The organism is Microbacterium sp. W1-4-2 (genome assembly GCF_058349885.2).
This window is the reverse complement of record NZ_JBYRJC020000001.1, coordinates 4,678-58,688: the sequence shown is the minus strand read 5'-3', so window position 1 is coordinate 58,688 and position 54,011 is coordinate 4,678. Positions and strand designations below refer to the sequence as shown.

Genomic DNA, 54,011 nt, shown 5'->3' with positions numbered 1-54,011 from the left:
GATGCGCGAAATGGGAAAGCGCCCGGCCGAGGGCCGCGGCGAGATCGAGACGGTTGTCTCGATCTTCCGCTACTACGCCGACAACGCCGAGCGCCTGCTCGCTGACCAGGAGCTCGAGATCGTCGGCGGCAGCGCCACGATCCGCCGCCGCCCGCTCGGCGTGATCCTCGGGATCATGCCATGGAACTACCCTTACTACCAGGTCGCCCGGTTCGTTGCGCCCAACCTCGTGCTCGGTAACACGATGGTGCTGAAGCACGCGTCGAACTGCCCCGAGACGGCGTTGGCGATCGTCGACGTCCTCGCCGAGGCCGGCGCGCCCGACGGCGTCTACCGGAACGTGTTCGCCTCTTCCGCGCAGGTCGAGCGGATCATCGCGCACCCCGCCGTGCAGGGCGTCTCGCTCACCGGCAGCGAACGCGCCGGACGCGCCGTCGCGGAAGCGGCCGGTCGTCACCTGAAGAAGGTCGTGCTCGAGCTCGGCGGGTCGGACCCGGTGATCGTGCTCGACGCGGACGACGTCGCGGCCACCGCGCACGCGATCGTCGACTCGCGGCTGAGCAACGGCGGGCAGGCGTGCAACGCACCCAAGCGCGTGATCGTGCTGGACGAGCTGTACGACGAGATGGTGGATGCCGTGACCCGCCGCACCCGCGAGTATGTGCCCGGCGACCCCGCCGACGCGGCTACTACGCTCGCGCCGCTGTCGTCGCGCGCCGCCGCCGAGGAGGTCGCCGCGCAGGTCGCTCAGGCGGTTGCCGACGGTGCAACGCTGCACACTGGGGGCGAGCTGCTCGACGCGCGCAGCGGCCTGATGAGACCAGCCGTGCTCACCGATGTGCGACCGGGCACTGCCGCTTACCGCGACGAGATCTTCGGCCCCGTTGTCGTGCTCTATCGCGCGGCCGACGTCACCGAGGCGGTCACCCTCGCCAACGACACCGACTTCGGCCTCGGCTCGAGCGTCTTCAGCTCCGACCCCGCCCGCGCCCGCGAGGTCGGAGCGCAGATCGACGCGGGAATGGTCTACGTGAACCAGGCCGGCGGCTCGCAGGCCGACCTGCCGTTCGGCGGCATCAAGCGCTCCGGGATCGGCCGCGAGCTGGGGCCGCTGGGCATCGACGAATTCGCGAACAAGATGACCATCCGGCACTGAGCCGCGCGGCTGCCGACGGTCCGAACGGCCGCACCGGCGGCATCCACCCGCAGGACGCCGTCCCGTCCTGCCGCTTCACCCCCGCGAAGCAGCAGCACGGGACGGCGTTCGCATCCCCGCCCGCCGGCAAATCGCCGGCCCAGAATGCCGCATCCACCGCGATGAAGCGGCACAACCAGACAGACGACGCAATCGCGCTTCGCCCGCCAGCGAGTGCCGGCCCCACGAGCACTTCCTCCACAGCCGGAGGGCCTGGAGACTACTCGGCGATGCGGCGAGCGCGGGTCTGCTCGGCGCGGGCGGCGAGCAGGTCGTCGGCGGGGTAGCCGACCTCGGCGAGGGTCAGCCCGCGCGCGGCGAGGACTTTGAACGCGCTCGTGCGGGCACCGGCGTCGCGCAGGGTCGCGGCATCCCGAACCGTCAGACGACCCTCGCCCGCCGCGACGCACGCGCCGACCAGCGCCCGCACCATCGAGTGGCAGAACGCGTCGGCGCGCACGTTCGCGACGAGGATGCCGTCGTCGGCGCGATGCCAGTCGAACTCGAGCAGCGTGCGGATCGTGGTGGCCTCTTCGCGGGGCTTGCAGTAGGCGGCGAAGTCATGCAGTCCGATCAGCGAGCGGGCTGCGGCATCCATCGTCTCGACGTCGAGGCGCGCGCGCACCGTGGTCGTGCGCGCACGCTCGAGCGGATCGTAGCCGCTGACCTCGTCGGCGACGCGGTACTCGTAGCGGCGCCACGTCGCCGAGAACCGCGCATCGAACCCGTCGGGCGCGACGCTCGTGCGGTGCACGGTCGCGTCGGGGTACGCACCGAGCACGCCGCGCACGCGATATGCGAGCCGGTCGACGGGGTCGGATGCCGCATCCCGCCGCGTGCGAGTGAACAGGCGTTCGCGCTGCTCGTCGTCCAGGTCCAGGTGCGCGACCTGCCCGCTGGCGTGGACCCCGGCATCCGTACGCCCGGCGACCACGAGCCGCGGGTCGCCGCCGACGATCCGGGCGAGCGCCTCCTCGAGCGTGCCCTGCACGGTGCGCAGGCCGGGCTGGCGCGCCCACCCGCGGAAATGGGTGCCGTCGTAGGCGATGTCGAGCCGGATCCGCACGCCGTTCAGCCTATCGGCGCGGCCGGGTGCGACGACGTGTGCGCAAGTCTCGGCTCAAACGACGCTCGCGACGGCGACCACGCCCGTGCCCGACAGCTCGACCGAGTCCGCGGCATCCACACCGACGCCGCCGCCCACGAGCACCGCGTCGCCGAACCCGAGCGTCTCTCCCGCCCAGCTGACGCCTCCGGCCAGGGCGATCACGGCGACCAGGCCGGGGGCATCCACGACGGCGCTGCCCTCGACGCGCAAGGCGGACAGCAGCGGCCGGCCGGCCCCGCGACGGACCATGAGGTTCAGATCGAAGCCCGCCTCGACGACGTCGACGCTCGAAGCGTCGGCCTCGCCGGCGAAGCCGACGGCGTCGTACTGGGCGAGGTCGTGCAGCGAGCCGTCGATGCGCAGCGTCAGGCCCGCCGGGGAGAGGGGCATCAGCATCCTGTCGATGCCGGGCAGGTGCGAGAACGGCCCGCTCTCGCTCACCGTCGCGATGCTCAATCGCAGCTCGGGGTCGCCGTCTGCGGGCGTACGCCACAGCACGACGGTCGAGCCCAGGCCGTTCGCCCAGGTGGTGGCCGGCTGCTGACCGAATCGGATCAGCGGGGTTTCGGTGGTGTCCACGTCGGTCGTCCTCTCTCGCGACGCCGGCGCGGCGTGCTTTTCGACCTTACGTCCGCCGGGCGTCGCATGCGACACGATCTCAGTCGCCCCTCGTAGAATCGACTCGACGGTCGCGCGTGTCTGGGTCACGGCGAACGTCTTCCGCCATGACCAAGCCTGCCACCGCCCTGCCCGCGCGCCCGGAATCGCCCGCGCCCGCGTCCCCCACCTCCGGGCCCGCCCCCGCGCTCGCGCGCGCCCGCTTCGCCGGGCTCGACGGCCTGCGCGCGATCGCCGTGGTGCTCGTGGTCGTCTATCACCTCTTCCCGGGCTGGATCCTGCGGTCCGGGTTCGTCGGCGTCGACGTGTTCTTCGTGATCAGCGGGTTCCTCATCACGTCGCTGCTGCTGCGCGAGCGCGAGGCGACCGGCACGATCCATCTGCTGGACTTCTGGCGCCGCCGCGCGCGACGGCTGCTGCCGGCGCTCGCCCTGCTCGTGACCGTCACGGCGACCTGGGCGTGGATGATCGGCGGCGACGTGCTCGTGCGTCTGGGCTGGCAGGTGCTGGGCGCGGCGACCTTCAGCTACAACTGGGTGTCGGTGGCCGCGGGTGGCGACTACTTCTCTGCCGACACACCGGAGCTGTTGCGCAACCTCTGGTCGCTCGCGGTCGAGGAGCAGTTCTACGCGCTGTGGCCGCTGCTGCTTCTGGTGCTTCTGTTCGTGCCGACCCGGTGGGCGCGGGCGACGCTGGCCCTGGGCGCGGCCGCGGCCTCGGCCTGGTGGATGAGCACTCTCGTCGGCGCCGGGCTGACCCGGGCGTACTTCGGCACCGACTCGCACGCATTCGGGCTGCTGCTGGGCGTCGCGCTCGCGTTCGTGCTGCAACGACTCGTGACGACGGATGCCGGGTGGCTGCGGCATCCTCGCACCCGCCACATCGGCGGCGTCATCGGCCTCGCCGCGATCGCCGGCCTGGTCATCGTCGCGGCCCTGCCCGAGCGGGCGGATGCCTCGACCTTTCCCGGCACGCTCGCGCCGGCCGTCGCACTCACCGGCGTCGTGATCGCCGTCGCCGTCGCACCGGGATCGTGGATCGGCGCCGCCCTCGACACGCCCCTGCTGCGCTGGATCGGCGACCGGTCGTACGGCATCTATCTGTGGCACTGGCCGCTGTTCGTGCTCGTGGTCGCGATGGCCGGCGGGAGTGCCGCCTCGACCGCGCTGCCGGGGTGGATCGGTCCGGTCGTGATCGCGCTGACCCTGGCGGCGGCCGCCCTGTCGTTCCGGTTCGTGGAGCAGCCCGTGCGCCGGCGCGGGTTCGGCGCGACGGTCGTGGAGCTCGGGCGACGCCTGGTCGGTGCGCCCGCGATGCGTCTGCGGGCCGTGGGCGTCGTCGTTCTTGTCGCCGTGGTCGTCTCCGGCACGACCGCCGCGATCGCCATGGCCCCCGAGTCGTCTTCGGGGCAGGACGCCGTGCGCGCCGGGCAGCAGGCACTCGCGAACGAGACCCCGGCGCCGCGCCCGCCGCTGCTGGCCGACGGCGGCGCCTCGGCGTCCGGCGCGGACGCCACGGTGACCCCGACCGCGATCGACGGGCAGCAGATCGACGCGATCGGCGACTCGGTCATGCTCGCCTCGGCGCCCGCGCTGATGCAGCGCTACCCCGGCATCCGGATCGACGCGAAGGTCTCGCGATCGATGTATGCCGCTCCGGGAATCATCCGCTCGCTGGCCGATCGCGGCGAGCTGCGCCGGTATGTCGTGCTCGGGCTCGGCACGAACGGGGCCGTCGACGACAGCTCGCTCGACGCGGTGCTCGACGAGCTCGGCCCGCACCGGCGGCTCGTGCTGGTCACCGCCTCGGCGCCGCGCGAGTGGATCCCGGGGGTCAACCGCGACCTGCGCGCGTACGCATCGACGCATCCGGATGTGGCGATCGCCGACTGGGACGGCGCCATCCGCCCGCACCGCGACCTGCTGGCCGGCGACGAGATCCACCCGGGCGAGGCCGGCGGCAGGATCTATGCGCGGACGCTCGCTGACGCGATCACGGCCGCGCAGCTGCGCCAGGCGCACCAGCGCGAGCTGATGATCCTGCGCGTCACCCAGCTCACCGCCTCCGCCGCCGCCTGACGCCTCGCCCCCTCACACGCCTCACCCCCTCACGCCTTACCCCCCCCTCACGCCTCACCCCCCTCACGCCTTACCCCCCTCACCCCTTACCCCCTCACGCCTCACCCCCTCACGCCTCACCAATCCATAGGGATTGGGCGAGTCAATACCCTATGGGGCATGGATTCGCCCAATCCCTATGGATTCGGATGAATGACGGCGGGGGTGGGATGTCGGGGCCGCAGACGACGAGACCCGCGAGCCGTGCGGCTCGCGGGTCTCGACTCGGGTAGAACGAGGGCCTTACTCGGCCTTCTCCTCGGCGGCGTCCTCAGCGGGAGCGTCGGCCGCGGCATCCTCGACCGGAACCTCGGCAGCCTCAGCGGCGGGAGCCTCCTCGACCGGAGCCTCGGGGGCCTCCTCGGCCGGGGCCTCGGGGGCCTCCTCGGCCGGGGCCTCCTCGGCCGGCTTCTCAGCCTTCTTCGTCGACGACTTCTTCACCGGCGACGACTTCTTCGCGACGGGCTCGAGCACGAGCTCGATCACGGCCATCGGCGCGTTGTCGCCCTTGCGGTTGCCGACCTTGGTGATGCGGGTGTAGCCGCCGTCACGGTCGGCCACCAGCGGCGCGATCTCGGTGAACAGGACGTGCACGACGTCCTTGTCGCCGATGACCGACAGCACCCGGCGACGGGCGTGCAGGTCGCCGCGCTTGGCGAACGTGATCAGCCGCTCGGCGAGCGGACGCAGGCGCTTGGCCTTCGTCTCGGTCGTCTTGATCGACTTGTGCGTGAACAGCGCAGCGGCCAGGTTCGCAAGCAGCAGACGCTCGTGGGCGGGGCCGCCTCCGAGGCGGGGTCCCTTTGTGGGCTTAGGCATTCTCAGTTACTCCAGTGTGAAAAAGAAGATCAGGCGTTGTCTGCCGAGTCGTCGTCGTAGCCGCCGTAGAAGTGCGCGCCGTCGAAGCCGGGCACGGAGTCCTTCAGCGACAGGCCGAGCGAGACGAGCTTGTCGCGCACCTCGTCGACCGACTTCTGACCGAAGTTGCGGATGTTCATCAGCTGCGTCTCGGACAGGGCGACCAGCTCCGAGACGGTGTTGATGCCCTCGCGCTTCAGGCAGTTGTACGAACGCACCGACAGGTCGAGGTCCTCGATGGGCATCGACAGCTCGGTGGACGCGACGGTCTCGACCGGGGCGGCCCCGATCTCGATGCCCTCGGCGTCGACGTTCAACTCGCGGGCCAGACCGAACAGCTCGGTCAGCGTGCGGCCGGCCGAGGCGACGGCGTCGCGCGGCGAGATCGCCGCCTTGGTCTCGACATCCAGCACCAGCTTGTCGAAGTCGGTGCGCTCACCGGCACGCGTCGCATCGACGCGGTAGCTGACCTTGAGCACCGGCGAGTAGATCGAGTCGACCGGGATCTGGCCGGCCTCGGCGTACTCGTTGCGGTTCTGGGTGGCCGACACATAGCCGCGGCCGCGCTCGATCGTGAGCTCGAGCTCGAAGCGCGCGGTGTCGTTCAGCGTCGCGATGACCAGGTCGGGGTTGTGCACCTCGACACCGGCCGGGGCCGAGATGTCGGCGGCGGTGACCTCGCCGGCGCCGGTCTTGCGCAGGTAGGCGGTGATGGGCTCGTCGCGCTCGCTGGAAACGACCAGCTGCTTGATGTTGAGGATGATCTCGGTGACATCCTCCTTCACACCGGGGATGGTGCTGAACTCGTGGAGGACCCCGTCGATGCGGATGCTGGTGACCGCGGCGCCCGGGATGGACGACAGGAGGCTGCGACGCAGCGCGTTGCCGATCGTGTAGCCGAAGCCGGGCTCCAGCGGCTCGATGACGAAGCGGCTGCGGAACTCTCCGAGCTTCTCCTCGGTCAGGGTGGGACGCTGTGCAATGAGCACTATGTGTTCCTTTCGTGCGACGTGCCCGCTATATGACACGTGCAGTGGGTAGGTATTGAGTTTTCTCCGAGGGATGCCTCGACCCGAGGCATCCGGAAAGCACGGGGAATGCCGGATGCCTCATCTCGAGGCATCCGGCATCGCGTTCTCAGACCCGGCGGCGCTTGGGCGGGCGGCAACCGTTGTGCGCCTGCGGCGTGACGTCCTGGATCGAGCCCACCTCGAGGCCGGCGGCCTGCAGCGAGCGGATCGCGGTCTCGCGGCCCGAGCCCGGACCCTTGACGAAGACGTCGACCTTCTTGACGCCGTGGTCGGCGGCCTGGCGGGCGGCCGACTCGGCGGCCATGCCGGCCGCGTACGGGGTCGACTTGCGCGAGCCCTTGAAGCCCACGCCGCCCGACGACGCCCAGCTGATGACGGCGCCCGACGGGTCGGTGATCGAGACGATCGTGTTGTTGAACGTCGACTTGATGTGGGCCTGGCCCAGCGCGATGTTCTTCTTCTCCTTGCGGCGCGGCTTGCGCGCAGCGGACTTGGCCTGTGCCATGGGGGTGTTCTCCTAAACCTTTGCCCGGGCGCCTATCAGCGCGCCTTCTTCTTGCCGGCGACGGTGCGCTTCGGGCCCTTGCGGGTGCGCGCGTTCGTCTTGGTGCGCTGGCCGCGCACGGGCAGGCCGCGGCGGTGGCGCAGGCCCTCGTACGAGCCGATCTCGACCTTGCGGCGGATGTCGGCGGCGACCTCGCGGCGAAGGTCACCCTCCACCTTGTAGGTGCCCTCGATGTGGTCGCGGAGCGCGACGAGCTGGTCGTCGGTCAGGTCCTTGACGCGGATGTTCTCGTCGATCTCGGTCGCCTTGAGGATCTCGTTCGAGCGAGTGCGGCCGATGCCGTAGATGTAGGTCAGGGCGATCACCACGCGCTTATCGCGCGGGATGTCGACGCCGGCAAGACGTGCCATGCGGCTTCTCCTAGGAGTTTGTGGAGGTGTGGAGCAGGATCGGTGCCCGGGCCTCCGCCCCGGGGTGTCCCCCCTCGTGGGGTTCTGATCCTGCCTGTTTCGTTGAGCGAGCGAAGCGAGACGAAACGTCACGCGGTGCCCGATCGGTATTGAGTTGTCGTGCTGTCAGGTTTCGACTCGGGCCTTCGGCCCTCGCTCAACCTTGATATGAGCCGCGGCAACGCCGCTTCGCGGCATTGCCCCGGCTCATATCAACCCTGGCGCTGCTTGTGGCGCGGGTTCGACTTGCAGATGACCATCACGCGGCCGTGGCGGCGGATCACCTTGCAGTGATCGCAGATGGGCTTGACGGAGGGCTGAACCTTCATGATGCTTCCTGTTCGCTGTCTTCGCCGGGCGGGCACGACGGTGCCCGGGGCGTTACTTCTCGACCGGTCTAGCGGTAGCGGTAGACGATGCGGCCGCGGGTCAGGTCGTAGGGGCTGAGCTCCACGACCACGCGGTCCTCGGGGATGATGCGGATGTAGTTCTGCCGCATCTTGCCCGAGATGGTCGCGAGCACCTTGTGTCCGTTGGTCAGCTCAACGCGGAACATCGCGTTGGGCAGCGCCTCTGACACCGTGCCCTCGATCTCGATGACACCGTCTTTTTTGGCCATAGCCTCGCTATCGATTCTGCGGACCGGTCGGTCTGCGGTGGGTGGATGGATGGTGCCGGGCTCCGCTGGAGGACTCCGCAAAGAGACACGCCGAAACAGGCGCAAGGCACCAAAGAACTAGTGTACGTCACCCCGGCACGCCCGGCAACCTGGCCGGCGGCTTCCCCTCCCTTGCACTCTTTGCCACTGCTGATTCTCAGTCGTCCGGCTGCTCCAACACCGCCTTACTCGCGAATCCATAGGTAGTGGGCGACTCCATGCCCCATGGGGTATTGACTCGCCGAGTCCATAGGGACTGACGCGAACCCCTCCACTGGCTTGGGGGGCGGGGGGCACTTCTGCCGAGGTCGCGGCATCTGCATCCAGAGTCGAGGCATGGCGCCGTCCGACGCGGACTACTGCCGCCGCGGCACGATGCCGAAATGCGCGAGGCGGGCGCCGAGGTTGTCGGCGGTGCCGACGTGCTCCGTGCCCCAGCGGCCCATGGGGCTTTGAGTAGTGCCGCGGATCCAGTCTTCGCGCGCCTTCTCCGCATCGAATACCTGCCGCGCGGTTGCTCCTTTGGTGAGCGCCAGCTCGTGGTACTTGGTCTTGCCGTCCATCTCACCCCAGGCCAAGGCATCCACGAACCAGAAGTCGACGTAGAAGTCCCGCCCGTGCGGGCCCGGGACCGCGACCTGCAACTCGGGCGGCTGAAACCCGAGACGTTCGATCTGAATGCGGCTCACACTCTCGCCGGGCAGCTGGGCCCGTCCATCGGCGAACTCGATGACCCACATGGCCTGCCGCGTGCCACGGGCACCGCGCGCGTCGAGGATCCGACGCATCATCCGCTCTTTCCACGCGGCCGCGGCCTCGATGTCGTAGACACGCTCGTGAGATGACCAGGCGATACTGCGGAGGGCGGCGTCTGCAACAGCGACCGCGGCCTCGAGCGGCACCGATCGGATCAGATCGAACACCGTGCGCTCGAGCGAGGTACAGGGGATGCCGTGGACCAGCGTGAAATCGTCGTCGGGCAGTTGAATGCGGTGGCGGGCGACATTGCCCGCCGTCGCCGACGAGCCGTCGGTGTGGGCACCTGCGACGTGGACCTTCGTGAGAGCGATCCGCCAGAGCGGAAGACCGTGAAGGACCCCGGCGGAGGTGAGGAAGAATCCGCTGCCGTTCAGCGTGAGCCGATCCGAGGCGGCGATGACCTGCATGAGGTGACGTTCCTCGGGATATGCAGCCTGCCAATGATCTTCGAGGACGAACCATCCCACGTGGATGCGTCGCAGCCGCTTCTGCGCGACGTCGCGGCGGAGCCGCTCGACATCGTTCCCGGTGCGCACGAGTTCATCGCGGGAGAGGAGTTTCGTCTTGGTCTCGGTGAAGCCCATGCCCGACTCTTGCATCCGCGCAGGTCGCGGCATCCTGCCTCTCGACAGAATGTGGATGAATCGGCCGAATCCACCTGCACGCACCATCTGGGGAGGAGACGGCGAACCCCTCGCCGATCGCACAACACCGGCGATTGTGCGCGGCCCGCGCGAGACTGCCCATCCAGCCGCCTCAATCCATAGGGATTGGGCGAATCAACACCCTCTGGGGTATGGACTCACCCATTCCCTATGGATTCGGCGCCGCACGGGGCCTATGGATTCGGTGCCGCACGGGACCTATGGATTCGGCGCCGCACGGGCCGGCGGTCGTCACTTGAGGTTCGGCGTGATGTCCTTCTGGGGATCGAACGTCACCTGGATGGCCTTGCCGTTCACCACGACCGTCGGGGTGCCCGTGGCACCGCTGGGCAGGCCCTTGCTCTGCGCGTACTTCTGATACGCGTTCGAGGTGATCGCCTTCTCGAGATCGCCGGTCACGTTGACACCGGCACTCTTGGCGATCTGGACGATCTGCTCGTCGGTCAGGCCCGCCGAACCCTCTTGCGGCTGGCTGGCGTACAGCGCCTGCATGAACGCGTAGGCGTTGTCGGGGTCGGCGGCGGCGACCGCGTAGAAGGCGCCGGCCGCGCGGCTGGAGTAGCCCTTGGGCGTCGTGCCGTCGTCGAGGATCGTCACGGGGTGCACGTTGAGCGTGACCTTGCCCTCGTCGACGAGCTGCTTGATCGTCGGGCCCTCGGTCTGCTCGAACTGGTGGCAGTAGGGGCACAGGAAGTCGATGTACGTGTCGATGGTGTTCGCGCCGTCGCCGAAGCTCACCGCCCCCGCGGAGGTGGTGATGATCTTGCCCTTGGGCTCAGCACCCGGGGCCGATGCGGCGTTGTTGATCGCGATCACGATGCCGGTCACCACGACCAGCACCACGACAGCCGCCACGCTGACCCAGATGGCGAACCAGTTCGTCTTCCGCACAGCGGTAGCCATTCGTTTCCTCGTTCTTCTCGAGAGTCCTACGGGATCGGAGCCGGGACGACGCCGAACGACGCGAGTCCTGCAGCTCCCCCGTCGGGTGCGGTGAGCACCCAGATGCCGTCATCATGCACGGCAACGCTATGTTCCCAATGTGAGCCTGCTGAGCCGTCGACGGTCGAGACGGTCCAGCCGTCGTCGCCCACGTACGTCGCGTCGCTGCCGATGACGACCATCGGCTCGATCGCGACGGCCAGGCCCGGGCGCACCTCGGGTCCGGGATCCGACACCCGGTAGTTGAACACCGCGGGCGACTCGTGCATCTTGCGCCCGATGCCGTGCCCGACATAGTCGCGCAGAATGCCGTAGTCATGGCCGGATGCCTCGACATGGCCCTGCACGGCGGCGCCGACCTCGGCGAGGTGGGTGGCCGAGGCGAGAGCGGCGATCCCCGCCCACAGCGACCCCTCGGTGACGCGCGAGAGCTCCTGGCGCTCCGCGACGACCTCGGGGCGGGCGGGATCGGGCACGACGACCGTGATCGCCGAGTCGCCGTTCCAGCCGCGGTACTCCGCGCCGGCATCCACCGACACGATGTCGCCCGGCTCGAGCACACGGCCCCCCGGGATGCCGTGCACGACCTCGTCGTTGACCGAGACGCACACGGTGTGCCGGTAGCCGCGCACCATCTGGAAGTTCGAGAGCGCACCCCGCGACTTCACGACCGCGGAGGCCGCGGCATCCAGCTGCAGCGTCGTGGTGCCGGCCACGATCAGCGGGCGCACGGCGTCGAGCATCGACGCGGTGATGCGACCGGGCTCGACCATCCCGCGCAGCTGCGCAGGGGTCTTGTAGATGCCGCGGCGAAGACCCACGGTCAGACGGCTGCCGCGCGGGTGATGCCGCGGGCAGCCAGTGCTGCCGTGATGCGCGCGGTGATCTCGTCGAGGCTGCCCACGCCGTCGATCTGGTCGACGATGCCGCGCCGGCGGTAGACGTCGAGGATCGGCGCGGTCTCGCTCTCGTAGATCGACAGCCGCTTGGCGATCGCCTCGTCGGTGTCGTCGGTGCGGCCCTGCTCGGTCGCGCGCAGCGCCAGACGGGTCATCGACTCTTCACGCGGCACGCTCAGCTCGATGACGGCGTCCAGGCCGGCGCCGTCCAGGAACGCGTCCAGGTCGTGCACCTGCTGCAGGTTGCGCGGGTAGCCGTCGAGCAGAAAGCCGTTCGCCGCATCGTCCTGCGACAGCCGGTCGCGCACGATCTGGCCGGTCAGCTCGTCCGAGACGAGGTTGCCGGCCGCGGTGATCGCCTTCACCTGCTCGCCCAGGGGCGTGCCGGCCTTGATGTTGGCGCGGAACACGTCTCCGGTCGAGACGGCGGGGATGCCGAGGGCCTCGGCGATGCGGGCGCCCTGGGTGCCCTTGCCCGAGCCCTGGGGGCCGATGATCACCAGTCGTGCGGTCGAGGTCATCGCAGGAGCCCTTCGTAGTGGCGCTGCTGGAGCTGCGCGTCGATCTGCTTCACCGTCTCGAGGCCGACGCCGACCATGATGATGATCGAGGCGCCGCCGAACGGGAAGTTCTGGTTCGCCGACACCGTCGACAGCGCGACCAGCGGGATCAGAGCGACCAGGCCCAGATACAGCGCGCCGACGGTCGTGATGCGGCTGATGACGTAGTCGAGGTACTCGGCCGTGGGACGGCCCGCGCGGATGCCCGGGATGAACCCGCCGTACTTCTTCATGTTGTCGGCGATCTCGACGGGGTTGAACGTGATCGCGACGTAGAAGAACGTGAACCCGACGGTGAGCACGAAGTACAGCAGCCAGTACAGCGGGTGGTCGCCCTTGACCAGATAGTTGTTGATCCACACCACCCAGCCGGCCGGCGACTGGCCGGCGGCGGGCTGGTTGAACTGCGCGATCAGCGCGGGGATGTACAGCAGCGACGACGCGAAGATCACGGGGATCACGTTCGCCATGTTCATCTTGATCGGGATGTACGTGCTCGTGCCGCCGTACGTGCGCCGCCCGACGATGCGTTTGGCGTACTGCACGGGGATGCGCCGCACGGACTGCTCGACGAACACGATCAGGGTGATGATCACGATCCCGACGAGGATCACGAGGAAGAAGGTGTCCCAGCCGCGGGCCTGCTTGATGGTCCACATGGCCGAGGGGAAGGTCGCGATGATCGACGTGAAGATCAGGATCGACATGCCGTTGCCGACGCCCTTCTCGGTCATCAGCTCGGCCATCCACATGATGAGGCCCGTGCCGGCGGTCAGTGCCAGCACCATCAGGGTCTGGGCCCACCAGGCGTCGTTGGTCAGCACCTGCTGACAGGCCTGCACCGACGAGCCGAACAGCTGGCCGCTGCTGGCCACCGTGACCAGCGTGGTCGACTGCAGCAGCGCGAGCGCGATCGTCAGGTAGCGGGTGTACTGCGTGAGCTTCGCCTGCCCGGACTGCCCCTCCTGGTACAGCGTCTCGAAGTGCGGGATCACCACGCGCAGCAGCTGGACGATGATCGCCGCGGTGATGTACGGCATGACGCCGAGCGCGAAGATCGACAGCTGCAGCAGCGCGCCGCCCGAGAACAGGTTGACCATCGACAGCAAGCCCTCGGTGCCGCCACCGGAACGCAGGCACTCCTGGACCTTGGGGAAGCTGACGAACGGCGTGGGGATGTGCGCCCCGAGCCGGTACAGCACGATGATCGCCAGGCTGAAGCCGATCTTCCGTCTCAGGTCGGGCGTACGGAAGACTCGCTGGATGGCGCTGAACAAAGGGGTTCCTCCAGGAAGTGGGATGCCGGCGCACGCGCGGTGCGCACAGACAACCAGGTTAGCCCAGCCGCCACAGAGCGGCGCACGCGATTCGCGCGGACGCCGTCTCGGGGGCCGGATGCGAAACGGGGCCGGAGGATCCTCCGGCCCCGTTTCGCTGGGGGTTACTCCGCGGCGGCGGCCACGGTGCCACCGGCGGCGACGATCTTCTGCTCTGCCGAGCCCGAGATCTTGTCGACCGACACGTTGAGCTTCACCGCGATGTCGCCGGTGCCGAGCACCTTGACCTTCTCGTTCTTGCGAACGGCACCCTTGGCGACCAGGTCGCTGACGGTGACGTCGCCACCGGCCGGGTACAGCTCCGCGAGCTTGTCCAGGTTGACCACCTGGTACTCGACGCGGAACGGGTTCTTGAAGCCGCGCAGCTTCGGCGCACGCATGTGCAGCGGAAGCTGACCGCCCTGGAAGCCGGGGCGCACCTGGTAGCGGGCCTTCGTGCCCTTGGTGCCGCGACCGGCGGTCTTGCCCTTCGAGCCCTCACCGCGGCCGACCCGGGTCTTGGCGGTGTTGGCGCCGGGGACCGGACGCAGGTGGTGGACCTTGAGGACGCCGGGACGCGAGTCCACGACATCCTTCTTCGCCGGCGTCTTCTTGGCGGGCGCCTTCTCTGCCTTCTCGGCCTTGGCGGCAGCCGGCTTCGCGGCGGCCTTGGTGGCCGTGGCCTTCTTGGCGGGAGCCTTCTTCTCCGCCTCGACGGCCTCGTTCTTCTCGGCCTTCTCAGCCATTAGTCGATCTCCTCAACCTTCACGAGGTGGGCGACGGTCTTGACGTAGCCGCGCGTCTGCGCGTCGTCGGGACGGACGACCGTGTCGCCGATCCGCTTCAGACCGAGGCTGCGCAGCGTGTCGCGCTGGTTCTGCTTCTCGCTCACCTTGGACTTGACCTGCGTGACCTTCAGACGGGCAGCCATCAGGCACCTACCTTCTGCTCGCGCGCGGCGGCGGCATCCGCAGCCTCGGCGCGGATGAGACGGGCCGGGGCGACCTGGTCGAAGTCCAGGCCACGACGGGCGGCGACGGCGCGGGGCTCCTCGAGGCTCTTGAGCGCCTCGACGGTCGCGTGCACGATGTTGATCGTGTTCGACGAGCCGAGCGACTTCGAGAGGACGTCGTGGATGCCGGCGCACTCGAGCACCGCACGCACCGGACCACCGGCGATGACACCGGTACCGGCGGCGGCGGGGCGCAGCAGCACCACACCGGCGGCGGCCTCACCCTGCACGGGGTGCGGGATCGTCTTGTTCACGCGCGGGACGCGGAAGAAGTTGCGCTTGGCCTCTTCGACGCCCTTCGAGATCGCCAGCGGCACCTCGCGGGCCTTGCCGTAGCCGACGCCCACCACGCCGTTGCCGTCGCCGACGACAACCAGAGCGGTGAAGCTGAACCGGCGGCCGCCCTTGACGACCTTCGAGACGCGGTTGATCGTCACGACGCGCTCGAGGAACTGGTTGTCCCCACGGTCGCGCGAGTTGCGGTCGCGGCCGCCGCGGTCGCGCGAGTTGCGGTCGCGCCCGCCGCGGCGGGGCTCGCGCTCGTTCGTCGCCTCGGCGGTGGCCTCGGCCGCCTGCTCCGGCGCTGCCTGGTCGGCGGTCACTTCGGTCTCCACACTCTTGTTCTGCACTGCGTCACTCACAGGTTCAGGCCTCCTTCGCGGGCGCCCTCGGCGATCGCCGCGACACGGCCGGCGTAGCGGTTGCCGCCACGGTCGAACACGACCTCGGCGACACCGGCGGTCTTCGCGCGCTCGGCGACCAGCTCGCCGACCTTGCGGGCCTTGGCGGTCTTGTCACCGTCGAACGTGCGCAGATCGGCTTCGAGGGTCGAGGCGCTGGCCACGGTGTGGCCCTTGCTGTCGTCGACGACCTGCACGAAGACGTGGCGGGCCGAACGGGTGACGACCAGGCGCGGGCGCTCGGTGGTGCCCACGACCTTCTTGCGAAGGCGGGCGTGACGACGCGCGCGGGCGTCGGACTTCGACTTCACAGCCATGCTTACTTACCAGCCTTTCCGGCCTTGCGCCGAACGACCTCGCCGGCGTAGCGCACGCCCTTGCCCTTGTACGGCTCGGGCTTGCGGATCTTGCGGATGTTCGCGGCCGCCTCGCCGACGGCCTGCTTGTCGATGCCGGTCACGGTGACCTTGTTGTTGCCCTCGACCGTGAACGTGATGCCCGCGGGCGGGTCGACCAGAACCGGGTGCGAGAAGCCGAGCGCGAACTCGATCGCGCTGCCCTTCTGCTGCACGCGGTAACCGGTGCCGACGACCTCGAGGCCCTTGGAGTAGCCCTCGGTCACACCGATGATGTTGTTGTTGATGAGGGTGCGGGTCAGGCCGTGCAGCGAGCGCGACTCGCGCTCGTCGTCGGGGCGCGAGACCAGGACCTGGCCCTCCTCGACCTTGACCTCGATGGGGCGCGCCACGGTGAGGCTCAGCTCACCCTTGGGGCCCTTGACCTGCACCGCCTGGCCGGCGACCTCGACGGTCACTCCGGCCGGGATGTCGATGGGAAGACGTCCGATACGCGACATCGTCGATCACCACACGTAGGCGAGAACTTCCCCGCCCACGCCCTTCTGCTCGGCCTGGCGGTCCGTGAGGAGGCCAGAGGAGGTGGACAGGATGGCAACGCCCAGGCCACCGAGGACCGTGGGCAGCTCGGTCGAGCGTGCGTACACGCGCAGACCGGGCTTCGAGACGCGCTTGATGCCGGCGATCGACCGCTCGCGGTTCGGGCCGTACTTCAGCGTGAGGGTCAGCGTCTGACCGACGCGTGCGTCGGCGACGGCCCAATCGGCGATGTAGCCCTCCTGCTTGAGGATCTCGGCGATGTTCGTCTTCAGCTTCGAGCTCGGCAGGGCCACGGAGTCGTGGTGCGCCGAGTTCGCGTTGCGCAGACGGGTCAGCATGTCTGCGACCGGGTCTGTCATTGTCATGGGTTGTTTCCTTTGTTCATAAGGTTTCGGACGCCGGTACACCCGCGGCCGACCTTCTATGACTGCCTCTGTCGAGGCATCCCGCCCGATCCACAGGGATTCGGCGACTCCATGCCCGAGGGCATGCGGATTCGCCGAGTCCCCATGGATTCGCGTCCGGGTGGACGAAGGCGGAAGTATTCAGTTTAGAGGATGCCTCGGCTCACGCCTGGGCGTTGTCCGTGCGGAACGGGAAGCCCAGGTGACGCAGCAGCGCCCGGCCCTCGGCATCCGTCGTCGCACTGGTCACGACGGTGATGTCGAAACCGCGGACCCGGTCGATGCGGTCCTGGTCGATCTCGTGGAAGACCGACTGCTCCTGCAGACCGAAGGTGTAGTTGCCGTGACCGTCGAACTGGTCGGCGGACAGGCCGCGGAAGTCGCGGATGCGGGGCAGCGCGAGGCTGACCAGACGGTCCAGGAACTCCCAGGCGCGGTCGCCCCGGAGCGTCACGTGCGCACCGATCGGCTGGCCCTCGCGCAGCTTGAACTGCGCGATGGACTTGCGGGCCTTGGTCACGATCGGCTTCTGGCCGGTGATCTTGGTGAGGTCGTCGACCGCGCCATCGATCACCTTGCTGTCGCGAGCCGCCTCGCCGACACCGGTGTTCACCACGACCTTGACCAGGCCGGGGATCTGCATGACGTTCTTGTAGCCGAACTCGTCCTGCAGCTTCTGCTGGATCTCAGCCCGGTACTTCTGCTTCAGGCGCGGCTGGATCTTGCCAGCCGGCGCGGCAGTGGTGCTGCTCATCAGAGGTCCTTACCGCTCTTCTTCGCGAAGCGTACGCGAACCGTGCGCTTCGTGCCGTCCTTGATCTTCTCCTCGACCCGGTGGCCGACACGGGTCGGCTTCTTGGTCGAGGGGTCGACGACGGCGACGTTGGAGATGTGGATCGGGGCTTCCATCGTCTCGATGCCGCCCGTCTTGGTACCGCGCTGGGTCTGGCCGACGCGGGTGTGCTTCGTGACGAAGTTCACGCCCTCGACGATCACGCGGTCCTGCTCGGCGAGGACCGCGAGGACCTTGCCCTGCTTGCCGCGGTCGGTGCCGGCGAGGACCTGAACCAGGTCGTCCTTCTTGATGTTCGCCATGATCAGATGACCTCCGGGGCCAGCGAGACGATCTTCATGAACTTCTTGTCACGAAGCTCACGGCCAACCGGCCCGAAGATGCGGGTGCCGCGGGGCTCCCCGTCGTTCTTCAGGATCACGGCGGCGTTCTCGTCGAACTTGATGTACGAGCCGTCGGCACGACGGGTCTGCTTGACGGTGCGCACGACCACGGCCTTGACGACATCGCCCTTCTTGACGTTTCCGCCGGGGATGGCATCCTTCACCGTGGCGACGATGACATCGCCCAGGCCCGCGTAGCGGCGGTTGGAGCCGCCGAGCACCCGGATGGTGAGCAGCTCCTTGGCGCCGGTGTTGTCGGCGACCTTGAGTCGGGATTCGTTCTGAATCATTTACTTGGCCTTCTCGAGAATCTCGACCAGACGCCAGCGCTTCGTGGCGCTCAGCGGCCGGGTCTCGTGGATGAGGACGAGGTCGCCGATGCCGGCGGTGTTGTCCTCGTCGTGCGCCTTGACCTTCTCGGTGCGGCGGATGACCTTGCCGTAGAGGGGGTGCTTCACGCGGTCCTCGACCTCGACGACGATCGTCTTGTCCATCTTGTCGCTGACGACGTAGCCGCGGCGGGCCTTGCGGTAACCGCGGGCGCCCGCCTCGCGGACGTCGTGCTCAGCGTGCTCGTGACCGGTCTGGGCGACCTCGGCCTCGGCCTTCTTCGCGGTGGCCATCACTCAGCCTCTTCCTTCACTTCGGCGGTCTCGGCGGTGTCCGCCTTCTTCGCCTTGCTCTTCTTGGGCTTGGCCGTGTCGGCCGGCGCGGGCGTGGCACGGATGCCCAGCTCGCGCTCGCGGATCACCGTGTACAGCCGCGCGATGTCGCGCTTGACGGCGCGGATACGGCCGTGGCTCTCCAGCTGACCCGTAGCGGACTGGAAGCGCAGGTTGAACAGCTCTTCCTTGGCCTTGCGCAGCTCCTCGACGAGGCGCTGGTCTTCGAACGTGTCGAGCTCGCTCGTGGCGAGCTCCTTGGTGCCGATCGCCATTACGCGTCGCCCTCCTCGCGCTTGATGATGCGTGCCTTCAGGGGCAGCTTGTGGATGGCACGGGTCAGCGCCTCACGAGCGAGTTCCTCGTTGACGCCCGCGACCTCGAACAGGACGCGGCCCGGCTTGACGTTCGCGACCCACCACTCGGGCGAGCCCTTGCCGGAGCCCATGCGGGTCTCGGCCGGCTTCTTGGTCAGCGGACGGTCGGGGTAGATGTTGATCCACACCTTGCCACCGCGCTTGATGTGACGGGTCATCGCGATACGAGCGGACTCGATCTGACGGTTGGTCACGTAGGCGGGGGTGAGGGCCTGGATGCCGAACTCGCCGAAGGAGACCTTCGTGCCGCCGGTGGCCTGGCCGCTGCGGCCCGGGTGGTGCTGCTTGCGGTACTTGACCTTGCGGGGGATAAGCATTATGCCGATGCTCCTTCTGCGACGGGCGCCTCGTTACGCGGGGCACGACGCGGACGGTCACCGCGAGAAGGCTTCTGGTTCGCCTGCTCGCGTGCGAGCTCCTTGTTGGTGAGGTCGCCCTTGTAGATCCAGACCTTCACGCCGATGCGGCCGAAGGTGGTGCGCGCCTCGTAGAAGCCGTAGTCGATGTTCGCGCGCAGCGTGTGCAGGGGCACACGACCCTCGCGGTAGAACTCCGACCGGCTCATCTCGGCGCCGCCGAGGCGGCCCGACACCTGGATCCGGACGCCCTTGGCGCCGGCGCGCTGCGCGCCCTGCAGGCCCTTGCGCATCGCGCGGCGGAAGGCCACGCGAGCGCTGAGCTGCTCGGCGATGCCCTGCGCGACCAGCTGAGCGTCGGCCTCGGGGTTCTTCACCTCGAGGATGTTCAGCTGGATCTGCTTGCCGGTGAGCTTCTCGAGCTCGCCGCGGATGCGCTCGGCCTCCGCGCCGCGACGGCCGATGACGATGCCCGGACGCGCGGTGTGGATGTCGACGCGGACGCGGTCACGCGTGCGCTCGATCTCGATGTTGCTGACGCCCGCGCGATCGAGCTGCTTCTGCAGCAGCTGGCGGATCTTGATGTCCTCGGCAAGGTAGTCGGCGTAGCGCTGACCCGGCTTCGTCGAGTCCGAGAACCACCGCGACACGTGGTCGGTGGTGATGCCGAGGCGGAAGCCGTACGGGTTGACCTTCTGTCCCATTACTTGCTCGCCTTCTTCGTTGCTGCGCCGGCCTCGGCGACCTCGGGGGTCGCAAGCACGACGGTGATGTGGCTGGTGCGCTTCTTGATCTGGAACGCGCGGCCCTGCGCACGAGGCTGGAAGCGCTTGAGCGTCGTCCCCTCGTCCACGAAGGCGTTCTTCACGTACAGATCCTGCTCGTCCAGGAACTCGTTCTCCTGGTCGGCCTTCACGCGGGCGTTCGCGATCGCCGAGTGCACGAGCTTGTAGATGGGCTCGCTGGCGCTCTGCTGCGCGAACTTCAGGATGGCAAGGGCCTCTTCGGCCTGCTTGCCCTTGATGAGTGCGACGACGCGACGAGCCTTCTGAGGGGTCACGCGGATGTGTCGCACGCGTGCGATGGACTCCACCATTTCTCTCTCCTCTGCCCCCGCGTCAGCGGCGGCGGCCCTTCTTGTCGTCCTTCTCGTGGCCGCGGAAGGTGCGGGTGGGCGCGAACTCGCCCAGCTTGTGTCCGACCATGCTTTCGCTGACGAACACGGGGATGTGCTTGCGGCCGTCGTGCACGGCGATCGTGTGGCCGAGCATGGCCGGCACGATCATCGAGCGACGCGACCACGTCTTGATGACGTTCTTGGTTCCCGCCTCGTTCTGGACGATGACCTTGCGAAGCAGGTGCTCGTCGACGAAGGGGCCCTTCTTGAGACTGCGTGGCATCTTCTGTTCCTACCTACTTGCGCTTCTTGCCGGCGGTGCGACGGCGAACGATGTACTTGTCGCTTTCCTTGTTCGCGTGGCGGGTGCGGCCCTCGGGCTTGCCCCACGGCGTGACAGGGTGACGACCACCGGAGGTGCGGCCCTCGCCACCACCGTGCGGGTGGTCGACGGGGTTCATCACGACACCGCGGACGGTCGGGCGGACGCCCTTCCAGCGCTTGCGGCCGGCCTTGCCCCAGTTGATGTTCGACTGCTCGGCGTTGCCGACCTCGCCGATCGTGGCGCGGCAGCGGGCGTCGACGTTGCGGATCTCACCCGAGGGCAGACGCAGCTGCGCGAACGGGCCGTCCTTGGCGACCAGGCGCACGCCGGCACCGGCCGAGCGCGCGAGCTTGGCACCGCCGCCCGGGCGCAGCTCGATGGCGTGCACCACGGTACCGGTGGGGATGTTGCGCAGCGGCAGGTTGTTGCCCGGCTTGATGTCGGCCGAGGGACCCGACTCGACGATGTCGCCCTGGCGCAGCTTCTCGGGCGCCAGGATGTAGCGCTTGGTGCCGTCCACGAAGTGCAGCAGCGCGATGCGCGCCGTGCGGTTCGGGTCGTACTCGATGTGCGCGACCTTGGCGTCGATGCCGTCCTTGTCGTTGCGACGGAAGTCGATGACGCGGTACTGGCGCTTGTGGCCGCCGCCGATGTGGCGGGTGGTGATGCGGCCCTGGTTGTTGCGGCCACCGGTCTTGGCGAGCGGCTTCAGCAGCGACTTCTCGGGCGTCGATCGGGTGATCTCGGCGAAGTCGGCCACCGACGAGCCGCGGCGACCCGGGGTCGTGGGCTTGTACTTGCGAATAGCCATAGTTCTCTAGTCCTTCGTCCCGACCGTCAGCCGACTGCCGTGAAGATGTCGATGGTGCCCGACTTCAGAGTCACGACGGCGCGCTTGGTGTCCTTGCGCTTGCCGATGCCGAAGCGGGTGCGGCGGGCCTTGCCGACGCGGTTGAGCGTATTGACCGACGCCACCTTCACGCCGAAGATCTTCTCGATCGCGAGCTTGATCTCGGTCTTGTTCGCGCGGGGGTCCACGTAGAACGTGTACTTGCCCTCGTCGATCAGGCCATAGCTCTTCTCGGAGACGACCGGCTTCAGGATGATGTCGCGCGGGTCTTTGTTCACTCGGGTCACGCCGAGCCCCCCTCGGTTCTCGCTCGCGGCGGTCATGCCGAGACCTCCTCGGTGGCGCCGCTCTTGGACGCGACGAACGCGTCGAAAGCGGCCTTGGTGAAGACGATGTCGTCCGAGACGACCACGTCGTAGGCGTTCAGCTGGTCGAAGCTGAGCACGTGCACCTCGGGGAGGTTGCGCACGCTCTTGACGGTCAGCTCGTCAGCGCGCTCGACGACCACGAGGATGTTCTTCGTGGCGCCCAGCTCGTTCAGGACCGCGACGGCGGCCTTCGTGGACGGCGTGCCCTGGATGCCGAACGACTCCACCACGTGGAGGCGCTCGCCGCGCGCGCGGTCGCTGAGCGCGCCCAGCAGGGCGGCCGCGATCATCTTCTTGGGGGTGCGCTGCGCGTAGTCGCGCGGCTTCGGTCCGTGGACGATGCCACCGCCGGTGTGCTCAGGTGCGCGGATCGAGCCCTGACGGGAGTTGCCCGTGCCCTTCTGCTTGAAGGGCTTGCGGCCCGAGCCCGAGACCTCACCGCGACGCTTGGTCGAGTGGGTGCCCTGGCGTGCCGCCGCGAGCTGCGCGACGACGACCTGGTGGATCAGCGGGATGTTGGTGTTGACGTCGAAGATCGCGGCGGGCAGCTCGACGGAGCCTGCCTTCTTGCCGTCTGCCTTGCGGACGTCGAGGGTCGTGTCAGCCATGGCCTCAGGCACCCTTCACTGCGTTGCGGACGTAGACGATGCGGCCGCGCGCGCCGGGAACGGCGCCCTTGACGAGCAGCAGGCCCTTCTCGGCGTCGACGGCGTGCACCGTGAGGTTGAGGACGGTCACGCGCTCGCCGCCCATGCGGCCGGCCATGCGCATGCCCTTGAAGACGCGGCTCGGGGTCGCCGAGGCGCCGATCGAACCGGGCTTGCGGTGGTTGCGGTGCGCACCGTGCGAGGCCGAGACGCCCTTGAAGTTGTGGCGCTTCATGACACCCGCGAAGCCCTTGCCCTTGCTGGTGCCGACGACGTCGACCAGCTGGCCGGCCTCGAAGGTGCCGTCCACGGTGAGCTCCTGACCGGGCGCGTAGTCCGCGGCATCCGCCGTGCGCACCTCGGTGACGTGGCGGCGCGGGGTGACGCCGGCGGCCTCGAAGTGGCCCTCGAGGGGCTTGGTGACCTTGCGCGGGTCGATCTGACCGGCCGCGATCTGCACGGCGCTGTAGCCGTCCTTCTCGGGCGTGCGCACCTGGGTCACCACGTTCGGGGCGATCTCGATGACGGTGACGGGCACGAGCTTGCCGTGCTCGTTCCACACCTGGGTCATGCCGAGCTTGGTGCCCAGCAGACCCTTGGAAGTCTTGTTGTTGATGTCAGCCATGTCGAACCTCAGAGCTTGATCTCGATGTTGACATCGGCCGGCAGGTCGAGGCGCATCAGCGAGTCGACGGCCTTGGGCGTCGGGTCGATGATGTCGATCAGGCGCTTGTGGGTGCGCATCTCGAAGTGCTCGCGGCTGTCCTTGTACTTGTGGGGCGACCGGATGACGCACACGACGTTCTTCTCGGTCGGAAGCGGCACCGGGCCCACCACCGAGGCGCCGGCACGGGTGACGGTGTCGACGATCTTGCGGGCCGACGAGTCAAGGCCGGCGTGATCGTACGACTTCAGGCGAATGCGGATCTTCTGTCCCGCCATTGTCTGCTCTCTCTCTTCTCGCGTCTTACGCTCGCGCGCATTGGACGCACGGTGGCGTTCTCACGCCATGGCACGTTCTGCCGGGTTCCCGGCGATGCTGCACCGCTGTTCTGCTGTCACACCGGATGCGAGGCATCCGGCTCCCGCGCACACGTCACCGCAGGCGGTTCGTGTGGGGGATGTCGCGCACAGCTGCTCGAGCTCTTGCTCTCGCTTGCGCTGTTCTGCTGCCCGCGGCCTAGGATCTCGCTGATGCGTTGCCTATGCACTGCCCTGGCAGTGATCCAGGCGCGCGTGACCGCACACCGGAATATGGAACCTCAACAGTCTACGTGCATCCCGGGCGTGTCGCAAACCGAGCCGAAGCGACGACTCGTTCGGTCTCCGCCGCCCGTCCCGAGGTCCGTCGTGAGCCCCTGTGACGACGAACAGTCCTTCTCGCCCGGCGGCGAGAAGGACTGACGGCCCGCAGACCGGTGGGCCGAGGCATCCGTCAACTGCGACGCGCGCGCCGCACCACGAGCAGCCCCGCACCCGCGACCAACACGACGACCGCGCCGATCGCGATCGGGATGACCGGCACGTTCGATCCGGTGACCGCGAGGATTCCGTGCGGCGACGCGGGCACCGAGGCCGGCTGCGCGCAGGACGCGGTCGCCGGCGGGTACGACAGGGGAACGACCAGTTCGGGGTTGACCTGAAGCGTCGCCGTGATGTGTCCGCGCGTCCAGCCGAAGTTCCCGCCCGTCGGGGTCTGGACGCCGTTGACGAGTTCCCAGCCCGGCCAGGTGACGCCGTGGCCGGCGTGGTCCGTCGTCGCGCCCGGCCACAGGATCCGGCCCTCGAGCCGGTTGTGCACGAGGGGCCCGAGGTCGACCACGAGGGTGTGCGTGGTGTCGGTCAGCACGAGCTTGACCTCGTGCGACGTCGCGACGCCGTCGGGGTCCGTCATGACCACGTCGTAGCGGATCCACGCCGCATCCATGATGCACTCGGCGACGGCGATCGATCCGGCGAGGGTCGGATGGACCGTGACGTGCGGCGTGTAGTCGGCCGCCTGGTTCGAACCCTGGCCGTTCCCATCCGCGCCCGATCCGCCTTGCGCGAATGCAGCGGTTCCGCCGCCGAGAGTGAGCAACGCGGTGCAGACCGCGATCGCCAAAGACCTGCGAAACATCGTTGCCTCCCCAGTAGGCATCCCCGACGCATCCCCATGCACGGGTGCACTCGCGTTCAACGAGCGCACTCCGAGCATAGCGCAGAACGTTTCGCACGGCGAGAGGCAAGATCGTCGCGATGCGCGTGGGGGCGGTCGGACGAAGGCGACCGAGTAGACTTCCCAGTCATCCGACGGTGTGACCGGGCAGGCGTTTGATGGGGAGGATGTCCGTGGCTCGCAGTGGACGAAAGCGGTGGTGGCTCTGGGGCGTCGCCACCGTGCTGGTGCTGGTCGTCGCCGCCGCCGTCTGGGTCGGCGTGCGCGGGCTGATGGCCAAGAAGGAGCTCGACGCCGTCGCGGCCCAGATCGGCGCCCTGCGCTCCGCGGTCGCGGACCAGGATGTCGGCCGTCTGCGCCAGATCGCCCGGGACGCCGGTCCGCACGCCGCCGCCGCCGCGGACCTCACCGGCGACCCGCTCTGGCGCGCCGCCGAGATCCTGCCGATCGCCGGGCCGAACCTCGCCGCCGCACGCGTGGCATCCGCGCAGCTCGACGCGCTCGTGAACACCCTGGCGCTGCCCCTCGCCGCCGACCTCCCCCGCCTGACCGAGGACTCCGGCGGCATCGACCTCGCGGTGCTGCGACGCGTCGCCGACGCCCTGAACACGGCGGACCCCGAACTGCAGGCGGGGCAGCGCGACCTCGACGGACTCGAACTCGGCAGCGTCCTCGGGCAGCTCGCCGACGGCGTGCGGGAGCTGCGGACGATCACCGACGACGTCGCCCCGATCGTGCACGGCGTCGCGCCGTTCGCGCGCATCGCACCTGGGCTGCTGGGGGCGGACGAGCCCCGCCACATCCTGGTGATCGTGCAGAACAACGCTGAGTCGCGCACGGCCGGGGGCATCGGCGGCTCATTCATGGACCTCGTCGCCGACAAGGGCCGCGTCACGCTGGGCGGCGTCGCCAGCGATGCGATCTTCTCGATCCCGAGCAAGCCCGTGGCGCCGGTGCCGGCATCCACGACGGCTCTGTACGGGGACGTCGTCGGCACGCACGTGCAGAACACCACGATGCCCGCCGACTTCGCCGAGACCGCACGACTCGCGTCGGCTTGGTGGAACGGGCGCACCGGCGCGCACCCCGACATCGTGGCATCCGTCGACCCCTTCGTCCTGGCCGCATTGCTGAAGGCGACAGGACCGGTGAAGGCCGGCGGCGTCTCGCTCACGGCCGACAACGTCGTCCAGGAGCTGCTCGTCGACTCGTACCTTCGCCTGCCCGAGGAAGCGCAGGACCCGTTCTTCGGGGCCGCCGCGACCGCCGCGTTCGAGCGCGTGACCGGTGGCGGCGCCGACCCGATCGCACTCGTGAAGGCACTGAGCGATCCGATCAGTCAGGGACGGGTGTCGCTGTGGAGCGCCCGCGCGGCCGAACAGAAGGTGCTCGGCGCAGGCGAGGTGGGGGGCCCTGCCGCCCGTCAGCGGGCCGCGGGCCGCGACGCGTACGCCGTGTACTTCAACGACGCGACCGGCAGCAAGATGGATCGCTTCCTTCAGACATCGATCAGCAGCGGTAGCGCCGAATGCCGTGCGGACGGCCGGCGCGACGTCGTCGTGACGGTCACTGTGCGCAGCACCGCACCGAAGGACGCCGCGACCTCGCTTCCGGGCACGGTCACCGGGTGGGGGCTCAGCGGCACGCCGGCCGGCGACATCAGCACGATCGTCTCGGTCGCCGCGCCCCCCGGCACGTTCTTCGGCGGTGTTGCAGTCGACGGCCGGTCGTCGGCCTCGCCCGACGTCGTGGACGCCGGCTTTCCGACCAGTGCGGCCCAGGTGCGGCTGCGGCCCGGGCAGCAGGCCTCCGTCGAGTTCCGCTTCACGGCCGCCCATGCGGGGCCGGTCCACCCGACCGTGCTGCACACCCCGCTGATGAACGACCCGAAGATCTCGTCAGCGAAGGTCGCCTGCCGCTGACCGCGCGGCCACGGGGCCCCGCAGGAACAGCCGCATCCGCCGCCGCGCGGCCTCGCCACGCGCCCCCGGCAGCAGCAGCGAGCGCACCAGCGCCCCCACGACGTTCGCCGCGCGATACGTCTGCCATCCCCATGCGCCGTAGTGCTTGCGCATGTACAGCTCGCCGCTCGCGGTGAAGTGCCCCGCGCGCACGGACGGGTCGCCGCCGGTTCCGGCGCCCACGTGCGTCGCCTCCACGTCGGCCACGAGGATGTCCCACCCGTGTCGACGGGCGCGGTACTGCCAGTCGGTCTCTTCGGCGTAGAGGAAGAAGCGCTCGTCCAGGCCGCCGAGCTGACGGATCGCGTCGGCGTTCAGCAGCAGCGCCGACCCGATCGCGAAATCGCGGCGCCGCCACAGGACGCCGAGTCCCACCGCTTCGATCCACGCACCCCACGGCGTGGGGAACGGCCACCACACGCGCACGGACGCGCCGCTGCCGGGCTCGGTCTGCGTCGCGCCGACCGCGGCCACGCGGCCGCCGTCGCGCAGGGTTCGCTGCATCGTCAGGATCGCGTCGGGGCCGATGCGGGCGTCCGGATTGAGCAGCAGCACGTCGCACTGCGCCCGTCCCGCCTCGGCGAGCGCCCGCAGGCCGAGATTCACCCCGCCGGCGAAGCCCCGGTTCCCCTGGGCGTCGACGTACCGCGCCCCGTGGCGCCGCGCCACGGCCCCGGTCTCCGGCAACGACGAGTTGTCCACCACGGTGACAGGAACGCGCCCTTCGAGGGCGGCGAGGCACTCGTCGAGGTCGTCCGGCGGTCCGTACGCGACCACGAGCGCCTCGGGTGATTCCGCAGAGGCGCCCGCCCCGCGGGCGCGCTCGTACAGCTGCAGCTGGGCCGCCGCGACCGCATCCCACGTGAACCGCGTGGACGCCGACAGTCCCCGGGCACGCAGTTCACCCCATCGGTCCAGCGCCTCATCGATGCCCGCAGCCAGCGCCTCCGGGTCACCGGGCGGCACCAGGACGCCGCAGTCTCCGACGACATCCGGGATCGCGCCCGACGCGCTGGCGACGACCGCGACGCCCGAGGCCATCGCCTCGACCGCGACCCGGCAGAACTGCTCGAGCCAGCCGGGTGTGGGCAGCGACGGCACGACGAGCACGTCGAGGTCGCGATACCGCTCGGGGAGGTCGTTCCCCGAGGCGTACCCGAGGAAGCGTGCGCGATCCGACACGCCGAGGGTGCGGGCCAGGTCTTCGAGCGCGGCACGCTGCGGGCCGTCGCCGGTGATGCGCACCTGCCACCGCGGACGCGCTGCGACTGCGCGCAGCAGCACCTCCACCCCCTTGTGCGGCTCGAGCCGGCCGACGAAGCCGATCACGCGGTCGGCGTGCGGCGCCCGCTTGTCGAGCGGCGCGAAGACATCGGTGTCCACCCCCAATGGAATGAGCACAGCAGGCGCCCGCAGGCCCTTGGCCGCGAGGATCCGTCCCGCCTCGCTGTTGCACACGTACGCCGCGGCCGCGCCGCGCAGCGCAAGCCGCTCGATCCATCGGAACGGGATCGGGTACCGCTTGGCGATGTTCTGCGCCGAGTACAGCACATACGGGGCACGGCATCGGCGCAGCCAGCGGATGAACAGCACCTCCGCGGTGGCCAGCGCATTGGGTTCCTCGTGCAGATCGATGAGATCGGGGGCGTCACCGACGGCCCGCCAGATCGGACGCGGATCGAATGCGAACACACTGGGGTGCGTGCCGACGGTGCCGGCCGGCACCACGAACGCATCGTCGCCGGCCTGCAGCGTCACCGGACGCCCGCCTTCATTCCATCGGCGGGCCGAGATCAGTCGGATCTCGGCGCCGCGGGCGATCAGCCGGCGCTCACGTTCGCGCCACGCCGACACCACGGCATGGTGCGCGACCCGCAGCACACGCATCGTTCCCCGTTCCCCGTCGCCCACAGCGATAGCCCTCAGAATAGACCCATGGATCGCCGCCATCGAGACAGGGCCGTCCGCGTGCTGGCGATCGACCACACCGCGGGGTCGGCCGGCGGCGAGGTCGCGCTGGCACGTCTGCTCGCCGGTGTCGACCGCTCGCGATTCGAACCCAGCGTCCTGCTGCTCGAGGACGGACCTCTCGTGGACCGCCTGGCCGCGGCATCCGTCCGCACCGCCGTGCTGCCGGCATCGCGAGCACTCACCGAAGCGGGGCGCGACGAGGTGGTCGCCTCGCCCGCCGCCGCGGCGTCCCATGCCCTGCGCACCGCGAAGCTCATCCCGCGCGTGAGTGCGGCGATCCGGGGATCGCACGCCGACCTCGTCGTCGCGAACAGCTTGAAGGCGGCGGTGATCACGTCGTCGGCTGCACCTCTGGCCGGCCGGCCGTGGGTGTGGCACCTGCACGACCGCATCGAGGACGACTACCTGCCCGTGCCGCTCGTGAGCGCGCTGCGCCTGCTCGCACGCGTGGGACCGAGGATGATCGTCGCGAACTCGCAGGCGACCCGTCGCACGCTCCCCCGCATCGCCGAGGCACGCATCGTCGTCGCGTATCCGGCCGTTCCGGATCAGGACGCCGTGACACCGCACCGTCCCGCGCGGCCGACCTTCGGGCTGCTCGGGCGGATCGCCCCGACCAAGGGCCAGACGGAGTTCCTGCACGCCGCCGCCCGGCTCGTGCAGACCCTGCCGGAGGCGCGCTTCGAGATCCTGGGCGACGCGATGTTCAACGATCACGCGTTCGCCGCGGGCGTGCGGGCGCTCCCCGCGACGCTGGGCATCGCGGATGCTGTGACGTTCGCCGGATGGGTCGACAACCCCGCGGCCGCCATCGCCGGGCTGACCGCGCTGGTGCACGCCTCTGCTGTGCCCGAGCCGTTCGGCCAGGTCGTCGTGGAGGGGATGCTCGCGGGGGTCCCGGTGATCGCGACCGCCGCCGGCGGGGTTCCCGAGATCGTCGACCCGGACGCCCGCGCCGAGCCCATCGGACATGGCGTCACCCGCACCCCCTACGGCCTTCTCGTGCCACCCGGCGACGTGCCTGCGCTGGCCGCCGCGATGGCCTGGACGGCCGATCACCCCGAAGATGCGGCTGCAGCCGCCGTGCGTGCCGGGGCGATGGCACGCGCGCGCTTCGACATCGCGACCACGGCGCGACGGGTCGAGGGCGCGTGGACGCGCGCGCTGCGATGAGCTGAGCGCACCGCCGGTGGCCGCACAGCCAGCCCGATCGTAACGCGGGCACAATGATCCTTCCCCTCACCCGCCTCGAGGGATAGAGTGAAGCCGAATCTCCCGAAGACGGGAATCCGCACCACCGCTGGGGAGTGGCAGTGCGGGTCTAGGGAGAAAAGTGTGCGGCGTTCGCGTCGCATCTGGGGAACACTGGGGACTGGCTATGTTGGATGCCTCATTGGGAGAGGCTGCCGGCGCGGACGCGCCGCAGATCCGTGCTATCGGCTCGGCCGTATCGCAGATGAGTTCGGTCGTCGACCGTGCCATCGCGCCGTCTGTCATCGCACCTCGACTCAGAGTCGTCGTGCCGCGACGAGGCGTGACGCCACGCGCGACCGCTGCGCTCGAGCGCCGCCAGAGGTGGCAGCACAGGTATCGCGGCCGGCTCGTGTTGACCGACATCGCTGTGGTCCTCGTCGTGTCCGGCGTGGGCGCGCTCGTCCAGCTCATCGGAGTGGCGGGTGTCGACCCGCTGGATGCTCCGTGGCAGTACCTGCGCGTCCACGTCCTCACGTTCGCGATCTGGCTGCTCATGCTCGCGCTGTTCCAGACCCGGGCCGAGCAGATCATCGGCCACGGCGCGACCGAGTATCGCCGTGTGCTGCACGCGAGCGGCATGGCGTTCGGTCTGCTGGCGATCGGCTTCGTGCTCCTGCAGCCGCAGGGCATCCGCACCCAGCTGCTGATCGGGCTGCCGGCGGGCATCCCGGCGCTGCTCCTGGGCCGCTGGGCCTGGCGCCGCTGGCTCGCGCGGCAGCGCCAGACAGGTGAGTGCGTGCCGCGCGCCCTCGTCGTGGGGCGCCGCAAGGATGTCGAGTACGTCGCGCATTCCACGCACCTGAACGGCATGACCGGCTATCGCGTGGTGGGTGTCACGCTCGTCGACGACCGCACACGCGCCGTCACGGTGGGCGATCAGACCTTCTACGCGGTCGGCACGCTGCAGACCGTCGCCCAGGTCGCCGAACAGCTCGGCGCCGACACCGTGATCGTCGCGAGCACCCCCGACGACCCGCAGTACCTGAAGCGCCTGAGCTGGCAGCTGGAGGGCACCGCCGCCGAGCTCGTCCTGTCGAGCCCGCTGATGGATGTCGCGGGCCCGCGCATGTCGCTGCGGCCGGTCGAAGGGATGCCTCTGGTCCAGGTGACGATCCCGACCTTCGACGGTCCGCGGTACGTCATCAAGCGCGCCATGGACATCGTGCTGGCGGCGGTCGCGCTCGTGGGCATCGGCATCCTCACCCCGTTCATCGCCCTCGGGATCACGCTCGACAGCAAGGGTTCGGTGTTCTTCCGGCAGGATCGGGTCGGGCGCGACGGCCGCACGTTCAAGATCGTGAAGTTCCGCTCGATGGCCACGGACGCCGAAGCGCGAAAGGCCGATCTGCTGACGCGGAACGAGGGCGCCGGCCCCCTGTTCAAGATGAAGGACGATCCGCGTGTCACGCGCTTCGGCGCGTTCCTGCGCAAGTACTCGCTCGACGAGCTGCCGCAGTTCTGGAACGTCCTGATGGGCGACATGAGCCTTGTCGGGCCGCGCCCGCCGTTGCCGTCCGAAGTGACGACATACGACGGGCGGGTGTTCCGGCGCCTCTACATCCGTCCGGGCATCACCGGCCTCTGGCAGGTGAGCGGTCGCAGCGACCTCAGTTGGGAGGACAGCGTACGTCTCGACCTTCGCTACGTCGAGAACTGGTCGGTGACCGGCGACCTCATGCTCATCTGCCGCACCGCAGCTGCGATGATCCACCCCAGCGGGTCATATTGACGCACTGTTCTGGGCGGCAGCTCTATGAGCGGCGCGACGGGCGTGCCGTGGTGACCCCGTACACCACCGCGTCCAGTGCCGGAATGAGGTCGTCGGCCACCCTTCTCCAGTATGAGAGAGGCCGTCCGACCGGGTCGGCGACGTCATCGGCGCGGTCCGCGCCGAGCAGGAGCGCCGCAGGCCGGTCAGCGGCGGTCGCATCCAGCCAGGGCCCCAGCGGCGCGTCGCCGGGACGTGCGTGATCACGGATCCATCGGGCGAACTGCTTGACCGTGAACAGCCGCGCGCGGACCGCCGGAACGAGGACGAGCAGCTCCCGTGCGTGCTCGCGGCTGAGCGCGAGGATCAGGTCCTGCTGGGTCAGCGCTGCGGCATCCACACGCCGGGCGACGTGCCCGCTCAGGTCGAATCCGCACTCGGCGGCGAGTCGCCGCCCTTCGGCGGGCACGCCGCGACCGTCCGCGGCGATGCCCGCCGAACGGAACTCGATCGCGGCATCGCCGGCGATCATCCGGGCGTAGCCCTCGGCGAACGGCGACCTGCACTCGTTGGCGGTGCAGACGAACAGGATGCGATCCGGGCCACGCCCTCCGCTGTCGGTCTTCGAGCGCTGCCTATGCTGTGTCATCGAGACCGTCCGCACGCTCGGATGCCGAGCGGTCGATGCGGAATGCGCTCGCCTCGTCGCCCCGTCGCGGATCCTCACGCCGGATGACCTGGGGCGAGGCCGCCGCATCCGTTGCGAGCTCCGCGGCACCGCCGTCGTGCGTGTAGTACGAGCGATAGGAGCGCGGCAGGCGATCGCGCCGAGCGCGGTTGGCCACGGTCCCGATGAGCTTCACGCCGTTCGCCGTGAGCGCGTCGACCGCTTCGAGGACGAGGGTGCGACGAGTGCGACCCACCCTGGTCACGAGCACCGTCCCGTCGGCGAGCGCGCCCAGCATCGAGGCGTCGGCGAGAGCCACCGGCGGCGTGTCGACGACCACGATGTCGGCGTGGGCCGCAAGACCCCGCATCACGGGCACCAGCGCGGCACCGGCCAGAAGATCCGCGGGATCGTCCGCCTGCTCGCCCGGCGGGAGCAGGAAGAGCCTGCGGTAGGCGGTCGGCTGAAGCGCGCGTTCGATCTGGTCCTGGTGCGGGGGGATGTCGGACTCGCGCGCCTCGGCGAGCACACCGGACAGGCCCGGTCCGCCGAGGGAATCGGGGAAGTACCGCTCGAACTCGGGCCGGCGCATGTCGCCGCCGACGAGGATCACTCGACGCCCGGCTCGGGCCCACGACACGGCGAGGTTGGCCGACAGGAACGTCTTGCCGTCGGTCGGTTCGACACTCGTGATGACCACGGTGCCGCCGCCGTCGGGGAGCATCACCTGGATGTTCGTGCGCAGCGAGCGGATGCTTTCGCTGAGCGGTGTCTGCGACCGCTCGGCACCCGGGAAGCGCACGTGGTTCTGCGCGACACGCCGGTCGAACGGGATCGCCACGAGGGCAGGCGCCTCGGAAGCGCGGGCCAGGTCGTCCACCGACCGCAGGCGGTCGTCGAACTGATCGCGCACGAGTGCGATGCCCGCGCCGGCGATCAGACCGCACACCAGTGCCAGGGGGATGACGATGCCGGGCGGCGATGTCGTCGAGACGCCCGGCTGCGCCGGTGCGGTCACGGTCGCGGCGGGCCCTGCGGTCTGCAGCGTCTGGATCGATGCGTTGAGCGTGCTGATCGTCGACACCGCGTCGCCGAGGTTCGCCTGGGCGACGGGATCGCCGGGGTGCTGGCTCAGCTCCTGCGAATACGTCGCCGCGTCCTTCTCGGCCCCCGCCTTGCGCGTCTGCAGGGTCTTCAGTGTCGTGGCGGTGACCTGGTCGAGGTACGCGGCATACGCTGTCCCGAACGCCTTGGCGCGCGTCTGCGCCTCTTGCGACGTCGCTGCGTGCGCGGTGATCGTGACCGTGAGCGTGGTCGCCGTCCCGATCCCGGCCTGCCCCACTTCGGCCGACACGGCACCCCCCAGGGCCGACGGCGGGACGCCCAGCTCGGTCGCGACGGTGTCGACGATCGTCGAATTCGTGATCATCGACGGGTCGACGTCGACCGGCACACCGGTGAGGACGCCGCTGGACACCCCCTGCGACATCGTCGGGCTGATCCGGAACGTCATCGCGGCCTTGTAGTCCGGAGCGAGTCGGGCGAGATACACCACCCCGACGATCACGGCCAACGCCACCACACCGACGATGATCCACTTCCGTCGCCAGAGCGCGGCGAGCACCTCGCGGAACGTCATGGCTCCCCCGTCAGTCGTCCATGGACAGTACGGCTATCACGATACGCGACGCTTCCTGCCCATCCGTGTCATCCCGTCGTGCCCGGCCATGCCCCCGCGGCGCACTGCGCGGATGATCTCGGCCATCTGCGCCACTCGCTCGGACCAGTCCGGAACGGCCACGTCGGCGGCTGGGCGCCACGGCGAGCGCACGACGGCCGCCAGGCGCTCGGGGAACTGCTCGGCGTCGACGATCTCGACGCCGGGCTCACCGGCAAGGTCCCGGAACCCTGCGACCGGAGTGCTCACGATGGGGCGGCCGGTGGCACGGTACTCGTACAGCTTGATCGGGTCGAGACTCTCGGTGAACGCCGTGACGGCGTGGGGGACGATCAGCGCATGCGCGTGCTGAAGGTAGGCGGGGACGGCCTCGTGGTCGCGCGCGCCGAGCACGCGCACGCCCGCGGCGCTGCGCAGCCGGTCGGAGTTCGCGGCGGACAGGGCGTCCGGGCCGACCAGCAGCACCTCGGCACCCACCGCGTCGAGACGCCGGCCGACACGGGTCACCAGCTCGACGTCCAGACGGTCCTCGTGCAGCGTCCCCACGTAAGCGGCGTACGGACGCGACCGCGCATCCGCCGGGCAGTCGGCGGGCGCGCGGTAGCGGTCGACGTCCACCGCGTTCGGGATGAGGACGGCGTCGGCGCGCACCCCTCTGCGCGACTCCAGCAGCGCGGGCGAGCACACCACGACCGCAGCGGCCCGGCCGAGGAGCAGTCGGTCGTTCGCGACGAGCCGGGCGTGTTCGCGCGGCGAGCGGCTCGCCGCCACCCAGTCGTCGGTCATGTCGTAGAGCGAGGGCCACCGCCCCGCCGTCGCGAACCGCGCCCAGTTGGGGTCGTTGACCCAGAGCACCGGGTCGTCGGCCGCGAAACGGCGCAGCGCGCGGCGCGCCGCACGGCGCAGGAGCGCATCGGCGAAGGGCCCGGTAACTCGCGGCAGCGTCTTGGTGGGCTGGAACAGTGCGAGCCTTCCGCCATAGCCTTCCGCGGTGCGAAGCCCCGCGCCGGCCCGAAGCCGACGGCCGTGCGCGAGGTCGTGCAGGAGGTCGCGCGCGGGCTCGACGAACAGCACCCGCAGAGTCTCCTCGACACGGAGCAGACCGTCGATCAGGTACTGGTTGCGGCGCCACACCGCGTCCCACGGCTCCAGCGAGAACACCACGAGCTGCGTCATCCCACGATCTCCCGGTACATCTCCACCGTTCGCTCGACCTGCCGCCGGACGGTGAAACGACCCCGTTGGGCGTCCCGCAGCCGATCGGCGTAGGCCAGCCTCGCCGAGTCGTCGCGCACCAGCCGATCGATCCACGCGGCGGCGCCCGCGACGTCGTCCGGCGCGAAGAGCGCCGCACCAGGCACCGACCCGACCGTCTCGCGATGGCCGCCGCCGTCGGCGGCGATGACCGGCAGAGCGTGCGCCATCGCCTCGAGCACCGACAGGCCGAGTCCCTCTCGCGGTGTGGGGGCGATGAACATGCCGGCATCCGACATCAACGAGCCCACATCGCCGCGCGCACCGAGAAAGCGGACCGTCGACGCGATGCCCAGCTGCGCGCACAGCGCTTCGAGGGCGGGGCGCTGCGATCCGTCCCCGGCGACGTCCATCCGCCATCCCAGCTGCGGCGCCGACGACGCCGCCCACGCGCGCAGCGCGATGTCGGTGTGCTTCTCGGGCTCGAGCCGCTGGGCGGCGAGCAGCACTTTCGCGCGCCCCGCAGCGGGCGCGTCCGCATCCTCGACGCCGGTGTGGATGACGGTCGCGGGCCCGTCCACGGACCGGGCGACGAAGTCCGAGATCGCGATCTGCGCCGCGAGCCCCCGACGGATCGGCGCCGCGAGGGCCCGCGACAGCCCGGTGGCGCCGCGGGGACTGCCGAAATGCCGAGTGCTGACGTGGGCGATCCCCCGGCGCGGCCCGCAGTACAGCATGCCCACGAGATCCGCCTCGGTCATGTGCGTGTTCACGATGTCGGGACGATCGGCGTGGGCCAGCGACCGCCACGCCTGTGCCACCGACGACCCCGGGAGCACCACCACGTCCCGTCCGGCGAGCTCTCTGCCCATGGCACTCGGATCGCCCCCGACGACGGTCACCCGGATCCCCTGCCCGCACATCGCCCGCGCTATCCCGGCGATGTACCGCTCGACCCCGGCGAACCCGTCGGAGCAGACGACGTGGACGACGTGGACGCTCATGCGACCCTCCGTCGGGGCGGCGCATGCGTGCTCGCACCGAGGCGGTTGTGGGCGGGCCTCCCATCCTTCATCAGCGCGCCGATGCAGATGCCCGCCACGATCCACAGGAGCGAGGCCTGCCCGGCCACCCAGTACAGGTCGAACTGCGCCTGCACGAAGCGCGACACCAGGACTGCTGCGCCCACCGTGCCGTAGGCAGGGTTGATCCGCCACAGCACCGCGAAGCCCACCAGGAACATCGCGATGAACCCGACCAGTCCCACCACGCCGGCCGACGTGAGCACCTCGAGTTCGGCATTGGGGGGCTGGAAGCCCGCGCCGAAGCGGCCGGTGTACCACCAGCGCAGACCGACGCCGAACCATGGCGAGGTCTGCCAGATGCTCACGGACTGGTCGTACCAGTCCAGCCGTTGGTAGGCGGAGTTGAATCGGTTGTCGGACGCGAGCTGATCGTCGACCAGTTGGATGACCCCGATGGCGATGGGGATGGCCGCCAGCCACGGGAGCTTCGGGAACCGGCCCGTGTCGGGGTTGCGGCGGATCGCGACGATGATCAGGCCGACAGCGAGGCCCACCATCGCCTGCCGGGACTGCGACGCGAGCACGCCCACGCCGCACACGACGATCGCCGTCCATGACCACACCGGCCGCAGCGAGTACCAGTGCGGCCGGCCGTACAGGATGATGATCGCCATCGACAGGGCGCCGCCGATCAGGTTCTTGTGGAGCTCGGGAAGGTAGACCGGTCCGAAGCTGCCGGTCTGTGCCAGCATCTCGGCGCCCACGACGATCGAGACGACGGCGATGCCGACGCAGCCCAGGATGTAGAGCCCGACCGCCAGCCGGGCCCGGCCCAGCCGGCCGATGGCGAACCCGACGACAAGGCTCCCCAGCACGAGCACGGCCTCGTGGGCCCACTCGATGATGTTCTGCGAATAGGGGTTCAGGATCGTCGTCGGCAGCGCGGCGGCCAGATACGCTGCGCCACCCCACAGCAGCGGCCCCAGGGACCGCATGTCGTGCCCGCGCATGAGGATCATTGCGACGACGGCCGCGACGGCCAGCACCACGTCCGACACGCTGAGCAGCCCGCCGACCCGGGTCATCACGAGCGTCGCGGGGACGGCGAGTGCGAGCAGCAGTGCGGAGTCGATGACGACCACCGCGACGGCGAGCACGCCGAAGGCGAACAGCAGCGCCAGCTGGCTGCCGGCGCCGCTGAGTACGCCGATGCCGACGGCAACCACGACGACGGCCACCACCGTGATCGCCGTGGCTCGCCCCTGAGTAGCGAAGACCGCCGCCCTTCCCCCCACGGAGTCAGTCTACGGTCGCACGCGGGTATCGTCCCTGCCGGCAGACCCGGGACGGTGCGCCGGAGTCCCTGCCCTACCATGTCGTCATGCGCATCGGGATGTCCGCTCACCGGTTCAACGACCAGGGCGGCATCGAACGCGCGTCATACGAACTCGCCCGCCGGCTGTCCGATCAGGGCGACGACGTCACGCTGATCGCCACCGGCGTCGATCCCGATCCGCCGCCGCCGCTGACGTGGCATCCGGTGTCGATGCCGCCGGTGCCCGCATTCCTGATCCCCGCCGTCTACCCCGGACGCGCGACGCGCTCGATCCCGCACGGCGCTTACGACATCCTGCACAATCAGGGCGGGTGCGCGCTGCGCCGGCAGGACGTCATCACCGCGCACAGCTGTCACCGCGCCTGGTGGAAGATGAAGTTCGCGCAGGGCGAGGGTGCCCGCGCGATCCTGAACCCGCACCACCGCGCGGTGCTGCACACCGAGCGGCTGAACTACCGGCCCGGGGCGTATACGCGGGTGATCGCCGTCTCGGCCGGCGTGGGCCGGGAGGTCACCGCGCATTACGGCGTGCCGCCCGAACGGATCCGGGTCATCCCGAACGCGGTCGACATCGCGCGCTTTCAGCCCCGCGACGCGCCGGAGCGCCGTGCCCGGGTGCGGGCGGCGCACGGGCTCGGACCCGACGACGTGGCGCTGCTGTGGGTCGGCAAGGAGTTCCGCCGCAAGGGCCTGGCGCCGCTGATCGAGGCGCTGCCCCAGCTGCCGGGCAACGCCAAGGTGCTCGTCGTCGGTGGCGACGATCCGCGCCCGCAACGGAGCCGCGCGCAACAGCTCGGGGTCGCCGATCGCGTCGTGTTCGCCGGGCACTCCTCGCGGGTCGAGGACTACTTCGCCGCCGGCGACGTGTTCGTGCTGCCGACCCTGTACGAGGCGTTCGCTCTGGTGACGCTCGAGGCCGCGGCGGCCGGGCTGCCGCTGGTGACCACACGCGTGAACGGCACAGAGGACTTCGTGGTCGACGGCGAGAACGGCCTGTTCGTCGAACGGGATGCCGCGTCCATCGCGCGTGCGGTACGGCCGCTGATCGAGGATGCGGCGCTGCGGGCGAGGATGGCGGATCGTGCGCAGCGGATGGTCGCCGGGTACACCTGGGATGCCGTGGCCCGTCGCACGCACGAGGTCTATCAGGAGGTGCTCGACGAGCGGGCCGGAGGAGCGGCATCCTGACGACTCGCGTCAGGAGAGTGAGTCCAGAATGTCGGCCAGCCGGCGCCATGACCACGACCAGTCCCGGCTGACGGCGCGCCGACGGGCCTGTGCGCCCAGGTGCGCACGCTCGGCGGGATCAGCAGCCAGGCGCGAGAGGATCGCCGCGAGCTCGTCGGGATGCTCGGGGTCGAACAGGATGCCGGCTTCTCCGAGGGCCTGCGGGATGCCGCCGCGGCGCGCCGCCACCACCGGCAGGCCCGTGGCCAGCCCCTCGCCGACGGTGAGGGTCAACGGCTCCTGCCAGCGGGACGGTACGACCAGGACGTCGGCCTGCCGCAGCAGCTGCGGCAGTCGTTCCCGGTCGACGAACGGCTGGAACCGCACCCGGCCGGGCACGGCGTCGGCGAGCTCGCGCAGGCTCTGCTCGTAGGGCGTCAGGGGCGCTGCGGCGTCGAAGCCGTAGCTGCCGACCACGACGTACTCGACGTCACGCGCATCGACGAGTGCGGCGGCCCGCAGCATGATGTCGGCACCCTTCTCGGGCGTCGTGCGGCCCACGAACATGACCCGCGGTGGACCGTCGGTCCTGCTCCCGGCCGGGGTGAACCGTTCGGTGTCGACGCCGTTGGGCACGGCGTGCACCCGGTCGTGCAGCCACGCCGGGATCCTTTCGCGCATCTGGGCGCTCAGCGCGTCGCTGACGCACACGATCGCGGCGACGTCGCCGAGCAGTCTGCCCGCCTCGCGCCGACTGTAGGTGCGCAGGATGTCGTTGTGCGCGTAGAGCACGACGCGGTGTCCGTCGACCAGGGCGGCGACGGCGGGTGCGTTGTGCGCCAGGACGATGCCCCGCGCACGCCCGCGCACCGCGTCGGCGGCGGGGCGGAAGTACCCCTCGGCCGCACGGCGACGGCCGCCCAGCCGCCCGCGTGCGGCGTCGATCGCGCGAGCGCGGCGATCCGGCGCGGGAACGCCCCGGTACTCCACCGCGGTCGCCGAGTCGTACCGCGGCCGGTACGTGTCCTGCTCGAGCACGACGTGGTGGTGGTACCGCGCATCTCCGACCGTGCGCGCACCCCGAGCCAGGCCGTCGACGACCGTGGGGATCGCCGAGCCGGTGCGCGCCGAGAAGTGGTCGCCCGGCGTGATCACGTGGTACAGCGGCACCGGTCGAACCGCTCCCGTGCACGCCGCGGCGTCGACTGATCGATCCCCCGCCGTCCCCATGGCTACATGCTAGGGGGCGCGTCACCGCCCCGGGTCTTCGCGTCGTCGCCGCCCCGGGTCACCGTTCGGCCGGCCGCGCGCCGCACGGTGCGGACGAGCCCTGTGCCGAGCCCCCGCGGCGCGACCCGGACCGCCCAGACCGCCTCGACGACGGCCCGCCCCGGCCGGCCGGCGGCCGGGGCGGCGCGCACCGTGCGCGCCGCCGCCCACCACGCGAATCGCTCGTTCTTGCGCATGCCGACCTCGAGCGCGGCGGCGAGCGCGATGTCGCCGCGTTCACGGGCGGCCGAGCGATGCAGCCGCAGCACGTCGTCGATCGCGCGGAACAGCGCCCGATGGCGACGGGTGGTGTTGTCGGGGTGGGCACGGTAGTCCACGAGCGCGTCGGGCACGAACGCGAACGGGCCGCGCTGGGCCAGCCGCAGGATCAGATCGAGGTCCTCGGCCAGCCGCAACACGGAGTGGAATCCGCCGACGGCCGCGAACGCGTCGGCACGGACGAGGATGTTCGGCAGGATGATGCCGGTGACCCGGCGGGCGACGTCCAGCCGATCGCGGACAGCGATCTGGTCGGCGTCGATCAGCACGTCGCCGGCCGCGTCGATCGTGCGCATGCCGCAGTAGGCGAGCACGGCCGTCGGCTGCGCCTGCAGCGCACCGACCGCGGCGCTGATGCGGTCCGGATGCCACCGGTCGTCGTCGTCGAGGAACGCGAGGTACTCGCCGCGCGACCGGGCGACCCCGACGTTGCGCGCCACTCCCGGTCCCGAGGCGTCGATGCGCACCACGCTCGCCCCGACCTCGGCGGCGGCCGCGGCGACCTCGCCGGGGACGGGCGACCCGTCGTCGACGACGACGATCTCGACGACCGGGTAGGTCTGCGCGGCGGCCGACGCCAGCGCCTCGTGCAGGAACGCGCCGCAGCGGTTCGTCGCCACGATGATGCTGACCCGGGGCTCGGCGCCGCTCACGACGCGACCCCGGCACGCACTGCCACGCCGAGCGCGGCGTAGACGTGTTCGTATCCATCTGCGACGGCGTTCCAGGTGAACGAGGCGCTGCGTGCCCGGCCCGCGGCGGCGATCGGCTGCAGCGCCTCGGCGTCGTCCACGACACGGGCCAGCACGGCGCCGAACACCTCGGCGTCGCCGACGTCGACGAGAAGTCCGTCGACGCCGTCGTCGATCAGGTCGGCCGGCCCCTCTTCTGTTCCGGCGATCACCGGGATGCCCGCGCGCCATCCCTCGAGCACGACGATCCCGAACGCCTCCACCCGGCTCGGCACGGCCAGGGCGAGCGCCCCCGCCGTCACCGACACGATCTGCCCTCGGTCCAAGCGGCCCGAGAACACGACCCGGTCCTCGAGCCCGAGCCGCGTGGCCAGCGCGGCGAGGTCGTCGTGCGCGGGTCCGTCCCCGGCGAGCACCACGCCGACGTCGTCAGGCAGCCCGGAACGGGCGACGGCGCGCAGCAGCAGGTCGAATCCCTTGGTGTGCACGAGGCGGCCGATCCCCAGCACATAACGACGGGGCAGGTCGGAGGGGAGGGGTGCCGGGGCCTCGGCGAGATCCACACCGTTGGCGACGATGGCCGCGCGCCCGGCGGCGAGCCCGAAACGCTGCACCAGATCGCGCTCGACGGACCGCGACACGCAGGTCACGGCATCCGCCCGCCGCAACGCGGCCCGCAGCGCCCGCCGCAGCAGCGCCGACGAGCCGAACACATCGTCGGCATCGCCCCGCGTCTCGCCGTGCCCGGTGATCACCAGACGACGCCGCCCCGCCAGCGCGAGCGCCCATACGCCGTTCGGGCCGAAGCACTGCACGTGCAGGATGGCCGGACGGTCGAGCGCGAGCGCGAGCGCCCAGCGCGCCGCGGCCACCGGCGCCCGCCACGCGAACGACAGCAGCGCCCGGGCCGAGCGCGCGGGCAGGGGGCACGGCAGGGCGCGCACGCGGATGCCGTCCACCCGATCGAGGGGACGCTCACCGTGGTCCACCGTCCACACGACGACGCTCAACCCGCGGTCGGCGAGGCGACGCGCGACGTGCCGCACGTGCTCTTCGACCCCGCCGACGTGCGGCAGGTAGGAGCTCGCGATGAGTGCGACGTCGACCATTTCCCCCGCTCTCGATAGAGTCTCACCGACGGTGGTGTGGGACCGCCGTCCGCATGGTGGGAGACGACGTGACGTTCAGTATCGCATTCGCGACGTCCGCGACCTCCGCACCCATGGGCCAGCAAGTCTACGAAGAAGAGCTCATCTCGCGCGCGGGCACCGTGCTCGGGCACGACGTGCGGGTGACGCGGACGATCTCGCGGTCGATGCGATCGCCGCTGCCGGGCACCGTGCGCCTGCCCGGCTGGCTGACCGCCCGCGCCCCCACCTCCGTCCGAAGGCTGATCGGTGCGGGACTGTACGGCGGCGCGGACGTCGTGCACCGGATGGGTCTCGGGCTGCCGCCGGCGCGCGTGCCCGAGATCATCACGGTGCACGACACGATCGCCTGGCGGTTCGACGACGAGACGGCGCCCGAGCCGTTCGTGGCGGCCGAGCTGCGAAGGGCGGCGGCCGTGGTCACCCCGTCCCAGTCGTCGGCGCAGGACATCGCCGACCTGTTCGGAGTGACCGACGTCCACGTCATCCCGAACGGTGTCGACCGTCGGTTCTTCGACGCCGCCCCGCTGACACCCCCGGCCCTCGCCGAGCTGGGCATCGACGCCCCGTTCGTGCTGCACATGGGCGGGGCGAGCCGCCGCAAGAACCTCGAGGGCCTGGCCGAGGCATGGCCGATGATCCACCGCGCGCACCCCGGCACGATCCTGGCTCTGTCGGGCCCCGAGCACCCCCGACGGACGGCGCTGTTCGCCGGCCTGGCCGGCACGCGACTGCTCGGGCGTCTGCCCGCCCCGCTGCTGCCGGGGCTGGTCGCCGCGGCCTCGGCGGTCGTGGTGCCGTCGCTGTACGAGGGCTTCGGCCTGCCGGCGCTGGAGGCGATGGCAGTGGGCACCCCGGTGGTCGCGGCCCGCACCAGTTCGCTGCCCGAGGTCGTCGGCGACGGCGGCACCCTCGTCGAGCCGACATCCGCCGACATCGCCGACGGCCTGATCTGGACCCTGTCACGCGACAGCGAGGTGCAGGAGCGGGTGCGGCGCGGCCGCGCCCGGGCCGACCGCTTCACCTGGGAGCGCAGCGCCGCAGCGCATGCCCAGCTGTGGCGCGGTGCCGCAGGACGCGGTGCCGTCACCGGGGATATCGGCTAGATTCATCTCGTGGGTGGAACGGGGAACTCCGCCGTATCAGTGTCGGGGCTGGGAAAGACATACCGACTCGGGGCGAACGGCGAACGACAGTCGACGGCTGCAGCGGCGGCCATACAGTGGCTTCGCAACACGGGGCGTCAGCGGTACACGCTGTTCGACGCGCTCGACGACATCTCGTTCGAGGTGTCGCCCGGCGAGGCGGTGGGCATCGTCGGACGCAACGGCGCCGGCAAGTCGACGCTGCTGAAGCTGCTGACCCGGGTCACCGCGCCCACGCGCGGCCGGATCGAACTGAACGGGCGACTCGGCTCGCTGCTCGAGGTCGGCACCGGATTCCACCCCGAGCTGACCGGGCAGGAGAACATCTACCTCAACGGCGCGATCCTGGGGATGAGCCGCGCCGAGATCCGCCGTCGCTACGACGAGATCGTCGCCTTCTCGGGCATCGAGAAGTTCCTGGCCACGCCGGTCAAGCGCTATTCGTCGGGCATGTACGTGCGGCTGGCGTTCTCGGTCGCCGCCCACCTCGACACCGAGATCCTCGCGATCGACGAGGTGCTGGCCGTCGGCGACGCCGAGTTCCAGCGCCGCTCGCTCGCCAAGATGCGCGAGGCCGCGCAGGGCGGCCGCACGGTGCTCTACGTCAGCCACCAGCTGCAGACGGTGCAGGCGCTGTGCACGTCGGCGATGCTGCTGGACCGCGGTCACCTGATGTACTCGGGCACCGTCGAGGGCACGCTCGAGGCGTACCGCAACAGCTACGAGAGCTTCGCGGTCGCGCAGGGCGATCCCGACAACCGGGCCGGCAACGGTCGCCTGCGCCTGCAGACGGTGTCGATGGAGGACGAGTTCCTCAAGTCCGGCGACGATGTCGTGGTCGACTTCACCGCGCCGGCGTCCAAGGATCTGATCGGCACGTACTTCGTCTCTGCGCACATCAACAACGACCAGGGGTCGGTGATCGCGCAGTGCGACTCGCGCCTGGTCGGCAAGTGGTTCGATCCCGGGCAGGCGCAGTCGGGTCGCCTCATCATCCGCGACCTGTGGCTCAAGCCCGGTCAGTACACCGTCGACGTGTACGTGTGTCAGGCCGGGGTCCTCGACGCGTGGGAGGGCGCGTGGCAGTTCGAGGTGCTGCCCGACCTGCCCTATCCCGAGTTCACCGAGTCGTCGGGCACCGAAAAGGGGCTCGTGTTCGTCAACTTCGACTACGAGGGGGTGTGACGTGACCGACGAGATCGAACACATCGTCATCACCCCGCCGGGCCGGCTGAACATGCCGCCGTGGCGCGAGGTCTGGCGGGCGCGCGAGGTGGCGGTGCGCCTGGCCCAGCGCGACATCATCGTGCGATACCGCCAGACGATCTTCGGGTTCTCGTGGGTCATCCTGCAGCCGCTGGTCACGGCCGGCATCTTCACGATCGTCTTCGGCGTCATCGCCGGGCTGTCGACGGGCGGTGTGCCCACGTTCGTGTTCACGCTGTCGGCCATGCTCGCCTGGAACCTGTTCAACGGCGCCCTCGGCCGTGCGTCGTCGTCGATGGTGAGCAACCAGGCGCTCGTGCAGAAGGTCTTCTTCCCCCGCGTGCTGGTGCCGATCTCGAGCATCGCGTCGGTCGCCGTGGACTTCGTCGTCGGCTTCGTGCTGCTGGTGATCCTGCTGTTCGTCTTCGGGCTGAACCCGGGCTGGGCCGTGCTGCTGGTGCCGGTCTGGGTGGTGCTCATCCTGCTGCTGGGTCTCGGGTTCGGGCTCATGGCGGCCGCCTACCTCGTGAAGTACCGCGACGTCGGCTACGTCCTGCCATGGGTGCTGCAGGTGCTGATGTACGCCAGCCCCCTGGCCTACGCACTGTCGGCGGTCCCGCAGGGGCTGCGCTGGCTGTTCGAGATCAACCCGGTGACCTGGTTCCTCGAGGCCTTCCGGTGGTCGACCCTGGGCACGCCCATGCCGCCGGGGTGGCAGATCCTCGCGATCGTGGTGGCGGCACCGGTCGTGTTCTTCCTCGGTCTGCTGGTCTTCCAGAAGAACGAGCGCGAGTTCGCGGATTACATCTGATGCGCGTCTCCGCCTATGTCCTGGTCGCCGACCCCGCCTACCTCCGCGAGAGCATCCTCGCCTACTACCACCGGGTCGACGAGATCGTGCTGTCGTACGACGACACCGCCACGTCGTGGACGGGCACGCCGCTGCCGGTCGCCGAATGCCTCGCGGTCCTCGCGGCGCTCGACGTCGACGGCAAGTGCCGGCACCTGCCCGGCCGGTACGCCCAGGTCAAGGACCATCCGCTGGAGTGCGAGACGCTGCAACGACAGGACGCGCTGGATGCGGCATCCGACCGCGCCGACTGGGTGCTCCAGCTCGACACCGACGAGGTGATGCTCGACGCGGACGCGTTCTTCGCCGCGCTCGAGCGGGCCGACCGTACGGACGCGGCGGGGCTGCACTACCCGTCGCGCTGGCTGTACTCGGATGCCGGCGGCGACCTCTTCCTCGAATCGAGCACCCGGTTCTGGCGTGCGCGCGCGAGCTACCCCGGGCCGCTGGCGCTGCGGGCCGGCACGCGGCTGGCGCACGCGCGACAGGCCGACGTCCCGCTGCACCGGGTCGACTTCCGACCCTGGAACACGGATCCCGCCCATCCCCACACGACCCCGGTGCACGCCGTGGTGGCGCCGTCGGCGGGGGTCGCGCACTACTCGTGGGTGCGCGACGACGAGACGATGCGACGCAAGTTCGGCTGGTCGGGGCACGCCGAGGCGTACTCCCGGCCGGAGGTCTACCGCCGGTGGGCGAGTCGCCGGCGCAGGCCGCTGAGCACCGTGCTGGCGACCCCGGTCCGCCGGGAGGACTGGTTCCGGCTGGCGCGGATTCCGACCTCGCGAGGTGCCGCATGAGCCTGCGGGTGAGCGTCGTCGTCGCCACGTACGGCCGCCCCGACCACGTGCGCACGTGTCTGACCCGGCTGGGCGAACTGGCCACCCCGCCGCTCGAGGTCGTGGTCGTCGACGGGTCGCCGGATCGACGCACGAAGGATGTCGTCGCACAGTTCCCGGGTGTCGTGTACCTGCGCAACGATCTCGGCCGCGGCACGACGCCGGAGTCGCGGCAGATCGGGTTCGCCGCCACCCGGGGCGAGGTGATCGCGTTCGTGGACGACGACGCGTTCGTCGAGCAGGACTGGCTCGACGAGCTCGTCGCCGCATACGAGGACCCGGATGTCGTCGGGGTCGGCGGCCGGGCGCTGAACGGCATCGACGGCGAGCAGACGCGCGGCGTCGACGAGATCGGCCGGCTGCTGCCGGACGGCCGGCTGACCGGCAACTTCGCGGCCGACCCGGGCCGGATCGTCGACGTCGACCATCTGCTCGGCGCCAACATGTCATTCCGCCGGTCCGCGATCGACGCCGTCGGCGGCATTCGCGGCAACTACCCGGGGACGTGCCTGTGCGAGGAGTCCGACATCGCGCTGCGCCTCGGGCACGCCGGCGGCCGGCTCGTCTTCGCGCCGCGGGCGCTGGCGTTCCACGCGGGGGCGCCGTACGGGATCGGCGGCAAGCGGTTCGACCGCCGCTGGCTGTACTACTCGCGCCGCAACCACATCGTGATGCTGGCCCGCGTCTTCGGCTGGTCCGACGCACGCATCCGCCGGTACGCGGGCGTCGCGCTGCGTGAGCAGTCCGCGTACCTGCGGCTGGCCGGGCAGCGGCTGCTCGGCCGCGATCCCGAGCAGCCGGACGGCTCGCTGCGCTCGCGGGCGCGGTTCGTAGGGTCGCTGGCACGGTCCGCGGCCGAGGTGGCGGGGCTCACCGCCGGCTTCCCGGCGGCGTTCGTCGCCCGACGGCGGGATCGACGTGGCACCGGCTCGCGCTGAGGGGCCATCGGTCGGCATCGTCGTGGCGCCGCGCGCCGGGCACGACGCGACCGCGTGCGTGCAGGCGCTGGTCGCCCAGGCCCGCGCGCTCGATGAGATCGTCGTCGTGTGCGCCGGCTCCCCCGCCGGCAGCGTCCCGCGACCGGCGCGCGCGAGTGCGCGGGTGCGCGTCCTGCCCGCGCCCGCCGGCGCGACGGTGACGCAGCGCCGGGCCCTCGGCGCGCGGGCGACGACGGGCGACGTGGTCGCGTTCGTCGAAGACGACCTGACGGTAGATCCCGGCTGGCTCGCCGCGCTGCGCGCCGCCTACGCCGACCCTGACGTGGCCGCCGTCTGCGGCCCCGTCCACGACGGGCACGGCACGGTCGCACACCGTCCCACGAACGAGATCGGGCGAATGCTCGCCGACGGTCGGCTCACCGGCGCGTTCGACGTCGACCCCGGGCACCCCGTCGACGTCGACGTGATGCCGTCCGCCAACTACTCCGTCCGCCGCACGACGCTCGAGTCCGTGGGCGGCATCGACCCGCGACTGCCCGACGCCGGACGCTACGCCGACGTGGACGTGGCGGTGCGCCTGCGGCTGACCGGCGCACGGCTCGTGTACGTCCCGGGCGCGGCCGGCGCCCGGCCGGCACCGCCGCACCGGCGGCGCACGCTTCGCGAGCTGTACCTTCGCCGACGCAGCCACGCGACCGTGCTCTTCGCGCGCCTCGGCGTCGGCGACAGCACGGCGCGGTACTTCGTCGCCCGTGCCGTGCGCGACCAGCGACTCCGGCTTCGCGAGTCGGTCGTGCTGATGGCACCGTACCGGGACCGGGCCGACGGCTCCCGCCGCCCGTGGCGTCGGCGACTGGACGCGCCGATGCCGATGGCGCTGGCCGTCGCCGAGATCGCAGGGGTCCTGCGCGGGGCGGTGACGGGGATCGGCTGGAGGTTGTCTGAGAGGCATCGGAACAGCTGACAGGAGCCGATATCTCTGCCAGAATGGAGGCAACTCCGCAACAGACGACTGCTGGGGACATGTCAGGGGACATGGTGCACGCGTCGTTGCGGTGGACTGGGGAGATCAGCATGTCGTGGAATCACGATGCGAGCAGCGCGCTCGCAACCGACCGGCGTGTCGCGGTGGAGAAGTTCATACCCTCCGCCGCGGGATACGGATGGGATTCGGAGCGTGGGGCGTTCCGGCACCAATACGACCGGGACCTGCAGCTGTTCGTGATCTGGGAGAAAGCGCGCCCGCACGAGGACCGCATCCTGGAGATGATCGAGCAGGAGTTCCGCGTCCTCGCACGGTTCGAGGTGCACTGGAGCGCCGAGCGCATGGTGAACGACTTCGAGCGGCTGTATGCCACCGGTGTCGGCCTGGGGTCCGGCAAGGAAGAGGATGCCGGGACCGGTCCGTTCCTGTTGGTCGTCATCGAAGATCCCGACCCGGTGTATCAGTACCGGCAGAACGTCTCGGGGTTCGTCGAACTGACCAACATCCGCATGGCGCGCGTGAAGCGTGCCGCGCGGCAGCTGGCCGGCGGCTACACCGTGCACTCGAGCAACGGCCTGGACGAGTTCTTCCGCGATGCCACCCTGATCCTCGGCCCCCGGCGTCTCGACGAGGTGCTGGCGCGATCCGGCGAGGCCGACCCCGATGCCGTCGAGCATCTCGCCGACGACCTGGTGGGCGCCGAGGGCTGGGCCGACCTGGACGAGCTCGTCGCCGTCCTGCGCCGGTCCAGCGAGTATCTGGTGATGCGCAGCTTCGCCGACCTGCCCGAGGTGCTCGGCACAGACCCCGAGATCGATGTGCTGGCGCGCAGCCGAGACGACTTCGCGGCGATCGTGGGGGCCGCCGGCGCGCCGTCCGAGTCGGCGGCGACCGCGCTGGTCGGCGGCGTTCCCGTGGTCTTCGACATCCGAGAGGTCGGCGACGGCTACTTCGACAGACGCTGGCAGGAGCGGATGCTGCAGCGGCGCGTGATCGCGCGCGATGCCGTCGCCCGTCCTCGCATCGACGATCACTTCTTCTCGCTGCTGTATCACGTCAAGATCCAGAAGCTGCAGATCAAGCCGTCCCATGCCGCGCTGCTGCCGCGCCTGGCCGCGCAGCTCGATCTGCCTGCCGAGCTGCGCGCGCGCATCACCGACGACGACGTGGCCGAGTCGCTGCTGGACGGATATCTCAGCGCCCACGGCTACGGCGTTCCGCAGCCGGTCGACCGCGAGGTCGAGCGCAACGAGGCCTTCACTGCACGATTGCGCATGACGACGGTCGAACCGTCCGTCGAGGAGGTCGTGCGCGCATGGGTGTGGTCCCGCATGCGCCATTCCCGCGTCGGGTCGCGCGCCGCACAGTCCGACGGTCTGCGCGCCGTGGTGCGACGGCTGAGAGGGCTGCGCCGGACGAGGACGGGGGTCGGTCGATGACGAACGGCACACCTGAGACCTCGCCCCGGACGGTCGGAGATGCCGGCGGCGGCTTCGTACCGCCCGATCGACCGCTCGCCCCGCTCGGGCGAGCGCAGCGCGAACGCGCGGGGCGCACACCGATGAGCAGACTGCGCGGCCGCGTCGCGGTCATGCGGCGCTACGGCGTGCCGTTCCTGTGCGAGTTCGTCGGCGATCGCGAGACGAACGCCACGGTATTCCTCACCCGAGGCGGTCGCGCCCTGGTGGGCAAGTACTTCGTGGACAGCCCCGCAGCGCGGCTCGAAGCGGAGGCGGAGCGCATGAGCTGGGAGATGTTCCGCGACCGCTCCTGGCGCATGCCTCTCGTGCGTGCGGACGACCGGCGGATCCTCGCGCCGCGCCTGCCGGACCACGATCGCCTGGACGTCCGCGCCCGTGGGATGAGCCGCGACGGGGTCGTCGGCCTCGGGGCGTGGGCCATCGATGTTCTGCTCGAGATCTATCTCGCGGGCTACCTGCACGGCGACTTCCAACCGCACAACCTGTGGTTCATCGGGGATCGCCCGGTGGCCACGGATTGGGCTACCTTCGCGCCTCGGACGCGCGGCATCCCGTTCCTCGAGTCCGCGGACGTGTCCGGATATGATCCGGCCTACGATCGTCGTTTCGATGCGGCATTCGACCCCGACGACCCCTGGTCGTTCCAGTGTGCTCTGGGCGTGGGCTTCGACGAGTGCGCCGCCGTGCTGCGGGACCGGCTGCGGGTCGCGGTCGACCGGCGATCGACACGCAAGCTCGCCGCGCTCGAGGGAGCTGTGCGATGAAGCCGTCGCGCACCGGCCCGGGCCGCATGTTCGCGGCGGCCAGACTCGTCCCGCGGCGCGTCATCGAGTCGGCAGATCCACCCGCCGGTTCGTTCCGCGCGCATGCCGTCGGTCGAGGACGTATCCCCGCGCCTCTGCTGCGCGACTTCGGCATCTACTGCGTCGACACCACCACACGCACCCTCGCCCTGACGTATGACGACGGCCCGGATCCCGCTTCCACGCCACGAGTGCTCGACGTCCTCGCCGAGAACGGTGCGACCGCCACGTTCTTCGTGCTCGCCGAATCCGTCACCCGGTACCCTTCGATCGTGCGGCGTATCGCCGCCGAGGGTCACGAGGTGGCGCTGCACGGGCGTGGCCATCGCTCGCTGCTGACCATGCGGACATCGCAGGCCTCCCGCATGATCGCCGCGGCGCGCGCCGTCGTCGAGAATGTGGCGGAAGAGCCGGTGGCCCTCTACCGGCCGCCCTACGGGGAGCACACCATGGCACAGGGGTGCGCAGTGCGCAGGCTCGGCCTTCGGATGGTGATCTGGTCGGGCCATGCGCAGGACTGGGTCGACGACGATCCCCGCAAGGTCGCGGATCGCGCGCTCGCGAGTGTGTTCCCCGGTGCGGTCATCCTGCTGCACGACAGCCGCGCCGACCCCGAGAACGTCGAGCCGGGAGAGCGCCTTCCCGACTTCGACCGCGGTGCAGTCCTCGAACGCATCCTGCATTCGACGCGTGCGCGCGGCTATCGGACGGCGACCGTGTCCGAACTCATGAAGCAGTACCCGATCGTCCACAGCATGGCACGAGAGAGGATGGTCCGACCATGACCTCGACCGCACAGGCCCGGGCGATCGCGTTCTACCTCCCCCAATACCACCCGATCCCCGAGAACGACGAGTGGTGGGGACCCGGGTTCACCGAGTGGACGAACGTCACCCGGGCGCGCCGGCTGTTCCCCGGCCACAACCAGCCGCACCTGCCCGCCGATCTCGGCTTCTACGATCTGCGTCTGGCCGAGACACGCGAAGCCCAGGCAGCACTGGCCGCGGAGTACGGGGTCGCCGCCTTCTGCTACTGGCACTATTGGTTCGGCGACGGCGTGCGCATCCTCGAACGGCCCTTCGCCGAGGTGCTCGCCGCCGGCAGCCCCTCCCTGCCGTTCTGCCTGGGCTGGGCGAATGAGACGTGGTCAGGCATCTGGCACGGCGCCCCTGGACGCATCCTGCGCGAGCAGCGATATCTCGGAGACGAGGACGACCAGCGGCACTTCGACGCGATCCTGTCGGCCTTCCGCGACGAGCGGTACTTCCGGGTGAACGGCAAGCCCGTGTTCTACGTGTACCGGCCGCATCTGCTGCCCGACGCGCGGGCGTTCGTCGACCGCTGGCAGCAGATGGCGCGCGCGGCGGGGCTGGACGGCATGTACCTGGTCGCCGAGGTGACGGACAGCTTCGGGCGGTGGATGCCGTACACCACTGCCATCGAGGACGGATTCGACGCGGGCGTCCACATGCAGCATCCCGCCGACGTCACCGGCCTGCGCGGTCAGGCGATGCGCGTGCGGCGCAAGCTGCGCCAGCTGGAGATCTACCCGTACTCCACTCGCCCCGGCCTGTGGGACAAGGTGCGCGCCAACCCCGGGTGGCAGCCGGCCGTGCTTCCGAACTGGGACTCCACTCCCCGTTCGAACCGGCGCGGCTTCGTCCTGACCGGGTCGCGTCCGGATCGGTTCGCCGAGAACGTCGCCGCCGCGGTGCGGACGCTGCGGGACCGTCCTGAGCAGGAACGGCTGCTCTGGGTGAAGTCGTGGAACGAGTGGGCCGAAGGCAACTATCTCGAGCCGGATCAGGAATTCGGTCGGGGATGGCTTGAGGCCTTGCGCAAGGGGCTGACCGGTGACGGCGGATGACCTGGGCCGTCAGGCGCTGGAGCCGGTCGCGCCCACGGCATCCGTAATCATCCCCGCCTACAACGCCGCGTCGACCCTGGCCGAGCAGTTGCAGGCGCTGTCCCGGCAGGACACCGTCGCCGCGTTCGAGGTCCTCGTCTGCGACAACGGCTCGGTCGACGGCACGGTCCCACTCGTCCGAGAGTGGTGTGAGCGGATGCCGCAGCTGCGGCTGGTCGACGCGTCAGAGCGCCGCGGCGCCTCCGCCGCGCGCAACTGCGGCGCGTCGTCGGCCGCAAGCGCCGTGCTGCTGTTCTGCGACGCCGACGACGTCGTGGACGAGGCGTGGGTGCGGCTGATGGCCGAGGCGGTGGCCGAGCACGGCTTCGTCGCCGGCTTGATGGAGCACGCGCTGCTGAACCCTCGGGCGGCATGGGACGGCGGATGGGTCGAGCCGACGTACCGGGAGGGCTTCCTGCCCTGGCTGGCGGCGGCCGGGTCGGGCAACATGGGCGTGCGCGCCGACATCTTCTGGTCGGTGAACGGCTTCGACGAGTCTCGGCCGAGCGGTGAAGATGCGGATCTGAGCTGGCGACTGCAGCTGGCGGGGCACGACCTGCACTCGGTGTGGGATGCGGTCGTGCACGTCCGAAAGCGCGAAGGCGTCCGCGCGACGTTCCGCCAAGGCTTCATGAAGGGTGTCGCCGTCCATCAGCTCGAGCGCGACTACGGCCTCGTCGTCCAGGCGTACCGAGACGCCGACACCGCCCGGGAAGCCGAGATCGCCGGCCCCTCGCCGAACGCGGCGGCCGCCGCGGCGCCCCGCACGCACCGATCCGGACGTCTGGCGCGGATGCCGCGGCGCGCGCTGCGCATCGTGCGGCAGCCGTCGCAGCTGATGCGCGAATGGGGACAGGTCGCGTCCTGGTTGGGGTTGCGTTTCGGGCGGATCGACCGGACGCGGCCTCGGATCGGCCCGGACGGCAGTCTGCCGCCCGTCGGCTGACACGGCGCGTACCGGTCACCCCGCAGCGAGGGTGGCGATCTCGGATGCGCTCAGGGCCCGGTCGTACACGCGGACGTCGTCGAGCGCGCCGAGGAACGGATACCCGCCCGACGGCTGATCGCCCATGACCAGCGGGCCCGAGTTCGTGCCGATCGAGGCGGGGCCGGGGGCGGACACGACGGCGACGCCGTTCACGTACAGGGTCATGGTGGTGCCGTCGTACACGCCTGCCAGATGCACCCAGGTCGACCCGTTCGCGGCGATCGGCGAGGGGCCGTTGACGCGATAGGTGTTGCCCGAGGACGCCTGGTTCAGGCGGAAGAACGGCTTGCCCGTATCGGCCAGCGACAGCTCGTACCCGTTGGTGGCGTCGATGTCGGCCTTCTTCACCAGATACTGCGTACCGGTCGAGCCGCTGCGCACCCAGGCGGCGACCGTCAGCGCATGGGTGATGTCCAGCGACGTGCTGTCAGCCACCGTGACGCGGCCGGTGGTGCCGTTGAACGACAGGGCCCCGCCGATCTTTCCGGTCACGTGCGTGACCCCACCCGAGATGGTGCCGGTGTTGCCCGAGCCCGAGGCATCCGTGACGACCGTCCCCGACGTCTCATCCATGGGCCACAGTCCGACGCTGCCGGACAGCGTGGGCGTGGGGGTCGGCGTCGGCGTAGGGGTTGGCGTAGGAGTCGGCGTCGGCGTAGGAGTCGGCGTCGGCGTAGGAGTCGGCGTCGGCGTAGGAGTCGGCGACGGCGAAGGCGACGGCGAAGGCGACGGCGACGGCGACGGCGAAGGCGACGGCGACGGCGACGGCGAAGGCGACGGCGACGGCGACGGCGAAGGCGACGGCGACGGCGA

Annotated in this window: 62 protein-coding genes (1 of these 62 running past the window's edge); 17 read left to right on the top strand and 45 right to left on the bottom strand. The window is 70.2% G+C overall.

The genetic code is table 11. The features are described 5' to 3' along the window. Nucleotides 1-1,156: the 3' portion of an NAD-dependent succinate-semialdehyde dehydrogenase gene (locus AC3RX0_RS00325; RefSeq protein ID WP_491503952.1), read on the top strand. 203 nt of this gene lie to the left of the window's left edge; only the last 1,156 of its 1,359 coding nucleotides appear in the window; its start codon lies beyond the left edge, outside the window; the stop codon is at nucleotides 1,154-1,156. Nucleotides 1,157-1,415: 259 nt separating this feature from the next. On the opposite strand, the gene truA is transcribed toward AC3RX0_RS00325, so the two are convergent. Together truA and AC3RX0_RS00315 are read right to left on the bottom strand one after the other, a co-directional pair. After that, a complete protein-coding gene (truA, locus tag AC3RX0_RS00320) occupies nucleotides 1,416-2,261 on the bottom strand; it encodes a tRNA pseudouridine(38-40) synthase TruA (RefSeq protein WP_491503951.1) in 846 nt (281 codons plus the stop codon). A gap of 54 nt (nucleotides 2,262-2,315) precedes the next feature. Then, nucleotides 2,316-2,882 carry a HutD/Ves family protein gene (locus AC3RX0_RS00315; protein WP_491503950.1) on the bottom strand — a complete coding sequence of 189 codons (567 nt, stop codon included), beginning with the start codon at nucleotides 2,880-2,882 and terminating at the stop codon, nucleotides 2,316-2,318. Nucleotides 2,883-3,028: 146 nt separating this feature from the next. Here AC3RX0_RS00315 and AC3RX0_RS00310 point away from each other — a divergent pair, with 146 nt between their 5' ends. Then, complete coding sequence (locus AC3RX0_RS00310; RefSeq protein WP_491503949.1) at nucleotides 3,029-4,999, top strand: acyltransferase family protein; 1,971 nt, start codon at nucleotides 3,029-3,031, stop codon at nucleotides 4,997-4,999. 282 nt (nucleotides 5,000-5,281) lie between these two features. On the opposite strand, the gene rplQ is transcribed toward AC3RX0_RS00310, so the two are convergent. The 32 genes from rplQ to AC3RX0_RS00150 all read right to left on the bottom strand — a co-directional run bounded on the left by rplQ (nucleotide 5,282) and on the right by AC3RX0_RS00150 (nucleotide 24,669). Then, nucleotides 5,282-5,857 carry a 50S ribosomal protein L17 gene (gene rplQ / locus AC3RX0_RS00305; RefSeq protein ID WP_491503948.1) on the bottom strand — a complete coding sequence of 192 codons (576 nt, stop codon included), beginning with the start codon at nucleotides 5,855-5,857 and terminating at the stop codon, nucleotides 5,282-5,284. 29 nt (nucleotides 5,858-5,886) lie between these two features. After that, on the bottom strand, nucleotides 5,887-6,885 hold the full coding sequence (locus tag AC3RX0_RS00300; protein ID WP_491503947.1) for a DNA-directed RNA polymerase subunit alpha: 999 nt from the start codon (nucleotides 6,883-6,885) through the stop codon (nucleotides 5,887-5,889). A gap of 148 nt (nucleotides 6,886-7,033) precedes the next feature. Next, nucleotides 7,034-7,432: a 30S ribosomal protein S11 gene (rpsK, locus tag AC3RX0_RS00295; protein ID WP_129385805.1), complete on the bottom strand. Its 399-nt coding sequence runs from the start codon at nucleotides 7,430-7,432 to the stop codon at nucleotides 7,034-7,036. 35 nt (nucleotides 7,433-7,467) lie between these two features. Further along, nucleotides 7,468-7,842, bottom strand: a complete 375-nt coding sequence (gene rpsM, locus AC3RX0_RS00290; RefSeq protein ID WP_491503946.1) for a 30S ribosomal protein S13 — start codon at nucleotides 7,840-7,842, stop codon at nucleotides 7,468-7,470. Nucleotides 7,843-8,093: 251 nt separating this feature from the next. Next, on the bottom strand, nucleotides 8,094-8,210 hold the full coding sequence (gene rpmJ / locus AC3RX0_RS00285; protein WP_084516090.1) for a 50S ribosomal protein L36: 117 nt from the start codon (nucleotides 8,208-8,210) through the stop codon (nucleotides 8,094-8,096). Nucleotides 8,211-8,278: 68 nt separating this feature from the next. Continuing rightward, nucleotides 8,279-8,500 (bottom strand): translation initiation factor IF-1, encoded by a 222-nt coding sequence (gene infA, locus AC3RX0_RS00280; RefSeq protein ID WP_013583992.1) that lies wholly within the window; start codon nucleotides 8,498-8,500, stop codon nucleotides 8,279-8,281. 395 nt (nucleotides 8,501-8,895) lie between these two features. Then, nucleotides 8,896-9,882: a hypothetical protein gene (locus AC3RX0_RS00275; RefSeq protein ID WP_491503945.1), complete on the bottom strand. Its 987-nt coding sequence runs from the start codon at nucleotides 9,880-9,882 to the stop codon at nucleotides 8,896-8,898. Between the two features lie 312 nt (nucleotides 9,883-10,194). After that, nucleotides 10,195-10,866, bottom strand: a complete 672-nt coding sequence (locus AC3RX0_RS00270; RefSeq protein ID WP_491503944.1) for a DsbA family protein — start codon at nucleotides 10,864-10,866, stop codon at nucleotides 10,195-10,197. A gap of 26 nt (nucleotides 10,867-10,892) precedes the next feature. Beyond that, nucleotides 10,893-11,726 (bottom strand): type I methionyl aminopeptidase, encoded by an 834-nt coding sequence (gene map, locus AC3RX0_RS00265; RefSeq protein WP_491503943.1) that lies wholly within the window; start codon nucleotides 11,724-11,726, stop codon nucleotides 10,893-10,895. Nucleotides 11,727-11,728: 2 nt separating this feature from the next. Next, entirely contained in the window at nucleotides 11,729-12,325 is a 597-nt protein-coding gene (locus AC3RX0_RS00260; RefSeq protein ID WP_491503942.1) for an adenylate kinase, read from the bottom strand. After that, nucleotides 12,322-13,641: a preprotein translocase subunit SecY gene (gene secY / locus AC3RX0_RS00255; RefSeq protein ID WP_491503941.1), complete on the bottom strand. Its 1,320-nt coding sequence runs from the start codon at nucleotides 13,639-13,641 to the stop codon at nucleotides 12,322-12,324. Before secY ends, AC3RX0_RS00260 begins: the two co-directional genes overlap by 4 nt. A gap of 164 nt (nucleotides 13,642-13,805) precedes the next feature. Next, nucleotides 13,806-14,426 carry a 50S ribosomal protein L15 gene (gene rplO, locus AC3RX0_RS00250; protein ID WP_491503940.1) on the bottom strand — a complete coding sequence of 207 codons (621 nt, stop codon included), beginning with the start codon at nucleotides 14,424-14,426 and terminating at the stop codon, nucleotides 13,806-13,808. Further along, entirely contained in the window at nucleotides 14,426-14,611 is a 186-nt protein-coding gene (gene rpmD / locus AC3RX0_RS00245) for a 50S ribosomal protein L30 (RefSeq protein ID WP_194424257.1), read from the bottom strand. The genes rplO and rpmD overlap by 1 nt, the downstream gene beginning before the upstream one ends. Beyond that, nucleotides 14,611-15,333 carry a 30S ribosomal protein S5 gene (rpsE, locus tag AC3RX0_RS00240; protein WP_491503939.1) on the bottom strand — a complete coding sequence of 241 codons (723 nt, stop codon included), beginning with the start codon at nucleotides 15,331-15,333 and terminating at the stop codon, nucleotides 14,611-14,613. The genes rpmD and rpsE overlap by 1 nt, the downstream gene beginning before the upstream one ends. After that, nucleotides 15,330-15,689: a 50S ribosomal protein L18 gene (rplR, locus tag AC3RX0_RS00235; RefSeq protein WP_491503938.1), complete on the bottom strand. Its 360-nt coding sequence runs from the start codon at nucleotides 15,687-15,689 to the stop codon at nucleotides 15,330-15,332. Before rplR ends, rpsE begins: the two co-directional genes overlap by 4 nt. Nucleotides 15,690-15,691: 2 nt before the next feature. Further along, the gene (gene rplF, locus AC3RX0_RS00230; protein ID WP_491503937.1) at nucleotides 15,692-16,228 is read right to left on the bottom strand and encodes a 50S ribosomal protein L6; all 537 of its coding nucleotides are present in this window, start codon (nucleotides 16,226-16,228) and stop codon (nucleotides 15,692-15,694) included. A gap of 6 nt (nucleotides 16,229-16,234) precedes the next feature. After that, nucleotides 16,235-16,633, bottom strand: a complete 399-nt coding sequence (gene rpsH / locus AC3RX0_RS00225; protein ID WP_417561571.1) for a 30S ribosomal protein S8 — start codon at nucleotides 16,631-16,633, stop codon at nucleotides 16,235-16,237. 202 nt (nucleotides 16,634-16,835) lie between these two features. Continuing rightward, on the bottom strand, nucleotides 16,836-17,426 hold the full coding sequence (rplE, locus tag AC3RX0_RS00220) for a 50S ribosomal protein L5 (protein WP_491503936.1): 591 nt from the start codon (nucleotides 17,424-17,426) through the stop codon (nucleotides 16,836-16,838). Further along, nucleotides 17,426-17,767 (bottom strand): 50S ribosomal protein L24, encoded by a 342-nt coding sequence (gene rplX / locus AC3RX0_RS00215; RefSeq protein WP_491503935.1) that lies wholly within the window; start codon nucleotides 17,765-17,767, stop codon nucleotides 17,426-17,428. The genes rplE and rplX overlap by 1 nt, the downstream gene beginning before the upstream one ends. 2 nt (nucleotides 17,768-17,769) lie before the next feature. After that, entirely contained in the window at nucleotides 17,770-18,138 is a 369-nt protein-coding gene (gene rplN / locus AC3RX0_RS00210) for a 50S ribosomal protein L14 (protein ID WP_029145868.1), read from the bottom strand. Beyond that, nucleotides 18,139-18,471 carry a 30S ribosomal protein S17 gene (rpsQ, locus tag AC3RX0_RS00205; RefSeq protein WP_491503934.1) on the bottom strand — a complete coding sequence of 111 codons (333 nt, stop codon included), beginning with the start codon at nucleotides 18,469-18,471 and terminating at the stop codon, nucleotides 18,139-18,141. It lies immediately after the preceding gene. Further along, on the bottom strand, nucleotides 18,471-18,785 hold the full coding sequence (rpmC, locus tag AC3RX0_RS00200) for a 50S ribosomal protein L29 (protein WP_491503933.1): 315 nt from the start codon (nucleotides 18,783-18,785) through the stop codon (nucleotides 18,471-18,473). The genes rpsQ and rpmC overlap by 1 nt, the downstream gene beginning before the upstream one ends. Beyond that, nucleotides 18,785-19,204: a 50S ribosomal protein L16 gene (gene rplP, locus AC3RX0_RS00195; RefSeq protein WP_018171451.1), complete on the bottom strand. Its 420-nt coding sequence runs from the start codon at nucleotides 19,202-19,204 to the stop codon at nucleotides 18,785-18,787. The genes rpmC and rplP overlap by 1 nt, the downstream gene beginning before the upstream one ends. Then, nucleotides 19,204-19,947: a 30S ribosomal protein S3 gene (rpsC, locus tag AC3RX0_RS00190; protein WP_491503932.1), complete on the bottom strand. Its 744-nt coding sequence runs from the start codon at nucleotides 19,945-19,947 to the stop codon at nucleotides 19,204-19,206. Before rpsC ends, rplP begins: the two co-directional genes overlap by 1 nt. Continuing rightward, a complete protein-coding gene (gene rplV / locus AC3RX0_RS00185; RefSeq protein ID WP_491503931.1) occupies nucleotides 19,947-20,339 on the bottom strand; it encodes a 50S ribosomal protein L22 in 393 nt (130 codons plus the stop codon). Before rplV ends, rpsC begins: the two co-directional genes overlap by 1 nt. Nucleotides 20,340-20,361: 22 nt before the next feature. Further along, entirely contained in the window at nucleotides 20,362-20,643 is a 282-nt protein-coding gene (gene rpsS, locus AC3RX0_RS00180) for a 30S ribosomal protein S19 (protein ID WP_491503930.1), read from the bottom strand. Between the two features lie 13 nt (nucleotides 20,644-20,656). Then, a complete protein-coding gene (gene rplB, locus AC3RX0_RS00175; RefSeq protein ID WP_491503929.1) occupies nucleotides 20,657-21,496 on the bottom strand; it encodes a 50S ribosomal protein L2 in 840 nt (279 codons plus the stop codon). Nucleotides 21,497-21,522: 26 nt separating this feature from the next. Next, complete coding sequence (gene rplW, locus AC3RX0_RS00170; protein ID WP_491503928.1) at nucleotides 21,523-21,858, bottom strand: 50S ribosomal protein L23; 336 nt, start codon at nucleotides 21,856-21,858, stop codon at nucleotides 21,523-21,525. Next, the gene (gene rplD, locus AC3RX0_RS00165) at nucleotides 21,855-22,511 is read right to left on the bottom strand and encodes a 50S ribosomal protein L4 (RefSeq protein ID WP_491503927.1); all 657 of its coding nucleotides are present in this window, start codon (nucleotides 22,509-22,511) and stop codon (nucleotides 21,855-21,857) included. The genes rplW and rplD overlap by 4 nt, the downstream gene beginning before the upstream one ends. Before the next feature lie 4 nt (nucleotides 22,512-22,515). After that, the gene (rplC, locus tag AC3RX0_RS00160; RefSeq protein ID WP_491503926.1) at nucleotides 22,516-23,175 is read right to left on the bottom strand and encodes a 50S ribosomal protein L3; all 660 of its coding nucleotides are present in this window, start codon (nucleotides 23,173-23,175) and stop codon (nucleotides 22,516-22,518) included. 8 nt (nucleotides 23,176-23,183) lie between these two features. Beyond that, on the bottom strand, nucleotides 23,184-23,492 hold the full coding sequence (rpsJ, locus tag AC3RX0_RS00155; RefSeq protein ID WP_029145857.1) for a 30S ribosomal protein S10: 309 nt from the start codon (nucleotides 23,490-23,492) through the stop codon (nucleotides 23,184-23,186). Nucleotides 23,493-23,985: 493 nt separating this feature from the next. Further along, nucleotides 23,986-24,669 carry an LPXTG cell wall anchor domain-containing protein gene (locus tag AC3RX0_RS00150; protein WP_491503925.1) on the bottom strand — a complete coding sequence of 228 codons (684 nt, stop codon included), beginning with the start codon at nucleotides 24,667-24,669 and terminating at the stop codon, nucleotides 23,986-23,988. Nucleotides 24,670-24,881: 212 nt separating this feature from the next. On the opposite strand from AC3RX0_RS00150, the gene AC3RX0_RS00145 reads away from it, so the two are divergent. Continuing rightward, on the top strand, nucleotides 24,882-26,630 hold the full coding sequence (locus AC3RX0_RS00145) for a DUF4012 domain-containing protein (protein ID WP_491503924.1): 1,749 nt from the start codon (nucleotides 24,882-24,884) through the stop codon (nucleotides 26,628-26,630). Here AC3RX0_RS00145 and AC3RX0_RS00140 read toward each other — a convergent pair. After that, nucleotides 26,607-28,556 (bottom strand): glycosyltransferase, encoded by a 1,950-nt coding sequence (locus tag AC3RX0_RS00140; protein ID WP_491503923.1) that lies wholly within the window; start codon nucleotides 28,554-28,556, stop codon nucleotides 26,607-26,609. The genes AC3RX0_RS00145 and AC3RX0_RS00140 overlap by 24 nt on opposite strands. Before the next feature lie 48 nt (nucleotides 28,557-28,604). Between AC3RX0_RS00140 and AC3RX0_RS00135 the strand changes: the two genes are divergently transcribed. Both AC3RX0_RS00135 and AC3RX0_RS00130 read left to right on the top strand, forming a co-directional pair. Next, on the top strand, nucleotides 28,605-29,813 hold the full coding sequence (locus AC3RX0_RS00135; protein ID WP_491503922.1) for a glycosyltransferase: 1,209 nt from the start codon (nucleotides 28,605-28,607) through the stop codon (nucleotides 29,811-29,813). Nucleotides 29,814-30,174: 361 nt separating this feature from the next. Continuing rightward, nucleotides 30,175-31,623: a sugar transferase gene (locus AC3RX0_RS00130; protein WP_498165809.1), complete on the top strand. Its 1,449-nt coding sequence runs from the start codon at nucleotides 30,175-30,177 to the stop codon at nucleotides 31,621-31,623. Nucleotides 31,624-31,645: 22 nt separating this feature from the next. Here the strand turns inward: AC3RX0_RS00130 and AC3RX0_RS00125 are convergent, their stop codons facing one another. Genes AC3RX0_RS00125 through AC3RX0_RS00105 form a run of 5 tightly spaced genes read right to left on the bottom strand, consistent with a single transcriptional unit; the run spans nucleotide 31,646 to nucleotide 37,461 of the window. Further along, a complete protein-coding gene (locus AC3RX0_RS00125) occupies nucleotides 31,646-32,251 on the bottom strand; it encodes an arsenate reductase/protein-tyrosine-phosphatase family protein (protein WP_491503920.1) in 606 nt (201 codons plus the stop codon). Beyond that, a complete protein-coding gene (locus AC3RX0_RS00120) occupies nucleotides 32,238-33,908 on the bottom strand; it encodes a tyrosine-protein kinase domain-containing protein (protein ID WP_491503919.1) in 1,671 nt (556 codons plus the stop codon). Before AC3RX0_RS00120 ends, AC3RX0_RS00125 begins: the two co-directional genes overlap by 14 nt. A gap of 36 nt (nucleotides 33,909-33,944) precedes the next feature. Then, nucleotides 33,945-35,123, bottom strand: a complete 1,179-nt coding sequence (locus AC3RX0_RS00115) for a glycosyltransferase (RefSeq protein WP_491503918.1) — start codon at nucleotides 35,121-35,123, stop codon at nucleotides 33,945-33,947. Continuing rightward, the gene (locus tag AC3RX0_RS00110; protein WP_491503917.1) at nucleotides 35,120-36,145 is read right to left on the bottom strand and encodes a glycosyltransferase family 4 protein; all 1,026 of its coding nucleotides are present in this window, start codon (nucleotides 36,143-36,145) and stop codon (nucleotides 35,120-35,122) included. Before AC3RX0_RS00110 ends, AC3RX0_RS00115 begins: the two co-directional genes overlap by 4 nt. Further along, the gene (locus tag AC3RX0_RS00105; protein ID WP_491503916.1) at nucleotides 36,142-37,461 is read right to left on the bottom strand and encodes an O-antigen ligase family protein; all 1,320 of its coding nucleotides are present in this window, start codon (nucleotides 37,459-37,461) and stop codon (nucleotides 36,142-36,144) included. The genes AC3RX0_RS00110 and AC3RX0_RS00105 overlap by 4 nt, the downstream gene beginning before the upstream one ends. An 86-nt stretch (nucleotides 37,462-37,547) precedes the next feature. Between AC3RX0_RS00105 and AC3RX0_RS00100 the strand changes: the two genes are divergently transcribed. After that, nucleotides 37,548-38,690, top strand: a complete 1,143-nt coding sequence (locus tag AC3RX0_RS00100; RefSeq protein ID WP_491503915.1) for a glycosyltransferase family 4 protein — start codon at nucleotides 37,548-37,550, stop codon at nucleotides 38,688-38,690. 9 nt (nucleotides 38,691-38,699) lie between these two features. Here the strand turns inward: AC3RX0_RS00100 and AC3RX0_RS00095 are convergent, their stop codons facing one another. The 3 genes from AC3RX0_RS00095 to AC3RX0_RS00085 are packed head-to-tail and all read right to left on the bottom strand — an operon-like array spanning nucleotide 38,700 to nucleotide 42,018. Further along, a complete protein-coding gene (locus AC3RX0_RS00095; RefSeq protein WP_498165807.1) occupies nucleotides 38,700-39,899 on the bottom strand; it encodes a glycosyltransferase family 4 protein in 1,200 nt (399 codons plus the stop codon). Nucleotides 39,900-39,901: 2 nt separating this feature from the next. After that, on the bottom strand, nucleotides 39,902-40,870 hold the full coding sequence (locus AC3RX0_RS00090; protein WP_491503913.1) for a glycosyltransferase family 2 protein: 969 nt from the start codon (nucleotides 40,868-40,870) through the stop codon (nucleotides 39,902-39,904). Then, nucleotides 40,867-42,018: a glycosyltransferase family 4 protein gene (locus AC3RX0_RS00085; protein ID WP_491503912.1), complete on the bottom strand. Its 1,152-nt coding sequence runs from the start codon at nucleotides 42,016-42,018 to the stop codon at nucleotides 40,867-40,869. The genes AC3RX0_RS00090 and AC3RX0_RS00085 overlap by 4 nt, the downstream gene beginning before the upstream one ends. Before the next feature lie 113 nt (nucleotides 42,019-42,131). On the opposite strand from AC3RX0_RS00085, the gene AC3RX0_RS00080 reads away from it, so the two are divergent. The 11 genes from AC3RX0_RS00080 to AC3RX0_RS00030 all read left to right on the top strand — a co-directional run bounded on the left by AC3RX0_RS00080 (nucleotide 42,132) and on the right by AC3RX0_RS00030 (nucleotide 53,156). Continuing rightward, on the top strand, nucleotides 42,132-43,163 hold the full coding sequence (locus AC3RX0_RS00080) for a glycosyltransferase family 4 protein (protein ID WP_491503911.1): 1,032 nt from the start codon (nucleotides 42,132-42,134) through the stop codon (nucleotides 43,161-43,163). A 9-nt stretch (nucleotides 43,164-43,172) separates the two neighbouring features. Next, nucleotides 43,173-44,387: an ABC transporter ATP-binding protein gene (locus AC3RX0_RS00075; RefSeq protein WP_491503910.1), complete on the top strand. Its 1,215-nt coding sequence runs from the start codon at nucleotides 43,173-43,175 to the stop codon at nucleotides 44,385-44,387. A 1-nt stretch (nucleotide 44,388) separates the two neighbouring features. After that, nucleotides 44,389-45,219, top strand: a complete 831-nt coding sequence (locus AC3RX0_RS00070; RefSeq protein ID WP_491503909.1) for an ABC transporter permease — start codon at nucleotides 44,389-44,391, stop codon at nucleotides 45,217-45,219. Next, complete coding sequence (locus tag AC3RX0_RS00065; protein ID WP_491503908.1) at nucleotides 45,219-46,058, top strand: hypothetical protein; 840 nt, start codon at nucleotides 45,219-45,221, stop codon at nucleotides 46,056-46,058. Before AC3RX0_RS00070 ends, AC3RX0_RS00065 begins: the two co-directional genes overlap by 1 nt. Continuing rightward, nucleotides 46,055-47,035: a glycosyltransferase family 2 protein gene (locus tag AC3RX0_RS00060; protein ID WP_491503907.1), complete on the top strand. Its 981-nt coding sequence runs from the start codon at nucleotides 46,055-46,057 to the stop codon at nucleotides 47,033-47,035. The genes AC3RX0_RS00065 and AC3RX0_RS00060 overlap by 4 nt, the downstream gene beginning before the upstream one ends. After that, nucleotides 47,016-47,999 (top strand): glycosyltransferase family 2 protein, encoded by a 984-nt coding sequence (locus tag AC3RX0_RS00055; RefSeq protein WP_491503906.1) that lies wholly within the window; start codon nucleotides 47,016-47,018, stop codon nucleotides 47,997-47,999. The genes AC3RX0_RS00060 and AC3RX0_RS00055 overlap by 20 nt, the downstream gene beginning before the upstream one ends. A gap of 110 nt (nucleotides 48,000-48,109) precedes the next feature. Then, nucleotides 48,110-49,459: a hypothetical protein gene (locus AC3RX0_RS00050; protein WP_491503905.1), complete on the top strand. Its 1,350-nt coding sequence runs from the start codon at nucleotides 48,110-48,112 to the stop codon at nucleotides 49,457-49,459. Between the two features lie 122 nt (nucleotides 49,460-49,581). Beyond that, nucleotides 49,582-50,265, top strand: a complete 684-nt coding sequence (locus tag AC3RX0_RS00045; RefSeq protein WP_491503904.1) for a hypothetical protein — start codon at nucleotides 49,582-49,584, stop codon at nucleotides 50,263-50,265. Beyond that, the gene (locus tag AC3RX0_RS00040) at nucleotides 50,262-51,089 is read left to right on the top strand and encodes a polysaccharide deacetylase family protein (protein WP_491503903.1); all 828 of its coding nucleotides are present in this window, start codon (nucleotides 50,262-50,264) and stop codon (nucleotides 51,087-51,089) included. Before AC3RX0_RS00045 ends, AC3RX0_RS00040 begins: the two co-directional genes overlap by 4 nt. Next, nucleotides 51,086-52,171, top strand: coding sequence for a glycosyltransferase WbsX family protein (locus tag AC3RX0_RS00035; RefSeq protein ID WP_491503902.1), 1,086 nt, complete (start codon nucleotides 51,086-51,088; stop codon nucleotides 52,169-52,171). The genes AC3RX0_RS00040 and AC3RX0_RS00035 overlap by 4 nt, the downstream gene beginning before the upstream one ends. Next, entirely contained in the window at nucleotides 52,158-53,156 is a 999-nt protein-coding gene (locus AC3RX0_RS00030; protein WP_491503901.1) for a glycosyltransferase family 2 protein, read from the top strand. The genes AC3RX0_RS00035 and AC3RX0_RS00030 overlap by 14 nt, the downstream gene beginning before the upstream one ends. Before the next feature lie 15 nt (nucleotides 53,157-53,171). Here the strand turns inward: AC3RX0_RS00030 and AC3RX0_RS00025 are convergent, their stop codons facing one another. Then, entirely contained in the window at nucleotides 53,172-53,771 is a 600-nt protein-coding gene (locus tag AC3RX0_RS00025; RefSeq protein WP_491503900.1) for a LamG domain-containing protein, read from the bottom strand. After that, nucleotides 53,764-54,011, bottom strand: a 248-nt coding sequence (locus tag AC3RX0_RS00020) for a hypothetical protein (protein ID WP_491503899.1), incomplete at its 5' end; no start/stop codon positions are given. The genes AC3RX0_RS00020 and AC3RX0_RS00025, both read right to left, overlap by 8 nt.

What these genes read in the sequence shown, in the direction of transcription:
- AC3RX0_RS00310 (WP_491503949.1), top strand. Translation starts at nt 3,029, where the DNA reads ATGACCAAGCCTGCCACCGCCCTGCCCGCGCGCCCGGAATCGCCCGCG.
- rplQ (WP_491503948.1), bottom strand. Translation starts at nt 5,857, where the DNA reads ATGCCTAAGCCCACAAAGGGACCCCGCCTCGGAGGCGGCCCCGCCCAC.
- rpsK (WP_129385805.1), bottom strand. Translation starts at nt 7,432, where the DNA reads ATGGCACAGGCCAAGTCCGCTGCGCGCAAGCCGCGCCGCAAGGAGAAG.
- rpsM (WP_491503946.1), bottom strand. Translation starts at nt 7,842, where the DNA reads ATGGCACGTCTTGCCGGCGTCGACATCCCGCGCGATAAGCGCGTGGTG.
- rpmJ (WP_084516090.1), bottom strand. Translation starts at nt 8,210, where the DNA reads ATGAAGGTTCAGCCCTCCGTCAAGCCCATCTGCGATCACTGCAAGGTG.
- infA (WP_013583992.1), bottom strand. Translation starts at nt 8,500, where the DNA reads ATGGCCAAAAAAGACGGTGTCATCGAGATCGAGGGCACGGTGTCAGAG.
- AC3RX0_RS00275 (WP_491503945.1), bottom strand. Translation starts at nt 9,882, where the DNA reads ATGGGCTTCACCGAGACCAAGACGAAACTCCTCTCCCGCGATGAACTC.
- AC3RX0_RS00270 (WP_491503944.1), bottom strand. Translation starts at nt 10,866, where the DNA reads ATGGCTACCGCTGTGCGGAAGACGAACTGGTTCGCCATCTGGGTCAGC.
- AC3RX0_RS00260 (WP_491503942.1), bottom strand. Translation starts at nt 12,325, where the DNA reads ATGACCTCGACCGCACGACTGGTGATCATCGGCCCCCAGGGCTCGGGC.
- rplO (WP_491503940.1), bottom strand. Translation starts at nt 14,426, where the DNA reads ATGGCTGAGAAGGCCGAGAAGAACGAGGCCGTCGAGGCGGAGAAGAAG.
- rpmD (WP_194424257.1), bottom strand. Translation starts at nt 14,611, where the DNA reads ATGGCTGCCCGTCTGAAGGTCACGCAGGTCAAGTCCAAGGTGAGCGAG.
- rplR (WP_491503938.1), bottom strand. Translation starts at nt 15,689, where the DNA reads ATGGCTGTGAAGTCGAAGTCCGACGCCCGCGCGCGTCGTCACGCCCGC.
- rplF (WP_491503937.1), bottom strand. Translation starts at nt 16,228, where the DNA reads ATGTCGCGTATCGGACGTCTTCCCATCGACATCCCGGCCGGAGTGACC.
- rpsH (WP_417561571.1), bottom strand. Translation starts at nt 16,633, where the DNA reads ATGACAATGACAGACCCGGTCGCAGACATGCTGACCCGTCTGCGCAAC.
- rplE (WP_491503936.1), bottom strand. Translation starts at nt 17,426, where the DNA reads ATGAGCAGCACCACTGCCGCGCCGGCTGGCAAGATCCAGCCGCGCCTG.
- rplX (WP_491503935.1), bottom strand. Translation starts at nt 17,767, where the DNA reads ATGGCGAACATCAAGAAGGACGACCTGGTTCAGGTCCTCGCCGGCACC.
- rplN (WP_029145868.1), bottom strand. Translation starts at nt 18,138, where the DNA reads ATGATTCAGAACGAATCCCGACTCAAGGTCGCCGACAACACCGGCGCC.
- rpsQ (WP_491503934.1), bottom strand. Translation starts at nt 18,471, where the DNA reads ATGGCCACCGCGAAGAAGGCCGAGGCCGAGGTCGCCCAGACCGGTCAC.
- rpmC (WP_491503933.1), bottom strand. Translation starts at nt 18,785, where the DNA reads ATGGCGATCGGCACCAAGGAGCTCGCCACGAGCGAGCTCGACACGTTC.
- rplP (WP_018171451.1), bottom strand. Translation starts at nt 19,204, where the DNA reads ATGCTTATCCCCCGCAAGGTCAAGTACCGCAAGCAGCACCACCCGGGC.
- rpsC (WP_491503932.1), bottom strand. Translation starts at nt 19,947, where the DNA reads ATGGGACAGAAGGTCAACCCGTACGGCTTCCGCCTCGGCATCACCACC.
- rplV (WP_491503931.1), bottom strand. Translation starts at nt 20,339, where the DNA reads ATGGTGGAGTCCATCGCACGCGTGCGACACATCCGCGTGACCCCTCAG.
- rpsS (WP_491503930.1), bottom strand. Translation starts at nt 20,643, where the DNA reads ATGCCACGCAGTCTCAAGAAGGGCCCCTTCGTCGACGAGCACCTGCTT.
- rplB (WP_491503929.1), bottom strand. Translation starts at nt 21,496, where the DNA reads ATGGCTATTCGCAAGTACAAGCCCACGACCCCGGGTCGCCGCGGCTCG.
- rplW (WP_491503928.1), bottom strand. Translation starts at nt 21,858, where the DNA reads ATGACCGCCGCGAGCGAGAACCGAGGGGGGCTCGGCGTGACCCGAGTG.
- rplD (WP_491503927.1), bottom strand. Translation starts at nt 22,511, where the DNA reads ATGGCTGACACGACCCTCGACGTCCGCAAGGCAGACGGCAAGAAGGCA.
- rplC (WP_491503926.1), bottom strand. Translation starts at nt 23,175, where the DNA reads ATGGCTGACATCAACAACAAGACTTCCAAGGGTCTGCTGGGCACCAAG.
- rpsJ (WP_029145857.1), bottom strand. Translation starts at nt 23,492, where the DNA reads ATGGCGGGACAGAAGATCCGCATTCGCCTGAAGTCGTACGATCACGCC.
- AC3RX0_RS00150 (WP_491503925.1), bottom strand. Translation starts at nt 24,669, where the DNA reads ATGTTTCGCAGGTCTTTGGCGATCGCGGTCTGCACCGCGTTGCTCACT.
- AC3RX0_RS00140 (WP_491503923.1), bottom strand. Translation starts at nt 28,556, where the DNA reads ATGCGTGTGCTGCGGGTCGCGCACCATGCCGTGGTGTCGGCGTGGCGC.
- AC3RX0_RS00135 (WP_491503922.1), top strand. Translation starts at nt 28,605, where the DNA reads ATGGATCGCCGCCATCGAGACAGGGCCGTCCGCGTGCTGGCGATCGAC.
- AC3RX0_RS00125 (WP_491503920.1), bottom strand. Translation starts at nt 32,251, where the DNA reads ATGACACAGCATAGGCAGCGCTCGAAGACCGACAGCGGAGGGCGTGGC.
- AC3RX0_RS00120 (WP_491503919.1), bottom strand. Translation starts at nt 33,908, where the DNA reads ATGACGTTCCGCGAGGTGCTCGCCGCGCTCTGGCGACGGAAGTGGATC.
- AC3RX0_RS00115 (WP_491503918.1), bottom strand. Translation starts at nt 35,123, where the DNA reads ATGACGCAGCTCGTGGTGTTCTCGCTGGAGCCGTGGGACGCGGTGTGG.
- AC3RX0_RS00110 (WP_491503917.1), bottom strand. Translation starts at nt 36,145, where the DNA reads ATGAGCGTCCACGTCGTCCACGTCGTCTGCTCCGACGGGTTCGCCGGG.
- AC3RX0_RS00100 (WP_491503915.1), top strand. Translation starts at nt 37,548, where the DNA reads ATGCGCATCGGGATGTCCGCTCACCGGTTCAACGACCAGGGCGGCATC.
- AC3RX0_RS00095 (WP_498165807.1), bottom strand. Translation starts at nt 39,899, where the DNA reads ATGGGGACGGCGGGGGATCGATCAGTCGACGCCGCGGCGTGCACGGGA.
- AC3RX0_RS00085 (WP_491503912.1), bottom strand. Translation starts at nt 42,018, where the DNA reads ATGGTCGACGTCGCACTCATCGCGAGCTCCTACCTGCCGCACGTCGGC.
- AC3RX0_RS00080 (WP_491503911.1), top strand. Translation starts at nt 42,132, where the DNA reads ATGGGCCAGCAAGTCTACGAAGAAGAGCTCATCTCGCGCGCGGGCACC.
- AC3RX0_RS00065 (WP_491503908.1), top strand. Translation starts at nt 45,219, where the DNA reads ATGCGCGTCTCCGCCTATGTCCTGGTCGCCGACCCCGCCTACCTCCGC.
- AC3RX0_RS00060 (WP_491503907.1), top strand. Translation starts at nt 46,055, where the DNA reads ATGAGCCTGCGGGTGAGCGTCGTCGTCGCCACGTACGGCCGCCCCGAC.
- AC3RX0_RS00050 (WP_491503905.1), top strand. Translation starts at nt 48,110, where the DNA reads ATGTCGTGGAATCACGATGCGAGCAGCGCGCTCGCAACCGACCGGCGT.
- AC3RX0_RS00045 (WP_491503904.1), top strand. Translation starts at nt 49,582, where the DNA reads ATGAGCAGACTGCGCGGCCGCGTCGCGGTCATGCGGCGCTACGGCGTG.
- AC3RX0_RS00040 (WP_491503903.1), top strand. Translation starts at nt 50,262, where the DNA reads ATGAAGCCGTCGCGCACCGGCCCGGGCCGCATGTTCGCGGCGGCCAGA.
- AC3RX0_RS00035 (WP_491503902.1), top strand. Translation starts at nt 51,086, where the DNA reads ATGACCTCGACCGCACAGGCCCGGGCGATCGCGTTCTACCTCCCCCAA.
- AC3RX0_RS00025 (WP_491503900.1), bottom strand. Translation starts at nt 53,771, where the DNA reads ATGGATGAGACGTCGGGGACGGTCGTCACGGATGCCTCGGGCTCGGGC.